Genomic DNA, 57,671 nt, shown 5'->3' on the forward strand with positions numbered 1-57,671 from the left:
GATTTTTTCAATTATTACCTTTCGTCCCGGGTCTCCACCCCAATAATTAACAACGCCTATTCTTGTTTTAGTTAAAATGTAATCTAGGGCTTTGCTATCGTGTGCGAAATACGATATCAGTAATGCGGACATCATCTCTTCTGCTCCATCGACTTTGTCCTCGTGGACTTTTGAAAAAGCCTTGTAGAGCTCCGCTATTACTGAATAGTTGGCAGACGAGGGTCTCAGTATGGTAACATTGCCGGTTGCAAGAGATGTTGCTAAGGGTAGTGCGGCAGGTATCACAGTATTTCCTGATGAGATTATAAGGGAGGAGCCAACGGGTCTATTCCACAAGAATTCACCATCATCTACCTCGACTGGTTGATCTAGGCTTCTCCAGCCGCCTATTAATCCAGTGTCTAATAACCTCATCAAATTGTTTTCATTGAATACGTGATGAATAAATTCTAAATCTATCCGTATGTTCTCTGGGCTATATCCTGTAGATCTCGAAATGACTGGTATCAGTTTTTCCTCAATATACGGCAAGGTCTCCTGCCACAACTTTCCAACTTCTCCTAGTATGCTAATCCTTTTCCGAACTCCTAATTCCACTAGTTTTTGAGATACGGGCACAGCGTTTTCAACGAATTTTTCAATCCACGGGATTGTTGGTTCATATATTCCTTTATCTACGGGTTGCAACTCAATCTTAGAATAATACAATGGCCTAATCGGGTCTTTTCCTGTCTCCAACAATCATCATCTCCTCCAATGTTCCGCCACAGGCTCGCTGAAGCTCCCATCCTTCATCTCTTGAAAGCCTTCTAACATATTTGAACTCCTTCCCGTAATATCTGTCTGAAATCTCGTACTTCATCACATCACCTGGGAAAAATACTTCGAGCCAGGAGATTGCTAACGGGTCATATATCCCCAATATTCCTTCTCTTCCAGGCTCTTCTATGAGTCGTAAGGTCTTGGGATCAATTAGGAACACCTCTTGAAGGGGGTGAGGTATCTTGTTCATCACACCATAATAGTCAATCATTGCAGTCAAGGTTTCAGTCATTCCTAACACGTCCATGAATGGCGCAGGTTGCTCAACACCATTACGCCGTGCCTTGAAAAACCTCCTACTATAAACTACGAGTTCATCATAACCTGGTATGCTGAATCCTTTGCTTCCTCCTCCAGTCACAATGACTCCTCCCTCGCCTAAATCCACAGGTGGCAATCCGTAGATTAGTTTGCTTATAAGCTTTAATACCGGATTCATCTCGTTAAACTGCTTAGATAGCAGATATACCCCAGCCGGCGCAGTGAAGAAGAGTTTCGGCTCCTCTCTACTTTTGAAGAATTCCATTATAATTTTCTTGTTAGGAACGAGCTTTTTCCATTGAGAGCCGGTTGATTCCTCCTTTGATAACTCCATTCCATAGAGGAGAGGAATTCTTTTAGCCTGAAGCGCCAGATCCACAAATGCAACAAAGTTGAGCCTGCTTCTAAGCTCCCGCGCCGCCAGGAACAGCGCGATCCCCTCGCCCTGCTTCAACTCCCCACCATAGACGTACTCGAATAAGTTTACATTAGCCTTCGTCATCATAGCCAACTCTAGATATGTTCGAAAAACTCTTACAGGGACGTTGCTCGTCGTTCCACTAGATGAAAATGTAAAATGCCTCTCGCTCAAGACGTTATTGATCAAGAACTTTTTATATCCCTCTCCTCTCAACAAATCGGATGGAATAGCAAGCTTCACTAGATCCTCGAGCTCAGCTGACTCCGGGTAGATTTCTAGCCTAGAAAACAAATCCGAGTAAAAATCGCTCATATCGGAGAAGAACCTAAGAGAGCTCCTTAAAAGATCTCTCCTCAGAGAAGAAAGCTGATCAGGTGATTTCTTGAACAGGGTTTTATCCCCCGAAAGCTCCCATAGTTTTCGAACGTGTGGATGATTAAATATTGATGAACTTAATGCACTCTCCGTTATCTCGTCTATTGATGGTAGATCCTGCGGCGAACTCAATCATTTTCACCTTTGAAAATAAATGATTAATATTAATCATTCCACAATAAATAATTTTCCCCATCCGTGTACAGGTTTGGAGGCGAAGCATTCCAACACTAATCATCTTATACTGGAATTAGCTCTTCAAATTCAAGAATTTCATATTCAAACAAGGACGTGGCAAATATTTATAATCAGATCGATTTATTTATAATAAGTCACAATTAGAATAGTCCCTGGTGTTCCATGATGAAGGCACTCTCATACTTCATTATCATAATATTGATCCTGACCGTATCTACACCTGTTCTTGTCTCTAGCAACCCTAGCGAAATCTATATTCAGATCGAGGGGAGCCCCATTGATAACTTCTTCACTGGAACTATTAAGATATCTTATTCGGAAACCTCTGAAAACTACGTTGAAGTCAGCATCACGTTGCCTTTTGAAGGCGATTATAATATACTTAATATTACAAGTGACAATGGTGTGCTGATAACTGATTACCAGCTAATCAATAATACGTTATCATTTCTAGCTTACAACGCGTCAAAAGTTACAATATCATTTACCGTTGAAAACGTCTTCGAAGAAGCAGGAGTCGGAAGCTATACCACATTCCTGGACCTAACTAGATACTCGGGCTTAAGCGTTAATGTGAGTATCACCTTGGTTGGGACATATTACGTGGAAGGACCTTTCAATGTGAAGCATTCAAACGGTTATACAATCGTGACCCTCGATAAACCAGGATTTTATCCACTATCCATATCGATAAATCCTGAGACACAAACATCTCCAAGTGACAACCAAGGAAAACTCATACTCCTCGTTTCCATTATAGGAGGCGTCATTATCCTGTTAATCCTTCTATTTCTGTTTAGAAAACGAAAATAGTTTTTTCATAAGATTTAAAAACCTCCTCAATCATAGGGCAGTCAGGGATATTGCCTAGCCAACTAGAATTGATCAATAGGGTTTACTTTGAAAATCGCGTAAAACTGCTTGAAGATGAGGTATTTGAGCTTTTAAAATCCTATGGGATTCCTGTAGTACCTTACGAGGTGGCTAGAACAGTAGATGATATAAAAGTCTCCGCCGAGAAGATCGGTTTTCCACTAGTGATTAAAGTCATTTCGCCCGATATCATACATAAAACAGATATAGGAGGAGTGAAACTTAACATATGGTCCGTCGATGAAGCGGTTAAGTCTGCTAATGATATGATCAGTGAAATAAAGACCAAGTTCCCTGAGGCTCGTATAACCGGCTTTCTCCTTCAGCCGATGATGCCTAAGGGAGTCGAGGTAATAATCGGTGGCATTCACGATGCTGTATTCGGAAGCGTAGTAATGTTTGGTGCAGGAGGCATATTCGTTGAGGTTTTCAGGGATGTATCCTTCAGAGTAGCACCTTTAAGCGTGGATGAAGCGTTAGAAATGATTGAAGAGATCAGAACTTCACCTATATTGAATGGTTACAGGACTCAACCACCCGTGAATAAACATTCAATAGCAGAGATAATAGTGGCGGTGGGAAAAATGCTTGAGGACTATCCTGAGATAGAGTCCATGGACTTAAATCCGGTTTTCGCATACCCTAACGGGGCATACGTTATCGATGGACGAATAATATTGAGGAAAAAGTAGTAATTCGCGGGACAATCCCACCATTTTACGTACTAAGTCCTACGCATTCAACACTTTCTCCTTTAAAATAACCATCACCCATTATTTCAAAACGAGGTAGGTAAGGTGGAGAACAAAAGTCACGGCTACCAAGATTCAACCATGGTACCGAGTACCTCATGTGAGGGGGTTTCCGCCGAAATCAGGCAAGTAATTGTAAAAGAAAGTGATGTAGTAATCGTATTGCTGAATAAGATAGAAAACTATATTGCCTCAAGCAATTGGGCGAGAGCATCCTCTCTATCATACTGCGCTCTGCTCTGGTCTTGTGAAAAAACCTCTCACACCACTCGTAGACTAGTTAATGAGTTGATCTACGGTCCCTTGAGCTTGTCCGTAGAGGCCGTATTAGAATTTTTAAGTCTACTAAACAGAGAGGGTTTGCCTGACAAATGTATTGAATCCCTAGCAGGTATTCCACTCGGTATAATCTATAACCTACCAGTAGGGGACATACTTGATAATGAGACATTAAATAGTTCATTATTGGAGTTCATTGACAACCTGCTAGATTTGGTTTTAAATAGCAACACTCAGAAAGAAGTTCTAGAGGAAGTATATCGCGAAGTGAACACGTTCTTTTCAGAGTATTCAAAAATACTTGGAGGAAAAGGGTTGTCCTCCAAATTTAAGAAGCAGTTTGAGAGAATAGAGGATAAGTGGATTAGACTTGTGAACCTTCTCTCATTAAGTACCGATTACTAAAGCCCCAGGTTTAAGAGTATTTTATCTAGGACGGGGTTGTTCGATAAAGGCTTATACGGGAGGGCGATGAAGGGGTACTTCCTAACACACGTTACATCACTGCCTAGAATTATTGGAATATCGGAAAGGCTGAGGAATTCGCAGTCAATCTCTGAGTCTCCGGCAGCAATTGTAAGGTGGGAGTAACTTCTTAGTTTTTCAAGCACTTTGGAGACTCCTAATCCTTTACTTCCAGTTGAGACGTGTAAAACCCTCTTAGTCATGGACGTTTTAAGCCCTAGTTCCCTCAATCTCTGGGAGAGCCCTTTCAAGCAGTTCGCATCAGCTGAAAGAAATGCTTCGCTACATAATCTTTTAGTAGCTGCTAACGCCTCCTCGTAGGAGATGGTTAAGATGGACTTTAACTCCTCAGCTGTTAGTCTACTCATTCTACCAATTTTGCTACTACATGGATGGCTCTCTAAGGACAGTTCTATGATCTCGTCGATCTCACTCATCGGTTTGCACAGGATTCTCACATGATACCTATCCACTATGAAACTATGCGCTGTATCCGGGAGAAGCCATTCATTTAATGAACTTATTACACATCCTCCCTCGGAGATTACTATGGGGAATTCGAAGTTTAGCATTCTAGACAACAGTAGAACTTCGTCAAACGTTTTCATTGTGACAGGAATCACGAACGATTTCGCCTGAAGCCTCCGCAACAGAGTTTTCAACTCCTCTAAATTGTTACCATCACTTGAAACTAACGTATCATCTAAATCGGTGAAGAATAAAACTGCCGAAGTCATCATTTCACATACCTAGAATGGTTGTCATCTTACTTCTAGCCTGAAGCTCATCCAACATCCTACGAGGATTGATGTCCGGATAGGAGTAGTAGGTGGGTTTTGGTGGCTCTTCGCTAAGTCCGAGGTCTCTTAGCGTCTTAACAATGCTTTCCTTCAATTCCTGATCAGATAATTCCGAGTAGTAGAGCGTCCCGAGGCTTTCAGCTACCATTTCGAAAATGTGATGTTCACCTTTAACAGCATGGATGTGGGGATTCAAGGACTCGACTTGATAATACTCGATCGCCTCCGGCAGGGTGGGACAAACCCCCTTTTCAAGCCCCGCGTAGCAGAGCTCCAACATTTTAACAAGCTCTCCTGCTTCAACGGAGAAACCGGATGAGAATCCTATTATACGGGCAAGGTCAATACTCATAGCGTGTTCTCCACTATTACTCGTTTTAACTATATCGGTTTCATGTAACCGCCCCTTAGACAACATTTTATTGAATAGCCCGCTCACTAATCTTGAAACCCTGCCCATCCTTCGCAAGAACAATTCTCCATCCGCCCACCCCTTATACCCCCAGTGAACTCTAACGGTAGTATATTTGGACTCGCTGAGTGAAAGTATTGTATAGTATATCAACACATATTCTGTTACGGAACCGGGGATCAGATTATCAGCATCAACAAAACCTACATACTTAGCTCTAACAGCGTCTGCAACCAACGTTCCGAGGAGCATGGCCTCTCCTTTTCCATATTTGACAAGACCATTCTCATCGATGATCTCTGAAAATACCTCGCTTAGAAACTCTGCTAGAACAGGGTCCCTTTGATGAAGATGAAGTACAACGCGCCCAGTATGCCTATATATGTTTCTCACAATCGATCTTTCTTCGTTGAAAACGTTCAAAGGATACGTATTCGACGCTGAAACAATAATTAAAGGAGAGTCGTATGGAACCGCCTTCAAAACCTTCTCGAAAATAGATAAATCCTCGTTCTTGACTGGCACTACAATCGCTGTTGATTGCATTACCTCTTCAAGTTCTTTAAATGAAGATAGTGAAAGAGATTGCGAAAAACCCCTCCCAAAGCCAAACAAGTTAACGACCTTCATGGTGTCGTAAATTTTTAATGCGCCAAACACCTCGGATCTCAATGGAAGATTTATAAGCATCATTAACCCCCAATAACTCGCTCACATCAGATATCCTCACATAAAATATATATTTTGAAAAAACCCTAATAGGTTTCGGTGGAGAATCTGTGGATTACGGAAGCATCGTCCTCCAGGTACTACTCAGTGCAGGAATTGTCGCATTGTTAATAATCATTGGATACATTGCTGGCAGAATAGTTTACTACTTGTTTGTAAAAACTTTCAAACGCCTCGGTATAGATGACTGGTTTATGAAGTTTGGAATGGGAAAGGCCATTAGGAGGACCGGACTGTTCCCAGGAGAATTCTTCGGAAGTATTGGATCATGGATGGTGTACATCGCCTTTTCATTGTTAGGATTTTACATGGGTTTTCTGAACATGGAATTCACGGATGGTGCAGAACTCGCCAAGACCATGTTGACGGTTTATCTCTACGGCCTGGTTAAAGCATTAATCGTTATAATCATAGGATTCATTCTTGTTGACTCATTCGTCTCGTACGTCTATAGAAGTAGCGAGTTAAGAGCAGAGCTCAGATTCATAACCCCTGTTGCAGAGTATCTTAGGATACTATTCTATCTTGTTGTAGTAATATTTGCTCTGGAACAAGGGGGTATCGATGTTTCAATATTAACCACTTTGATCACACCTATTGTGTGGGGGCTGGCTTTTGCGATGATAGCCATAATAGTGATTCAATTAGTGGCCGATATCATGTCATCTCATAGAAAACAGACCTTAACAGAGTCTTGAAAAGAAACGCCAGCTCTTCAACCTCCCTCCTCATTATTAGAACAATAAGGTTTTTCAAACACGTTGAATATAACTACTGTATGGGAGTTTCGTTGAATATATACTACAATGAGTACAAGGCCAGGAAGGGCTTGTATAAGGTCAAGATGAGCGTTGACGAGAATAATCTGATTAGGGATGTCGTGATAATGGGGGACTTCTTCATCTATCCAGAGGACGTCATATGGGAGATTGAAAGCAGGCTGAAAGGAACTCGTTTCTCATACTCAGATATTGCGGAGAAGGTGACTAATGTTTTGAAGGAGAAAGACGCTGTTCTTGTAGGATGTTCGCTGGAAGAGTTTATTAAAGTTTTTACGGAGGCGAGGCCTGTTGAGTGAACTCAGAGTCGTCTTCACAGAAACGCCTGAAAACCCTTGGATGAATCTCGCGTGGGAGGAGGCCTTCTTTCAGAGTAGGTGTAACGATATCTCAGATGATGTTCTAAGGATCTGGCGTAATAAGAGTGCGGTAGTAATCGGGGTTTTCCAAAAGGCTTCAGAGGAGGTTAACCTTGAATTCGCCGAACAGGTTAAAGCGGGAGTCGTGAGAAGGTTTACCGGTGGAGGCGCAGTTTATCATGACCTTGGAAACATCAATTTCGCCTTATCAGTTAAACCACGCGGTTTAAAAGTCAGCGTCGACTATCTCTACGGGGAACTCCTTTACGGAGTGGTAAAAGCCCTTGAGAGGCTGGGGTTTAAACCAGAAGTTCAGAACGTTAACGACATAATCGTTGGAGATAGGAAAGTAGTCGGGATCGCGGCCAGCATGAAGCGGGAATCTAACTGCGGATTCATACACGGTGCTGTCTTATACGACGTTAACTTGGACATTCTAGCAGGAGTCCTGAAGATTCCCTTGAAAAAACTTGCCGACAAGGGAATTTCAAGCGTAAAGTATAGGGTCACAAATATCACAGCATTAAAACCCGAGGTCAGGGAGAGGGATGTTATTCTATCTTTAATAGGATCGTTCATGGAGGTACTTGATAAGAAGTCGTGGTTTCCAGATATTCCTAAGAGAGTTGAGTTCGAGTTGGCTGAGAAATTATATATTGAAAAATACGTTACCAAAGAGTGGAATTTCGACAGGAAGCGACCGTAGAAAACGGGTTAGTGAGACTATGGGTTTATCACTTTTATTTCCCGTTGACGTGATTGTAGACTCCAGAGAGGTTTCAAAGCATCCCGAGGTTAAACCAAAATTATTGAACGCCGGATTAAAAGTAGCCGTCAAGAACCTCCCCGCTGGTGACTTCCTCTTGCTTGCCCCCGAGGGAAAAAACAGCGTGCTTATTGAGAGGAAATCCCTCGAGGATTTTGCAAACAGCATCCGCGACAACAGACTGTGGGAACAAGCTAATCTGTTAAAAGACGCGGCATTGAAAGACGGGCATAAACCTCTGATCATTATTGAGGGATGCATTAGAGATCTCGCCAGATTTAGAGAGTGGAGGGTTCAAAGCCTGTTGAGAATCATCGACACTCTCATCCTAGAGCTGGAGGTACCAGTTCTGAACACGCCCGGGATTGAGGAAACCGTTGATTGGATTATTTTGAAAGCAAAGAGTCTAGGGGAAACTTCTGGCAAAAGGTATTTTCGCATGAGAGTTGAGAAAAAGCCTTTGAACGTGAACGATAGAATATTATACGTAGCTGAAAGCATAGCGGGGCCCGCTACGGCTAGGAAGCTGCTTCGACATTTCAAAACCCTAAGAAATTTGGCTAACGCATCAATCTCGGAATTGTTGAGGATAGAAGGAATCGGTGACAAGAGAGCGGAGGAAATTTACACCCTATTCAATACTCAGTGGAGGGCCGAGTCCAATGATCACAGACTACCTTGAGATACTGATTCCCTCGTTAATGTCAGGGTTATCTACATTCTTCCTTGTAAAATGGTGGATTCCGAAAGCTCTTCGACTAGGATTCAAAGGAAAAGACATGAACAAGTATGATCGTCCTGAAGTAAGTGAGGCCGGCGGAATATGGGTCGTATTAAGCACATCAATAGGAATACTTGGTTATATAATGATAGAAAGCGTGCTCGACAGAGATGCAGGAATTATTCAATATCTATCCATGACTCAGGTCCTTTTGCTATCGGGAATGCTTGGATTCATCGATGACCTGCTCGGCTGGAAAAAAGGGATTTCCCCCTTAGCAAGAGTATTGTTCACGTTTCCAATAGCCCTCCCCTTAATGGCTGTTAAAGCCGGTTTCTCAACCATCGAAATCCCGGTGATAGGTGTCGCAGACTTGGGCTTGATATATCCGCTCTTGATAGTCCCCCTGGGTATTGTTGGAGCCAGCAACGCATTCAATATGATTGCAGGCTATAATGGTTTGGAAACCCTCCAAGGCATCACACTCTTATCGTTCACATGCCTCTTCCTGCTGAAAAAAGGCTCATACCAGCTCATTCCAGTCGTGATACCCGTTCTGGCCTCACTCGCAGCATTCTACTATTTCAATAAGTATCCGGCTAAAGTGTTACCTGGGAATTCTTTGACTTACGGGATTGGCGCCTTCTACGCATCACTAGTCATTTATGGCAACTTCGAGAGATTCGGGTTATTCCTGTTCATTCCATACTTCGGAGAGTTATTGCTATTCCTACGGGGTTTGAAAAACAATGTGTACAAAGAGAATTTCGGAATCCCGGATGAACATAATCATCTCCAACCTCCATATCCGAAATCCTACAGCATAACACACCTGGCTATCAAGATCTTGATAAAAATTCGCGGACACGCGAGCGAAAAAGGAGTAGTGTATACTATATTATTGGTCCAAGTAATCGTGGGGACATTGGGATTATGCGTGTTCTAAAAAAAGATAAAAATTATTTTCTCCTTACAAAACCGACATAACCTAGAATTCCTAGTATTAGTATAGACAGCCCTACTGAGGCTAAACCATAATTCGTAGTCATGCCCACGCTACCTTGAAGTTGCTCAACGTTATTTGCCACATTGTTGAGGGTGTTCTTGATATCAGAGATGCCTGCACTTAGATCTTCAGTGGAAATCGGTAGCTTGTTATTCAAGATTTGTTTCAACGCATCGATCTCGATCAGTATGTTTCCACGAGTCGTATTAACCAATCCATATATTCGCCCGCCCTCATCTCGAATCAAGGAGACTAGGGAAGCATTCATACTGGATAACATGGCCTGAAACTCGTTCACTGACACGTCTATCTCACCAACCTTCGTTTTGATAAGGAGAACAGTTTGGTTTAGCAGGGAGATTTTGGCGTCTAAGAGACCTAAGTTCTCAATTAAAGTGTCAACCTTAGCGTTCACCAGGCCGAGGGAAGTATTGATCAACGCAGTATTGTCCCTAACACCAATGACCTCCATCTTGATTTCGTCAGCAACCTGTATGAGAGAAGCCAGTGAGACGTTTAGCAAGCCTATTTTAGTATCTATTAAGACGACGCTATCGTTCAACCCCACTATCTTAGCGTCAAGCGATGACAACATATTGAGAATTGTTTCTAATTTAGCGTTCACCAGGCCGAGGGAAGTATTGATCAACACAGTATTGTCCCTAACACCAATGATCTCGGCATTCAATGTCTCCAGCAAAGAGATCGCCTGTTGAGTATTAGCAAATATCATCTCTAACTTGCTCAGCGTGTTTACCGAACCAATCACTAGGGGTTCTCCGAGCAGATCTGTTATTGATATCTCGTGTACTCCTTCATCAACGAGCGGAATGTTTAAGACAAGCGATCTGGCACCACTCATGTTAGCAGTGCTCACCGTTAGGAAGTTGGAATCAAGGTAAACATAGAAGGTTTGATGCGATGAAAGACCAGTTACTGTTAAGTGAACCCTTCCTGGGACAACAATGGCCTCGGGCTGTATCTCTAGCTTGGGAAGAACGGTGAAATCCACGCTTCCATAATGTGTTTCATCTATATTGACTACCTCGAACAAGTGCATACCGCCTGGAATTAATGGAATTTCGCCAGAATATATTGCAGAACCATTTTCATCAGCCGTTGTCAAACCTATGATGTTTCCATCAATCATTATTAGTAAAGTATCATTAGGCAACGCCCCCGTGATGATTAGGGTGTATGAGTCGCCGACGTGTAATAGTTTATTATCTATTGCTACATTCAAAGGTTTCATAATGATCCACCTAACCGAATTGTAAACTATGTTCCAGAAGTTAGGTGTGAAAGTATCTGGCGTGTTCCAACTCGTTATCGCGAAACTAGAGAGCAACACCCATTTAACTCCATTATCAAATTCTTTATAAGCGACTCCAGCGCCCCTCACTGAACCTCCTACGAGGATGGATCCTATGACGACTCCGCTAAAGTCAGAGAACCAAGAGAAGTCTGCACTACTATATGAATTAATCATTACCGTTGAGCCCGGCGGGTATCCCCTGAATATTGGATGGGAGGCCTCTACAACCACATATACCTGTCCAGCTCCCCATGAAAAACCAACCGACGCTGGGTCCCCTAACTCTCGATTCAACACTTTAATTCCATATCCATACGAGCCGTAGCTATCCATCCAAACCACGCCTACCTTCCTGCTCATTGTCGCGTTGAGAAATGCTTGGAACTCGCTCGAGGTTGGAAATGGAACTCCATAGTCTCCGGAGTAAATTACAACGTCTATCAAGCCAGCCAACACATCCTCGGTTAATTGCGTTAGATTAGTATATGAGGCAGCATACCATCCATTAGCTTCGAAGAAGTTCTTGAAAGATCCGGCATAATCCCACATTATCCCTATTCTCGGAAGTCTCTTAAGTACTATTTCTCCAAGGTTGACAGTTGCGTTGACTAGGACTTCTACTTCGATATAGGCAGACCTGTATCCTGCTGCCTGGATGAGTAGAGTGTACGCCCCCTCAGGCAACCATGTAGAGAAGAACCCGTTCACGTCAGTCTTCACCTTCACTGGTGTTCCCAAAACTTGTATTATTGCATTAGAGAGAGGAATACCGTCAGAACCCAAGACGAATCCCTCTACGAAGCCGTGCGGCAACCTGTTTAGTGTCACATCGACTCGAGTGTAGATGTTTTTGACCACGCCACATTCGGCAACGAGACCTGGTTTTACTTCCCTGTTAGTTGCGAGCATTAAAGCCCGCGCAAGTTTTTCAAAGTCTCCTCTCACTCTGATAGATGTTGATGTAGCCTGGGACCAACCGAGCATTATGGCGTTCTCCAAGACTTTCTTCGTGTTACTACTATACATGCCATCCGCTCCCGGCTCCAGATACTGCATCCAATAGCTTTCAGCCCAACTACCCAAGTAGAACCATGAGACGTTGGAGTTGCTTACCCATTCAGCAACTCCTACACCAAAGTAGTGTGGATATTCTGTTCTCAAATCCCTCACGTAGCCTAGCAAGTTGAGCCTGCCCGTGGGATCTGTGAAATTGTAAACCACGTAATCTGCGTAACTACTTGTCAGCGTTGCAAGATAGAACTTATCCGGTGGAATGTCAGGCTCCACTCCATTAAATATTGGATGAGTGGTGTTTAGCATTTCTACAACGACGTTCGAGGGGGTTGGGTAAGCAAATAGCCGTGATACTGGGGCCGGATAGCCGTTCGCCACCAGAGTGGAATTGTGAATCATCAGGACGTATATTCCAGGATATCCGGAGTAGCTAGTGCACAACCATATGAGGCTTGTGCCAGCGTAGTCTGCAAGCAAGTGGAAGGCGAGCAACGTGGTGTTCGTGGGATACGAGTATGGGGAGGGTTTAGTGTGATCAATAACTATCACTGCGGGATTTATAACTCCGTTAACCCAGTCCTGGACCAACACGTCCATGTCATTGTACTCGAGAACTGGCAAGCCTAGGTTTTCCACTATTAGCCTCAGGTGTGGAGAGGTGTCAAAGTCCACGTTAGCTAAGACGATCACGGATGGAGGAATACTTTCGAGATTAAAGTCCTGCCTCACCGCTACGAGAGGAGCAATGACTACCGTTACCTCCTTCTCAACGTATCCCGGTTTATACGCTCTAACCACGTACTGTCCTGAGGGAAGAGAGAGTTCGTAGTAACCACTGGAATCCGTTGTATTATAGACTAACGTATTGTTAACGAAAGTATAAACTATTGCATCGGCAATCGGTTGAGACGTCGTAGCATCGTAAACATATCCCCATAGCGTTCCGTTGCCGAGGGGATATAGTGGGAAGTTTACAATTACGATCTCTGCCTCGTCAACCGTCACACTCAACTGCAACGGTTGATAACCAACCGCTTCTGCTAGCAAGTCATACGTGCCGGGCGGGACTTTCACCGTGTACAATCCGTCCTCATCTGTGAGCACTGTTAAATTCAACTCCATTACCGTGACTGTCGCATTAGCGATGGGATAGCCTGATAACGCATCTAATACTAGCCCAGTGATGGTTCCATTCAGTAAAACCACTTCGACCGTAGTGTTGAATGATTCATAACCCCATGCTTCAAACTGCAGTGTGTATGTCCCTGGGTCAAGAGGTATCCTGTAGAATCCTGAGCCGTTGACGTAGAATGTTTGATTGGTTTCAAGGACCCTCACGAGCGCCCATGGAATCGGCTCCCCGCTCACGGAGTCCGTGACAAATCCCTCAACACCTGTTTTCTTAGCGTACTCTCTAGCTTTGCTCACTGCTTCGAGAGCATCTATTCTCCCCCATCCATACCTAGTGTCTAGTCCCGGATCACCAAAATCCACTGCGGTTGAATTCAGGATTATGTAGACTTTCTCAGGTACGTCTGGAACATCGAAGTACATCCATCCAGCTGCTTGGAGAATAAGTGCTACAAGCCCGGAGACGTGTGGACACGCCATTGATGTTCCCGACCATGCTTCATATCCTCCTCCAGGTACTGAACTAACGATGGATACGCCTGGGGCGGAGAAATCTGGCTTGATGTAGGTTGAAGGATATGTGTCGAAGAATGGCCAGGATTCTGGTGGAGAGGGCCATGTAACTATTTTTCCACTACTCCAGGAGGCCACGTTGTCATTAATGTCGGTGGCTCCTATCCCGAATACTCCCCAAATATTGCCCGGATTTCCGGATGTGCCTGGTCCACTATTTCCTATTGACGCTATGGGTATTATGTTCGCTAATAGCATGTTCTTAATGGCAGGGAGCAACTCGTTACCGTAGTATTCGTTGGCTCCGAAGCTCATGGATACGACGTGGGCTGGGAGTCCAGTGGGCACCGGTGTTCCCCCTACTAGGTAGAAGGGTTCAACGGTCCATTGCATTCCCGCCAAAACTTGTGCAAAAGTTCCGCCTCCCCCCGGGAGGACCAATCCATGCATGAGGGTCGCTCCTGGGGCGACTCCAATTAATATGTTCTCAGTATTTCCTCCAAGCGCCGTTCCACTCGTGTGAGTGCCGTGCCCATCTGTGTCGTGAGGAACGCTTAAAACCGGATTACCGGCCGAGTCGAACTCCATCCAGCCTCCAGGATAGTAAGGACTTGAGGGATCAAGCGTGAGCATTTTTCCACTTAACGCCGGATGGGAAATGTCCACTCCTGTATCAAGCACAGCGATCCTTATTCCCTGGCCCGTGTATCCGAGAGCCCATGCTTCATTGGCTCTAATCTTAAATATGCCCCAGCTTGACACCTGGCTCTCTATTACTTTCATCTTTTCAACCGGCTTAATGACTTCCACCTTAAAGTTTTCAAATATCTTTACCACGTCTGGGTGAGTAGCTAAGAGCTTCACCATGGAGGCTGGGACTCTTGCTAGTACAACATTATCCAGCCAGAATCTATTCAACACGTAACCGCCCTTCGCATTGATAAGCCTTACTATCGGTTCTTGAGTGATATACGCCCATGATTTTAGTGATGAGACAGCTAACTCGTATCGACCAGTTACACTAATCTTAGTTTCATCCGGGAGAGGCTTGAGCCTTATAACTACTTCAACCAATTCCTCGGGAGGCATACTCTCAATGTTTTTCAACAGGTTCGGGTGGATTTTCTCAGTCGGCGATGCGTTGACTGATGATGCTAGCACTGGATGGGCGAGATTGATTAGAAGGATCCCAATTATTAGAGATTCAAGTATGTATTTTTTTATCAATATTTCCCACCTATTTGATCCTTGTTATATACGAGTATCTTTTATAAACCTATCGCTGTGGAGAGAACAAGTAATGATGCTAATTACACGATATTCCCACGGATAAGTTTCAATATTTCAGAATTTTCATTAAATAAACCGTGCTAAATATGCCGATCATTGAGCACGTGAGTAATGCGTACCCGGGTAGCAGATTTACATACAGGTAGCCCGCTATGAGGGAGGATGCGGCCGCTCCAACATTCTCCATTATTCTCTGAATGCTTATCGCTCTTCCCCGTATCTGTTGGGGGAGTATGCTGGTTAGCTGCGATGATACCGCGGCCGATATGATGTTGTTGGATATTGATATGATTACGTTGCCGAGCAAAATCACCAGTAAAGCCTCCATCCTAAAGAAGAAGGGTATTGAGAGAATTGCAACTGCGGTTGATGCCAGAGTCGAAAATAATATGGTCGAATTACGAACCTCTGAGACGGCTCGTTTGAAAATTAACAAGGATCCAGTTATGCTTGCTAGTGTTGAAATACTGTTGACAACCCCCCATTGCGGCTTGCTTATTCCTAAGACTTCTACCGCGTATATTGCTCCATAAGTGTTCAACACGCTCATTGACAACTGCCATAGAACAGCAGTGAAGATGTAGTATCTCAAAGCCTTTAGAAGAATTGGTCTATAACCCGAGAGTTCGAAGATTAGTTTACTGAAATCCTTATCCTGCTTGGTGAAGGTCTCTCTAAACCCCTTCATCCTCAGGATTAAGACCACCAGGCTTATTATTCCCGAAAAAACGAAGCCGATCCTAATGCCTATAATCCCCAGGTTTTCATATAGTGTTCCACCCACTATTGGCATAAAAAGCCACGGTATGCTTGGAACGATGTTAAGGAAGACGAATCCTTTGAAGGTGCGGCCGCGAGGAAGGGAATCCATGACGATGGCGCTTAAAGCTGGCTGGTAGAAATGAAGCGCTGAGTCTAATACCCATATGACGGCGAATTCTCTCCAATCTCGTGCAATCGCGTAGAGAAATTGGACTATTGTTATCCCCACAGTGCCTATCATAATAGTTTTCACACGTCCAATGTAGTCCGTTATCAAACCACCAGGGATCAGAGACAGTCCTAGGGATAGCATGCCAAGAGTCCTTATGAAGGCGAGCTCGAAGTCGCTTGCCCCCAACTCTTTCGCATATATGGAGAAGAACGGTTGTACTAGAGCGCCGCTGAGAGCGAATAGGAACCATGATAAAGCCATTACTCCTACGTTGCCCGCTAAAGTAGCCCGGACTTCTTCAATGTATTCTAGAATAAATTCTCTAACCCTCTCTAGCATCTACACCACTGAGTTCAGAACGTTCTCTAGTCTTTCTCTCCCCTTAAGTATTTCTCGAGAAGCTCCTTGGCGTAGTCGTATCGAATGCGTCCATCTTTAATCATTTTCTCCGCTATTTTCTCAATTAAGTCTCCTGAAGCACCCGCCATAATCGCGAGATTCCTCGCGTGAAGCCTCATGTGCCCTTTTTGTATTCCCTCGGTTACTAGGGCTTTCAAGGCTGCGAGGTTCTGAGCAAGTCCCACTGCCCCCATTACTTCTGACAACTCCTTGGCAGTCTTAACGCCGAGTATTTTCAAGGCGACTTTGGCAACCGGATGGACTTTCGTAGCCCCTCCTACAATCCCGACTTGCATCGGCATCTCTAAACTACCCACTAGGAATCCTTCCTCGTCTACCTCCCAGTAAGACAGCGGTTTATAGCTCCCTGATTTACTAGCGTAGGCGTGTGCTCCAGCCTCTATGGCTCTGTGGTCTTGGGCCGTTGCAAGGGCAACTGCGATCACTCCATTCATTATACCCTTATTATGCGTGACAGCCCTATACGGGTCGACTTCGGCAAGAATGCTTGCCTCCATTATCTTTCTCGCGACATCAATACCTCCTACTTCATCAGCCGGCGTTCTAGCCCAAGCCCTCACTACTCTCCTGGTCGCATAGTTTGATACGATCCTAAGCCTCGCTTGTCCCCCGGTTATTTTCTCAATTAAGGGCGCAATCGCCTCCGCCATCGTGTTGACCGTATTGGCCCCCATAGCGTCTCTAACATCCACTATTAAATGGACTATTATGACTGGTCCCAACCGAGAGTCCACTATCCTTACTTCCAGATCTCTCGGTCCCCCACCGTACTTAAGAAGAGTGGGATCTTGTTGCCTCGCGTGCTCAAGGATCTCCTGCTTCGCCTCCAAAATTTTCATCGCCTTGTAGTAGGGAGCCTGGACGTTCACCAAGTGTATTTGACTAATCATCTCCTGGGGTCCGGCCTCAGCTATAATTCCCCTACCGTGTCTCAACATTCTAGCCGCATTACTGGCGGCCGCGACCACGCTGGTCTCTTCTATCACCATTGGAATTAAGTAGTCTTTTCCATTTATCAGGAAATTTGTGGCAATAGCGAAAGGGTAAGTCATCCCGCCTATTACGTTCTCGATCATGCTGTCCGCTATGTCCTGGGGCAGGTTTCCAAGGTTGCTGAGCAACTTAACTTCTTCCTCATTAAGCTCCGAGTAATCGCGGACTAGTCTCAACCTCTCGCTAATAGGTAGCTTGTAAAACCCTTGTATCCTGCTTGACTTCTCGGTCATCGAAATCCCAAAACTCCTTATATTTGTCGCACAATATTAAATATTACTGGTGAGCACTCTGGTTCATGAATGGGCTTTAGCCGAGTCCGTGGCTTTATATCTGGAGGCAAACAACCTTCGAAAAATAAAATCATTGAAAATAAGCCTAGGACTCCTCCAATCTGTTGACAAGGAGATATTCGAGTTTAGTCTGCTAGAGCTGTTAAAGGAAAAAGGGATTACCGTTGAGACGCTTCAAATCATAGAGGAAGGTGCAAAACTAGTATGCAACACCTGCGGGTTTGCGTGGAACATTTCTTCAGACGAGTTTGACGAGTTCATCAGAGAATCCATACATTTTGTGCCTGAGTCTATCTGCGCGTTCACAAAATGTCCTCGGTGTAGGAGCAGGGATTTCAAGATAGCTGAAGGAAGAGGGTTGAACATAGTAGAGGTGATCCCTGCTTGATGGTTGACCCAAGATTCTATGGAGTTGTGAAGAGGCTTAGAGAGGTCTCAAAAGTTTACGTCATCTTGAGTAGCAAGGGGGGTGTCGGGAAATCCGTAATATCTGCCCTCTTGGCCTACTACACTTCCTCGAAAGGTGTGGTTACAGGGCTGATTGACCTAGACTTCACAAATCCGTCGACACACATCATACTGGGATTGGATCCGGAGATCATAGTTTATAGGGAGGATAAAGGTCTCGAGCCATTCTCCCTCGGCAATCTCCGATACTTCTCCATAGTCTCCTATACGAGGGACAATCCGCTAACGCTGAAAGGAGACGAGGCAAGAAACATTATGAGAGAAGTCCTCAGCATTGTAAACTGGAGAGGTGTTGAAAAACTGTTCATTGACACTCCACCGGGAATGAGCGATGAGCACTTAGAGTTAATCTATAATTTAAAAGGTCTGGTAAGACCCGTAGTCATTTCAACACCGGATCAACTATCAAGCAAGAGCGTGAAAAGGCTTCTCAGGGTTCTGAAAGATGCTGGATTACAAAATATTTATTTCCTTGAGAACATGGGCACCGGAGTCTTAAAACCATACGCTGATGAGGAGGGGATCAAGTACCTGGGATCTATCCCCCGCATAAACAACTTCGATGAGTGCATCGGATCCCTGGACAAGATAGAAAGTTGTAGCGCTAGAAGCTATTACTTAGATATTGCTGCTAAGTTATAGGGTGAACCTCTCATATCTCCCCTGAACTCAGTGACCTGTCTCCGGCGTCCCCGATCCCCGGTATTATGAATAATTCTTTACTGAGGATCGGATCAATACTTAACGTGACGACCTTCACATCTGGAAACTTGCGCCATAAATTCTCCAACCCGGGGCGTGATGATATTATTGTGGCCACCATGTAATCTTTACACTTAGCTTCACTCAATTTCTCAAGAACCTTTATCATAGTATTACCCGTCGCTAGCGTCGGGTCGACGGCTACGACGGTGTAGTCTGAAAGGTCGTCAGGAATCCTATCATAGTATAGCTTAACCATCACTTTGTCCTCGATCTTGAACCTCCTAGCAGCAACAATTCCCAAACCCGCCCATGGCAGCATCTCCCATATTCCGTGCATTAGGGGAATGGAAGCCCCGAGTACTCCAACTATGTAGAGTTGTCTCCCAGGGAAAACGCCCTCCGCCTTAGCCGTTGAAGTCTCAACGAAGCCGGTTCTCCATTTGAGTAGCCTTGAAACTTCATACCCTATTATGTAGCCAATTTTTCTAACATATTCCCTGAAAAGATTCGGGGGAGTTTCTTTCCTCCTTAGAAACGTTAGATAGTGTTTTGCAAGAGGGTTGTCGACTAGTATTAGATTGGAGTTCAACCCCTGTCCCTCTACTTAGAATAACCATAATCGTTATTAATGATTACTTAATTAGAGTTGAGAAGTGACGATTTAACATACGTGATGGCCCGATTTAGTCAACTACTTCGTAACCTCTCTTCCTCAACCACTCCTTAATGGAGCGGACCACTCTCTCTCCGAACCTGGGGAGAGACTCTAGCTTATTCGAGGGTGTTTCGGCCAGGTCCTTTATGCTTCTCACGCCGTTTTCGATCAGTATTCTTGCCCTTACTCTCCCAATGGTTTCCACGAGAGTTAACTCCAGGGCATCTTCTTTAACGCCGTTCTCCAGTCTCCGGGACAGCCTCTCAAGGTATTTATGCATCCCCCTATCTCCCAGGACAGCCTCTACCTTCGCGATTGAGGACGTTATCCAGGCCGCAGTCTCTTTGAGGTTGAACAAATCACCAGGGCCGATCATATACTTTTTAACTATCACATCCTCCATAGCTTCATTTATCCAATCAACCAGTATCATGGCATGTACATAGCCCACCAACCAGTCATCATAGTCAGCATCCACCCTGCCCGGGGAGATTGTCATCCCCCGCTTACTCGCCTGTAAGGCTGCTTCCTCGAACTCCTCGACAAGCTTGGCTGGAATATAGGGGGCACTCCTCGTAAAGTCGGGAGTTAAAGCAATGGTGTGAAGAACGTATAAGTCTGATGGCGTGGATGGTTTTGCTCTCCTCCACATATCGACTGAGGCGGGATCTAAGTACGTATACGATGTTATTCTTCCAAGCATACTTGGCTTTATGACCTCTCCATCTTGAATGATCATCTCGGTATCAAGTAAGTAGCGGATGGTCTCTCCGGCAAGAGGTTCTAGTAGGTCTCCCGACCCCGCATAATAGCTGGAGAAAGTAGATGATAAGATCTCATATACATCCCTGAACGATTTTGCCTCTCCCGATGACAAGAGGGATAAGGTATGTATTCTCAAGTTCCTATGGCTTGCCAGCTTTCCGAGTACGTTCTCGGGTTGCCCTCTGAGAAAGTTCATCGCCTCCTTATCGGTAGTTGCATCTATGATGATGCTTTCCCCCAGCTTGTCGTACTTGGGTCTCCCAGCCCTGCCAGCCATTTGCTTGTACTCGCTAATAGTTATATTCACCATCCTCCCCCTGCTTGCATCATATCTCTTGATGGACACAACGACTCTTCTTGCGGGAAGATTGACCCCTGCAGCCAAGGTAGGAGTGGCAAATATTACTTTCAAAGCCCTCCTCCTAAAAGCTTCTTCGACCACACGTCTCCCAGTATTAGACAATCCTGCGTGGTGAAAAGCCACTCCCCTCCTTATAAGGCTTGACAAGGATTCTCTTTCGGCTGTAATGGGGTCATCTGAGAGTTCGGAAAGGTATTCCCCCACCTCGCTCTCCGGGATGACTGGAAGCTTCATGCTTATTTTCTCAGCGTACTCCTCAACCTTTCTCCTATTGTGAATGAAAACCAACGTCTGATAGTCCATTGATAGATTGTGTAGAACAACGTCTAGTATCTTATCACCCGTGCTAGGTATGATATCTTCCTCAACACCATTCTCGAAAACTATCTTACCACGATTCCTGGAATAGTACCCCTCGACAAGCCTCACTGGTCTCCAAGGAGTATTTACCAGCTCTCCTTTAATCCATTCTGCGAGCTGATTGGGATTGCCTATCGTTGCACTTAATCCCAGAATTTGCAGTCCCTGTCTCAGCGCTCTAGCAATGATCATTTCAATAATAGGTCCTCGCTCAGGGTCTCCGATAGTATGCATTTCATCCACAACAATAGTCTTTACTCTTTCCAACCACGATGGTTTTAATCTAAGGAGGCTGTCGAATCGCTCGTAAGTCGCGACAATCAGGTCATAATCTCCAAGTTCCTCGGCGGGATTGTCAAAATCACCTGTTGTGATACCCGCTTTCAGCCCTATTTGTGAAAGTCTCTCGAACTCTCCATACTTCTCGCTGGCAAGAGCCCTCAGGGGAGTCAAGTATACTCCCAACCCCCCGTTTAGAAAAGTCTTGACGAGACACATTTCAGCAATTAATGTCTTCCCACTGGCCGTTGGTGATGAGACAAGAATGTTTCTACCATCGAGCACTCCCTTCTCCACAGCTTTCGACTGCACAGGATTCAACTTAGTTATACCTTCTTTCAAGAGAAGCTTAACATAGGCCTCTGATAGACCCTTGTCAATCAATTTTTCAACCAACATTTTACTCATCATAAAATACTATTTTACCCACAACTCCATAAATGATGCATGGTTTTAAAAGGGATTGAGTATGTCTCGCAAGATCTTTCACACGCTCGCAGACCCGGATACTGCTATTAACTTAGTTGTTGAAAAACTAAATCCTAAACCCAATGGAGTTGAAAGAGTGAATTTATCAGACGCGTTGTATAGAGTTTTGGCAAATGATGTTTACGCCCCTTTGGATTATCCTCCTTTTGACCGTAGTGAAGTCGACGGTTATGCTGTGAGAAGCGTAGATGTTGAGTGGAGTGATGAGCTTTCCCCTTCGTTGTTAAAGATAAAGGGGTTTGTAAAACCCGGTACTCAACCCGTTGTTGAAGCCGGGGAAAAAGACGCTGTTGAAGTCGCCACAGGAGCCATGATACCCCCGGGTTATGATGCCGTGATCATGGAGGAATATGTTGAAAAGATGGGCGATTTTATAAAAGTGTTTCGAGCAGTTACGCCGGGGGAAAACGTTTCAACTATTGGTAGCGATATATCCTCAGGTGATCTTCTATTAGTCAAGGGGACTCTTTTAAAGCATCAACAGCTCTCCGTACTAGCGGGTGTTGGAATCAACGAGGTGGACGTCTACGTTCAGCCCAGAGCGGTGGTTTTTTCAACCGGCGAGGAGATCGTAGAGCCCGGCCAGCCCTTGCCCACTGGAAAAGTTTACGATGTGAACGGAATTCTAATAACTTCATTTCTAAGAGAGCATGGCGTTAATGCCGTATATGGTGGCCTCTTACCCGATGATTACAACGTCGTCAAAGAGAGGATCCAAGATTCTTTAACAAAGTTCGACATGGTTTTCACGAGCGGCGGAACAAGCGCTGGGCTTTCCGATGTTACATACAAGGTTTTCTCAGACTTAGGGGAACTGATAGTTCACGGTTTAAAGACAAAGCCTGGCAAGCCGACAGTGATAGCTTCTAGTAAAGGAAAGCTTCTAGTCGGACTCCCCGGTTTTCCTTTGTCATGCTATATGATTCTAGTGAGGGTTGTGAAGAAAATACTTCAATTCTACACGGGGGCAGTATATGAAGACTATATTGTTGAGTCTAAACTCCCCGTTCAAATCAGAAAGAACGTGGGGAAAGTTTGGCTGATACCCGCAATGCTGGTCGAATCTGGCGAGACATACTCAGCATACCCCGTTTCAATGAGCAGTGGAGCAATATCGCCGTTAATTCTCAGCGATGGTTTCATCGAACTCGGCGACAACGTTGATGTTGCCTTGGAGGGGGAACCAGTCAAGGTTTACTTATTCAGGGATCTGCCCCCTAGAAACCTTTTAAACATAATCGGAAGCAATGACCCCCTTCTTGTCGAGCTTCTAAGGTTCGAAGGACTAATTACTTCGTCCAGAGCGTTGAACCTTGGAAGCCTGGGAGGCTGGAAGGCAGTAGCAAGGGGGGAGGCTGATATCGCCCCTACTCATTTACTTGATGAGAAGACAAGATGCTATAACACACCCTTCCTGGATAAATTTGGACTTAAAGAGAGGGCGGTTTTGATCAAAGGGTATGAAAGGTTGATCGGAATTGTAGTTGAAACCGGTAATCCGAAAAAGATTCGCGGGCTTCAAGATTTCCTGAGAGGCGATGTAAGAATCGTCAATAGGTCGAAGGGCTCGGGGATAAGAGTTTTCCTTGACATGTCATTGAGGCAAATAGCTGTTGAAAAAGGGTTGGACCCCTTACGACTAGAGAGATTTGTGAAGGGATACACTTACGAGGTGAAAACCCACACTGCCGTCGCAACAGCTATAAGGCAGGGAAGAGCCGACGCTGGCTTAGCAGTCGGCTATGTAGCGGAGATAATGGGATTAGACTTCATACCTCTCACGTGGGAGGAATACGATTTCCTAATACTCAAAGAGAATTTGAAGAAGAGGTCTGTAATGAAATTTATAGATGGTCTCAAACATTTGCCCTCAAAACTGGAGTCGTTTGGGAACATCTTTGCTAAATACTACAGGGCTAGCGGAGAGACTGGTTCTGAAAAAACTGTTTGCCTCACTTGAAATCTGTGTCCAAGGGACCATGGTTTTCCAGCATGATTTTCATCAATCTAGCATTCTCGAGCATCCAGTGATTATTATTGAAAAAGACATAAATGGCCTCGGGTTCTAATCTCTCCAACTCAGCTCGTATCTCCTCAAGCTCCTCTCGAGAATAATCGTGCCCATACCATACATGACTACCGTGGAGGCGAAGATAAACGATTTTGTTAGACGACACAATCCACCTCGCTATTGGTGAATCTATGGAGACTAGGGTAATTCCGAACTCCTCGGCCCATTTAACAATATCATCTTTGAAGCATGAAGGGTGACGAAACTCGATTGCGAACCTTTTTCCCAGGTCTGTGTACAGGTAAAACCTTTCAATATTTTTCAGGCTCTCCTCCCTACAGGAGTAGTTTGGAGGGAGTTGAAACAGGTAGAAATCTATCAAGTCTTCTAAGGGATTGAACAAGTTTTTAAACTTGTCCCAGATACCATACGCTCTTTCCCCGAATTTTCTCAAATGTGTAATACTCCTGTGTACTTTAATAGCCCATCTAAGACTCTTTGACTTTCTCTTCCAAGATTTGACCTGGTTTTGAAATGGAAAACGGTAGAAACTAGCATTTAACTCGACAGCGTTCAACCCGCTATTCTCCACATACCAGTCCAGCGTTCCATCCTCGTTCCAATCATAAAGCCATCCACTGGTTCCCACGAAAACCTTCATTAAAACTCCTCATATAATATTATCGTAGTTCTAATAATTAGTTATGCGAGTTGACCGGATATGGGCATCACGCTTTGCATAGGCTCGTCAAATCCTGTGAAGATCCGAGGAGTCAGAGAGGCTTTTGAAAAATTCTTCCCAATCGACATGGTTCGTTATAAAAGAGTGACTACTTCGGTGCGCATCCAACCAATGAACCTTGATGAGATAGTGAGAGGAGCTAGGGAGAGAGCACTGGGCGTGATGGATCCAAGTTGTGATTATGGAGTGGGGGTGGAGGCAGGTTTCTACATATACGAGGGTGAACCATTTGACGTTGAGGCTTCCTACATCATTGACAAGGATGGACATTGCTCGCTAGGGTTTTCGCCGTCCTTCCCTGTACCTAAAAAAGTGTATGAATGGATCGTTGAAGGAAGATATGTTGAGCTCGAAGAAGCCGTCGAAGCTATTACAGGGATAAACAAAATCGGCGAGAGAGAGGGATTTATCGGCTTTTTATCTAGAGGAAAGCTTGAAAGATATGTTTTAAGCTATACGGCAACGATAATGGCTCTTGTAAAGTTGTTAAATAGGGAGCTGTACGAGTTAGCGAGCAAGAGGTGAACTACATGACGAGTAAAATCATTCTCATTAACGGATTACTTCCCTATGAATCAGGTAAGACCTGGTTTACAATAAGCCTTTATAAAACTCTCATGAAAAGCAAGGTAAAGTCAATCATGTACAAGCCTGTTGCCGCTCACAATTTATGGTACAGCGTCAAACCCCTAGCCCACTCTATTAAGCTTAGACTTCTTCTCGGAAACGATGCCTACGCTTACTATAAGGAGACCAGAGTATCGCCAACTATTCTCAACCCTATTGCAATGGCGTCAGCACCGCTAGATCCAGAGAAATACGGTCACAATATCGAAAAATACATGGAGGATTCGACGATGTTTCTCCCCCAGTTGGTAATGGCTAGATTTAGCAATCCAGCAAAGGATCGAACGATCCACTATATCGTGAGGGAGAATGTTGAGAAAACCATCTCCGCAGCCAGGAAAGTAATAGATTTACTAGAGAAGACTCTAGCCCCTATTGAAACAAGTCTAGGAGAAATGAGCCGATTCCTTACAAGTCGTGAAATAGATGATTTACTTCAATCAACCCTAACTATACTCCAGGGGGAATACGACGTGGTTTTGCTGGAGAGCTTCAACGATGCAATAGTCCCAAGCATGGGATTAATAAATAGCGTAGACCTAATGATAACGATTGCCCCTGGGAAGGCCTTCCTATATGACAAGGAGTCTTCAAAGAGAATTATCAAATACGTTCAAGAAGAAATAAAAGATCCTGGATCGCTCATAGTCTCAAATGTTTTCGCAAAGTTTAGGCCAAGCCATTCATTCAATATTCCGCTTCTAACCAAACCAGCGCCCCGCGAAGAATTTAAAACCATATCCCAGTTTTTAACCAAATGGATTCAGTAGCTAATTAACGGATTCACGCTCTGAATCGATTTTATTAGCATAATTTACCTAAGTGAAGTTTTTTAACTAATTTGTAATTAAATTATATTAACAAGGTGTTATAATGGCTAAATATAGAATCATCGTAGACCGTGTCAACTGCCTAGGATGTGGGGCTGCTCCCGCAGCGTGTTCAGAGATATTTGAACTGGGCGATGACACAGGTAAGAATCGTGTGGTAGCGAAATACAGCGTTGAGACCACTCGAGACGTGTCTATTGGCGAAATACCAGAGGAGCTTTACGAGTGTGCTAAAAGCGGGGCCGACGTCTGTCCGGTCGGCGCTATCCGAATTGAGAAAATCGAGTAATCATTGCCAGCAGAACATTCGGTTTTTTAATCGATTTTTTGCATTATTAAATATGTTATCTTGCAGGCAGTTTTATACTTTTTAAAATATCCTTATCTATGTGGGAGACCTGATGCTTATCGCGCACTTTGCAGACACCCACTTAGGTAAGAAGCTATACGGTATACAGCAGACTATGATTCAATTCATGAATCACTTCCAACAAGCCGTGGAATTGGCTCTAAAGGAGCACGTGGACGCTTTCGTTTTCGCTGGAGACTTCTTTGACGAATCACACCCTCCCAATATAGTTCTCAGGAAAGCAATAGATGTTATCGACAAGATGACCGAGAAGTCATCGAAAGTCTATATCGTTACAGGAGATCATGATAGGGTCAAAAGATCAGACTTGTCACCCATACATGTGTTAACAAAAGCTCGGGTTCCATGGAGTGAAAACTACTTCATTGATAAAACGGTCAAGAATGGTGTTGAATATCATATCGTCGGAATCAACAATTTCAATTTAAGAGCCAACGAGAGATTGAGAGCTGAGTTGTCTAAGCAACTCCGAGTCCTTAGTCAACGTGCTGGAAGGAACAGCATTATCATCCTTCACCAGAACATTTTAAATCTGTTCCCCATAGAGAGGTATGGTTTAACATTCGATGATATACCTCAAACACCAAAATACATTGCTATGGGGCACTTGCACAGGAGAATAGTACACAAAAGGACTGGCGAGAAGGGGGTTCAAGTAATAGCTTATCCTGGAAGCATAGACATTTTCTCAAGGGACGAGCTCGAAGAGGCTAAGACCCAGGGAAAGGGATTCTACATTGTGGATATATCACGTGATGAACCCATAGTGCATAAGATTAATGTTGAGACCACTCCTTTTGAGTATGTTGAGTCAGGTACTCACGAGTCAGAGCTCGTAGCCAATTTAACGCATGCATTATCCAGCTTGTCAGGACTAGTAAGGGAGGATAATAAAGGAATAATTTACCTGTCCTTAAAGATGAGAACCACCGATAGGGTTAACTTAAACGCTATAAATGATTTGATAAAAAGATTGGCGTCCAAATACCTGCCTCACCCTGATCTCGTTTTTCCAAAAATAGAGAGACGCTACGTAGGCGATGAGGGAAAGGAAGCCCTGTCTCGCACAACATTTAAAGAATTGAATGAATTGAACATATTAATCCATATATTTACGAGAGAACTCGGTATAAAAGAAGAAGAGGCTAAGGTGTTAAGTGAACAAATCCTAAGATTGAAGGATTCTATTGTGAATGAAGACAATGAAGGGCTTTTAAAAGTCATTGACGATATCTCCAAAGCAACCTTCTGGAAGAAAATCAACATTCGCGATGACTACATTACACTGGTCAGTGAGGACGCAGTCAACGCAAAAGGTCAGACCCTGGAGTCATGGTTCAAGAGGGGTTAGCCGTGAACTCTAAGAGTTATCCTTTAATCATTAGGAGAGTAATCCTAGAAGACTTCTTAAGCCACAAAGACTCAAACATCCAGTTCGATGAAGGAGTAAACGTCATTATAGGGGAGAATGGGGCTGGAAAATCGAGCATCCTGGAAGCCATTTACTATGCTCTCACAAGCGAAAAGTGGCGGGCTGGGAAGATAGAAGATTTAGTGAACAAGAATTCTCAAAACGCTAGAGTAATACTAGAATTCGAGTACGAGGGACACGAGTTTAGAATCGAGAAAGAGATTGGAAGGGACAGAAAGGCTTTCCTTTTCAAAGACGGAAAGCTGATTGCTGACCGTGTTGAAAGTGTAAAGAAGACCCTAAAGGAGTTGATAAGATTAGATCCTGAAAAGCTTAACGGAGTCGCAATAGTGGCGCAAGGAGGCTTAACTGAGTTGTTCACCCAAACCAAACCCTCGGAGAGGAAGGAAAGAGTTGACGAGCTATTGGGATTAAATGTTTACGAAGAGATCGGTGAAAAGATTAAAGAAATATGCCTAGAAGTCTCAGAGGACATTGGTACATTTTGCCCCTCGCAAAGCGATATTAATCGGTTGGAGACAGTAAAAAAGAGGTTTACGGAGGCTTACAAAGAACTGTTGAAAAAGAGGAGGGAGAAAGATGAAGCCATTGCTAGGTGCGAAAGGATCATCACTGAAGTTAAGAATAAAATAATCGCCGAGGGCCTTCGCGAGAAAGCCTCAAGGCTGGACGAATTATCACGTGAACGAGATGAGCTGGTCCAAGTAAAATCGAGGGTTGAGGAAAGCATCTTTCGTCTAAGGGAAGATAAGAAAGAGCTCGAGAAAGAAATACTAGCTAATGAAAATGCTCTGAGAGAAATAAACGCGGAGTTGAAGGATCTCGAGGAGGCCTCCGCCTTAGCCTCGGTGATCGACAAGTTCGAAACCCTCGTTAAAATTTACGGAGAAATCAGAAGCAGGAAACAAATCCTCGAGTCAAAGGAAAGGGAGTTAAGCAATCTTAACCGCATTGAGCATCGTTACCGAGAATTAGCTGGAAAATACGGTAGCTTAGAGGCCCTGGAAGACCTCATATTGGGGCTCGAGGGGAACCTTGATGAAGCGAGGAGACGCCTAGGGGAGTTGAATGATGAGATAGGGAGGGAGAGAGGGCTCCTTGAGAAGTTGAAGACAGATATTGAGAAGTATAAAAGAGAGTTCACGAGATTGGCCAAGGAGGCACTTTTCGATGGTAATGAAGCCCTCATGAATATAGACTACCTCGAAAAGATTCATGAGGAGATAAAGAATGCTCTCTCGCAACTAAAAGAAGATCTTCGGAGGCTAATGGAGAGAGAGTCCGATACAAGAAGCCGGCTGGGGGATTATGAGAACAAAATTTTGATTCTATCAAAGTCTACGGAGCCCAAGTGCCCAGTTTGCGGAAGGCCTTTAGATGATGATCACAGGAGAAGGCTACTCGAAGAATTGGAAAAAATGGTAGAAGAAGCTCGCTCACTGTTGACTAAGCTAGAAAGTGATCGAAAGAGGATTGAAACCAGGGATCTCCCAGAGATCGAGAGTAAACTCGACATCATCGAGAAGATTAAAGAAACTTTGAAATCCCTCCTAGATAATCAGGAAGCTCTCAAAGAACACGAAAGGAGGGTTGATGAGTTATCCAAGCTCAAAGCAAACCTAGAGCAAAGCGTCAGAGAACTTGAGAACAGAATTAAAACTCTGGAGAAAGATAGAAGCGAATGGCGAAATCTCTCCCAAATATATGACTCCGAATATCACTCTCGCTTAAGGGAAGAGGTTGAAACCCTAAGGCAGGACATAAGGAACCTCGAGGATAAAGCCGGACTATTTAAGAAAGACCTGGCAATGATATTGAGAATTCCTCTCGAAATCTTTGACTCGCAATTCGAATCTATCGAGAGGAGGTTTAGAGAAGCCGCGGAGGCTAGGGAAAGATTAATTCTATTAAGACATAAAAAGGAGACGATAGAAAACAACTTGATAAATAGCCGTGAGAAGCTTAAGAAGAAGAATGAAGAGTTAAAGCTTCTGGAGACTGAGCTAGAAAGAATTTGCGACAAGCTTGAAGCTGTTGAAAAGGAGGTGAAAAACGCTGAGAACGCTAGGGAATTGTTGAGCAAACTCGAATACGAGATAAAGAGTAATGAAATGCTCCTCCAACAGCATCGTTTGGATAGGGAAGAAATCGATGAGGAGTTGAAAAAACTCCGTGAAAAAGCGTTTAAAGCTAACGACGCAATTAAGAAGTTACTCATTCTCTACTGGCTTAAGAATAATTTGTTCCACAAGGACGGTTTGCCAAAATACTTGCGGAAGCACTACGTAGAGGTTATGAGCAGGATAATGGAAAGTCTAAGTGACGTTTTCGACCTAGGATTTGAATCAATTCAAATAGATGAAGAATACAGTATAAGGGTTAAACTATCAAGAATCCGTGGAGAGTTTACAGTAGGACAGCTGAGTGGGGGCGAGAAGGTGGCTATTAGCATCCTAGCATTGCTGGCCATAAACCAGATAGTAACTCAGGGCAACATAGGATTCTTAGCACTGGACGAACCGACCGAGTACCTTGATGAAGAGAGGAGACGAGACCTTGTGGAGTTGTTGAAAAAGTTTAGAAGAGGGGAAAACATCCCTCAAATAATAGTTGTCACTCACGACAACGAACTGGTTGAAGCAGCAAATATTGTGTATAGAGTAGTGAAAGTTGAATTCTCAAAAGTAGTGAGGGAGGAATCTTGAGAGATTATCTCCTCGAGCTAGCCTTGCGCAGATGGAATAAGATATCCACCTACATAAACACGATAAGTCTCGAAGACTACAGGGAGATTGCAAAGAGACTATGGATGGATTATAAACCCGTGTCAAGAGACGTTGAAAGTTTCATAGCTGTCGATGGAAGCAGTAATTTATTGAACCTAAGAGACTTCAGTGTGTACAGTGTTATCGGTTATGGAGTTGAGAAGACGTCAAAAGGCATTGCTCAAAGAATGGTTGGGGATATAGGAGTCTTAGCATTCCCCAGAACCTCTGATATCGCCAGAGTGCTACGGGAGATATGTGAGTTGAAAACAGCTTTGATGAGCGATCAGGAAAGAGTATTAGTTGATGGGAGCCTAACATCTCTTCTCATAAATCCTGAACCCATGGCAGGATTCATCAAGTTCGAAGATGCTTATGCCGGAACCATCAAAGAGCTTGGAGAGGAGGTGTTTGACGAGCTCTGGTCACGTCTTCGTGTCCAGGTCGAAGAATTAAAAGAGAGCACAGTGTACTATGAAGATCCTTTTGTGTCAAGACTTATTCTCGAGAATAAAAATATAGACCGATCAACCGGCGAGATGGCCCTCGTCCTTTTAGTATTCATTGAAAAATTACTCTCACTCCGTATCCTGTTGGAGAAGACTGTCGGTAAAGAACCCGATGGCTCTGTGGTATTTATCTCTAAAACAAGCAGAAGTAAACTATATTATGAGAGGTTCATTAAACAAGACCTGAGTAAAGCCAGCATTGCTGGTGGTAAAACGATCACTCCTAGCGACATGTCGATCTTCGGAGAGCTAATTATAAATGAAGGCTTCTCTCGGCCAATCATATTGGAAGAAGTAGGATTCGTTAAAACCCTGCCGTCTAAAGGAGTGCTTAAATCATTGATAGGGGATTTCTACAGCAACGTTGGACTCATTCTATCCTATGTTCGTTTACTGCGGGGAGGTCCTGTCGTGAAATTGGAGATACCATTCAGCAACAAATATAAAATGGATGAGGAAAAGGCGGCGGCCATCGTTAAAAACGTGGTTGACCACGTATATCCACTATCTTACAACGGATATCCCTATCCCCTTCTACAGGCAGATAAGTTGAGCAAAATCACTAGAGATGACATTATAGCTATAGCCTACACTCTCAAGGTTCTTCCACATTGGAGCGGGAGAGAAGTTCTTGGTGAATGGGTCCTATATTATGATGAGGATTAGATTTTTCCCAATTTTTAAGATTAGCTTACTATTGGAAAATGGTGTGATAGCATGAAAATAATTGGAAATGTAATTGGTGAGACGACCCATTCACGCGTAGTATTCACTTCGCTCGAGCCTCCAAGAGTTGGGGAATACGTCCTAGTCTCATACAGGAATGGGGAGAGAGAGGATTTGGCCCTTGCAATGGTTGAGGTGTCGAAAATTGGAAACCCGTTACTCTCTGTTCCCCATATAAAGCCTGACTACGTTGCTAAAGCATCCGCTCTCGGCGCTGACATGGTTGAATATAATATTGGAGTCGCAAGGATATTGAGCTGGGTAGATTCTCTCATAGAGAGGGGGGTAGTGGAAACCCCAAAATATCCTCCAAAACCGGGGACCCCAGTGTATAAAGCCGAGAGCAAGATCCTGGAAGAAATATTTTCGAGGAACGGGGATGGATGGGTTAGGATAGGGGTGTTGGTCAATCATCCCGAGGTGAAGGTTTCAATAGATGTAAACGCCATAATCTCTAGGCACCTGGCAATTCTCGCTGTAACAGGTGCAGGAAAGTCTAACACCGTTGGTGTCTTAGTTGACCGCATTGTCAATGAGTTGAACGGTACGATTGTTTTATTTGATATGCACAACGAGTATGGGGAAATAGCAGGCGAGAATACAAACATTGTCGAGCCAAAGATTCATCCAAGCAAGATAAGGCTCGGCGAATTATTTAAGCTGTTGAATCTCGATGAGAAAGCACATAAGCAGAGAATGTATCTTAGAAGAGCCTTTAATGAGGTGAAAAAGAAGGGGATTGATTCGAAGGAACCAGAGAAGTTTCTCGAAGAGATTGCTGGGACTCTTATGGGTTTCTTGAATAGCTCTGAGGGGTCTTCAATAGTTAGTAGAGATAAGGCGAGCGTGTTAGATGTGATCTCGAAGCTTGAAGATTTTAGAGACGAGTATGAGGGGAGAGTCATTACTGTAGATGCTCCTCCTGATATCACGGATGCGATCAAACCAGGAAAGGCAAATATTTTCAGATTGGGAGGAGTTAGTGAGGAAGTCGCTGATGTAATCGTTTACCATTATCTGAGCTGGCTCCTCGAAGAGAGGAAGCGCTACACGTCGACTGGGAAAGGATATCCAGTCCCTGTTTTAGGAATAATTGAGGAAGCACACATACTCTTGCCAGCGGACAGGGCGACCATGGCAAAAAGCATAGCTAGCAAAATAGCGAGAGAAGGGAGGAAGTTCGGCATTGGACTCTGCCTTGTGAGCCAACGCCCAAAGAAGCTCGATGAAGACTCGCTAAGCCAGACCAATAATAAAATTATTCTCCGGCTTATTGAACCCGGGGACCAGAGCTACGTTCAACAGGCCAGCGAAGCTTTGAGCGATGAGCTACTTGAACTTCTACCAAGCTTGAATGTAGGCGAGGCCGTCGTACTAGGTATGATGACGCCTTTGCCAGCTATAGTCAAAATAGATAGAGCATCACGAAAGATCGGCGGAGGTGATATTAAAGCCCATTTCGAGTGGAAAAAATATGTGGAAGCGGCAGAAAGCGCGTCGAAAGAGGCCAGTAGGTACATCATAGTACCTGTAACGTTTGATTAAGCCTCCCGCACACGTATTAATAACACAGTTATTTTATCCTTGAGTATTCCGTAGCTGCAACGATGAGTATTCCTACTGAGAAAGCAATAGGGGCGAAATAGAACATTGTTTCATCAAGAAACATGGATGCCAAATAGTAGGACGACCACACGGGTATAAAGAGGAGAAGGTACGCTACAATATAAACGAAAATGGTTCGAGACAGCTTCATGTAGAATGAACCGGTGAAAACCCTTTCTCCTTCGAGCTTGAAGAGCAACCATAATTCGAGCAGGATGAGACCTGGTACATGGAGTAATGTGAACACGGTATTCAAGACCTCTAGGCTTACCCTGGAAATTCTAGCGGAGATTAAAACAAAATAAGAAAGATAGGTGAAGAAATACTCTAATATTCCCATTATTGCCAAAGTCTTAAAGATTGTCCTTAATGTTAGTGGTAATGTTCTCATATACTCATGCCCGAACGCTTCAACGCTCAAGATGATCGGGGAAAACCATCATCCCCAGTGATATAGTTTGAACGCCCAGAACCGGATTACCGGGGTAAGTCAAACTACTGATTAGTGCAAGAGCAAACGGCAAGAAAAACGCTATAGAGTAACCTGGAAACCTAAGAATCGTTTTTAAGTATTTTCTCAACAACGCTATCGTCAATGATTGCTGGGAAAAACCTTATACAGAGGCTTTGATTCTTGAAACTTTGACCTTTGTTACCTACTCTTGAAGACGTTGATAATCTCGCTAATTCCTTGTATATGTTTATCAGGCTGAGAAAACCCAGCAAGATATATCCGATAGAGAAGAGCGCGGATATGGCAGTTGACAATCCATCTCTGACATTTGAATAGAAGTTGAAAGGAAAAAATAGCGCTTAGTAACAGGTTATTATCAATAACATGCGTAAAGAACCATGTAGTCACCCACTTACTAAAACTTTCAATATAAAATTTGAGCGAGATCAAAAGAGTGATGGATAATGCATAGACAGAAGATACGACATACCTTGCTCTTACGCTTCCAACTTTTCCGAGTAAGAGATAAAATGCCTTGGATATGAGCATTGACATTCCTAGCTCATATGATATTGTTAGAAAACTGACCAGGAGTTGAATCATCACGATGCTTAAACTCCTGGTTGAAAGCAGAATTGCTATCGTGGTGGATCCGAGAAACGAGATTACTATTTTATCGTATAATCTTAGGTGCAACAGCGATAGAATAAATCGTATGTGATTACTATTCAGAGGTAGTGTTCCAAAAATTTCGGAAATCCCCAACACATATAATCCTACCATGTTTTGAACTTCAAGGAAATCAATTATGACAATAGTGATCAAAGAGGTTAATGATGCAAAGTTTGCCCACAGGGTAAATAAATGGATAGCCTCAGTGTCCTTAGCCATGATCCGTTTCCCGCTCTAGGCTTTTGTGGGTTTTCCATGGGGCGGGTTGTGCCTCCTACCCCGCGGTCCACCGTGGTCACCGACCACTCCACGCAGGAGTCATGAGCACCCTTCGAGCCCAACGGCACGGGGCTCACATCTAGATGTCTTGAAACACTTCTCATCATCGTGAAGAAATCCCACGAAAACCTTCATAAACCAAACGCATCAAAACAGTTGCACACCCTGTAGGCAACAACCAGGACGTCGAACTCATGCTTCTTAGCCATATCAAGAGCCTTCCTCGGTCCTCTCCTATCTCGTTCAACCCGCTGGCAACATCCCTATCTTGTTCTTCACCCTGAAATCAACCCAGGGGTTCACACACAGAACTTTCACTTCACCCGTCTCCGGCTTATGTATCCCTACAATACTCTTGATAATCGACGTTTTCCCAGCTCCATTAGATCCGAGTATGCAGTAGACGTCTCCGGCACAGATACGTAGCAATACCGTATTAACTGCGGTAAAACTACCATATTTGACTACGAGGTTCGAACGGATAGCAAAGGACCCCTACACATGCCACTCCACTTTGCTGTTTTATTAAGTCGATGATTTAAAAACAGTTCAACTCTTATTTCGAGGGCATTGACACTAATGTTCATTAGGATCAGCAAGTCTGCTGATCTTGGATAGAAACCGGCTTTTCTTAACAGTATCTTGATCTACCCATACCAGTTGTCCATTGATATACACGAGATGCCTTCTCTCGCATTTTGGTTTACACGTCTTGAATACTTCTTCAACCATCCAGTGAATCTGCGTGCAGTGCATGCTTCCGTCGACTGTTAACACAGCTAATTCGTCGTACTCTCCACGAGCTAATATACCCGCAAGCTTAAACCCTACCATATTAACATGTTCGGCCTCTGGACACACAGATAATAAACAATATTCTCTCTCAAACTCTTTGAGAACGCTTGGATGCTCCTCCTGCATGCATCTGCTGAATATCATAATTTTCTTCTTATCCCTGATAACCCGGCTTTTGGCATTAGTGTCTAAAAGTCTTGGATACCTATCCAAATAATCCTACCTCCACTGAGGTTATTGGCTTTCAAGGTTTATTTCATCACACTATTTAATAAACTATGAGACAAATATGTATCGAAAAGGGAGCCAGTGATGGAGTTAGTTATCGGGATTGTCCAAGCAGACTTTAATGGTACTCCTTTAGAGAACTCCGAGAAAACTTTCAGAATAGTGACAAGTAAGCATAAGGAGGCAGAACTCGTTATCCTTCCCGAATACAGCATGTTAAATCCATTGAAATTCAACACGCCCGAGGAAGTTTATGCTTACAGTGAGGTTATCGAGAGAAGCACTTTTTTAGATAAAATTAAAAGACTCGCTGAAACCCTAAGCATACACATTATTGCCAATATAATTGAGAAAACTGACAAACCTCCTCTATCCAGAAACACAAGCGTTTTAGTTAAAAACGATGGAGAAGTTGTTCCCCTGTACAGCAAGATCCACTTGTTCGATGCTCTAGGTTACAGAGAGTCGAAATATTTCTTGCCGGGAGACGCGCCTAGCAAGTTCTTGAATATACGAAACTTCAGGATCTCCGTCGCTGTATGCTATGACTTGAGGTTCCCAGAACTATTTAGGTTTTACGCATTGAACGGGGCTGACGCGGTGTTTGTTCAAGCGGGATGGGTTAAGGGATTGTTGAAAGAAGAGGTTCTCGACAAGCTTTCCTCGGTGAGAGCCCACGAAAATACCATGTACTTGGTGCTAGCGGATCAGGTGGGAGATTTCTTCGTTGGCAGGAGCGGCGTCTTCAACCCATTAGGCTATAGGGAGTTAGATATGGGAGTGATTGAGGATTACAGAGAGTTTACGCTGGAGCTTGATAAGGTTAAGATGGCAAGAGAGAGACTACCGGTCATTAATCAGTCGAAGAAAAGGTGGGAGGTAAGAATGAAAGAACTTCATGAAAACCATTCTTCCGTGGAATGATATTTCCATAAATCAGATGCGTATCAAGCTAAAGAACTCAATTACTCTACGTGTTAGCGAGTAACTAAGTTATTGCTGGCTCAGCTTCTCATAGATCAGCTTGAAAAGCTCTTCACTCGAGAACACTAACTCCACATAGTCTTCATATTGCTTAATGACTAAACCTTCCACAGGGTTGGCAGGAGGGTCGGGAAGACTCGGGTCCGGTTTCTCCCTACCCTTATATATCCACCTTACCTTACTGGGAGCACTAGTCTTCTGGAGAGAATACCAGTACCTGCCGTAGTAATAGTACTTTACGCTCCCACCATCAGGCGTTCTACGCACGACCACGTGTACAGGTTTCAAGTAGTAATTTTTATCCTTTATTAAAGAATTATATGAATAAAATGCTGTCAAATATTCTGAGAGCAATAAGCTGATTTTCCTTAAAACCTCTGGTTTCTCCCTCACTCTTATCGAGTTCTTACGTGTACGGTCAACAATCATTTTAGTCAGCCCATGGGAGTTTAATCATCAATATCATTGACCACTATTTACATCATCCCTATTAAAGAATTGCGTACACCCTTAATTATCCTGAACTATCTTCACTCCTTCATAATCGGGTATAACCCTGAATGCTAGAAAACCTTCTTCTGCGAGCTCGTCAATAATGGCCGTGGATACTGTCCTATCAGCTAATCCTATAACAATGCCACCTCTTCCAGCACCACTCAGCTTGGCTCCATAGCATCCTTTATCCAATAGTCTGTGGACAAGCATGTCATTGGACTTGTGCGAGACTCCTATGCTCCACAATAACCCGTGATTAATAAGCATTAATCGTCCAAGAGATTCATAATCGCCATCGATAAGAGACCTCAATGATTCTTCGACTAGATGTGAAGCGGCTTCGTATACATGATCAAATATTTCCGGATACCTATCGTAAAGTTTCAATACATCTTCAACGATATTGCCCGTAACTCTCCTAATGTTCGTGTTAACAATTACGAAGTCTACATCCTCCTTCAATTTTGCATTGATTCTGTGGAAAACCCCTCCCTGATACTTAATGAATCCTCCATATGTTGCCAATGTGTTATCAATACCGCTCGGCTTTGAATGAATTTCTTTCTCTCCTTCGAAGGCGATGCCGTTGACGAGTTCTTTATCCGGTTTCAAACCACATAACGTGAAATAAGCATGTGTGAAGGCCACGTTGATAGCGGCTGATGAACCCATTCCACTACCTATTGGGATCTCCGAGTCGATCGACACCCTGATTTTATCACTGCACTTGTAGTTCTCTCGGACGATTAACGTGATTTTCATCAATGCTCTATAGAGCGGGGAGTCCTGCCTTATTAACCCAAGCTGCCTCGACATGATCTCTGATTCTCCTTCTTCAATGCACACTTTAACGTATTTTGATACTGCGAGCCCTATCGCGGGAGCTCCTTTGACAACAAAGTGCTCTCCCACCAGGATTATTTTGCCCGGCGCTACGCTACAGATCATCCTTCTCAGCTCCAACCATTATAACATTGATATAGATATTTAAGACATTAACTAAATACTTCTAAACAGTTAATATAGGCTGAGAAAATGAGTGATTATAAGAAAATACCTTTTAAACCTGCGTTCAACCTGGTAAACGAGGTAGAGAGAAAACTCAGAAACTACAAGTATAAAATATTGATTCTTAGTGGAAAGGGAGGCGTGGGTAAAACCTTCTTATCTTCAATGTTATCCCTAGCGCTTGCTGAAAAAGGGCGAAAGGTTGCCCTCTTGGACGGTGATATTCACGGATCATCAGTACCATCAGTCCTAGGGTTGCATGGAACCAGACATTATGCTGATGAAGAAGGCAATATCTTGCCAGTTATTGGTCCTCTTGGAATCAAGGTCGTCGCAGTGAATCTAATGCTAGACTCTCCAGACCTTCCAGTTGTCTGGAGGGGGCCGCTCGTCTCGAAGGCGATTGTAGAACTGTTAAGCAAGGTTAGGTGGGATAGCGGGGATTATCTCATAGTCGACTTGCCCCCGGGTACAGGAGATGTTATAATAACCCTTACTCAGTCAATACCGTCGATTACGGGCGCGATTATAGTGACTGCTCCGAACATGTTGTCTGAAACAATAGTCGCAAAAGCAATCAATTTCGTTGCCAAATACAATGTGAGAATGCTTGGAATAGTCGAGAACATGAGCTATTTTAAGTGTCCTCATTGCGGAAGAATTTCACAGGTATTAGGCAAGTCCACGGGCGAGGAGTTGGCGGCTAAGTACGGAACAAGGCTATTGGCTAAGATCCCCATAGACCCCTTAATAAATGAGTCAATCGACAAAGGCATGCCTTACATTCTAATCAACCATGAAGGGGAGGCATCAAAAGCCATAAAAAGTCTAGCAGATGAATTAATAAGGATAGTCGAATCATAATAATGAATTCGAAGCGAATGAGATGCAATGGGGAGGTTCTAGTGGAAGCCTCAGAGAGTTTCAACAAGAAGCCAAATTGGGTGTTAATAAAGGAAGTTGCTGAGGAATTATATAGATCGGGTAAAATAGCCTTCACCAGAAAAGAGTTGGCTTCAAAAGCGCATGAAAAGGATCCCTCAAGATCCGAGATGAGCCTTGATTTCGAGGTAGACTTAGTAACTGTGAATAGTAGCAGTAAGGACAAGTACAAAGATCCCGAAAAATTGTTCTTATTCAGGCTAGATAGAGGAAGGTACACGTTATACAACCCAGAAGAACATGGTGAATTAGACAAGTACACTGGGATTCAACGCGTATCCGCCACTAGGAAGCAGGTCTTGAAAGAAGTTCTCGAAGAATTGGAGAGGCTCGGATACGAGGCGAGCGAAAATAAATATGCGAAAGCTCTTCAACCAGACATCATAGCTTCAACAGATGATAGCAAAACCGGAGTGTGGGTTATTGATCCAGGAGTTGACACGGCTTCCCAGTATAAGAGCCTAGCCTACGCAATAGGATCCTGCATGCTTAATAGAGGCTACAATGAATATCTCATAGTACTACCGGAGGATCTTCACAAGAGGATTACACAAGATATTATTGATGCTCTCAAACCATTCAACGTTAGATTCGTACCTATAAGAGAAGAGAGAAAATACACGCTTCAAATTTAAACAGTCAAATCTACTTCCAATCTCTTCTTCATAACCTCTCGAGCCTCCTCAAGAATTTTCCTCACATCCTGCGGGTTTGCCTCTACTGGTCCAGAATAACTTGAAGAGCCAATGTGGCTTATCTCGCTCATTTCCCGAACAGATTCCTCAAGGCCCATCATTATCATGTTCAATTCTGGGAGGTTTGCCTCGGGCAAGCTTTTGAGCTCACCGACGATAGAAGTTAGCTCTTTTGATAGATCGTTAAACTCTCTCATGTTAATAGCATATTGAAGCGATAAATCTATTTTTTCAACCACTAGCTTGATCGTCGTTAGACGTGAAATCAGCTTATCTAGACGGGCTATTTCCTCAGCATATTTTTTCGACAGGTATTTCTCATTTCTTGACTGTAGATCAACCATTCTCTCAAATAATGCGTTTCTCCGCTCGCTAATTCTGTCAACCAACACCTCTAACCTGTTACCTAGAAGCCTGACCTTGTATAGTGTTTCAATAGCGTTTTTTAAAGGATCTCTAGGCTTCGCTCTAAACACTTCGCTGCACCGAGATTATAATCGTTAAAGAACGATTTAAAAACCGTGGGATAAGCTACGGGGGTATCCCCACTTCATAGACAAATCCAACACTGTAGAGAACGCCCTCGAGAGTTCCATATGGGTTATCAGGATCGCGGACGCCGACTTTCACGATCTCCCCTGTCCTTGGATCGTAGAATGGTTCAGCTATTATTGAGAACGGTTTAAAATATGTATCGTTGAGTAAGGGCCTCTCCTGTATTTTAATGATTATTGGGTTTGAAATGCCGAGAGTTATGTCGAGCCCCAGAACCTCCTTAATCCTGTTAACGTTGGATGTGCTTAACGGGGATGCCGTCCCCCCGTACCACGCGAAGATGCTTGTCTTGTTCCTTGACCCTGCCCAATAGAGCATTCCGTCAACCATCATTTTGTACAAGAGGGGTAGCTTCTGGGGTTCATCGAACCTGGGGGTTATGTATTGATTACCCAGTAAGACCAGGTATTCTGATGTCAGCGGGTAAGAAATATCCACGCCGTTTAAACGCAATACATCAACGGTTGCATTACCGATTCTAATCATCCAAACACTCTTCGGAATATCTATTCCACCCGGCATACTTGAACCTGGGAATAGAACCGGCCACACGATTATTCTCTCATTATCTTCATATACCGCGAAAAGTTCTAAAGTTAAGACGTATGTTTTACCTGGCGGGGCGTTGAAGAGAGTTGCCAATTCAGCCGCTTTAGTGGTGTTAACAGATGTCAAGAACAAGCCTAGAATGCCTATCTGAGTAAAGTTTAATGTAGAACCATCAGCAACCGATGCCCTTCCCCCATCTACACTTATCCCATACCCATAGTCCCACCACGAAATCACTAAACCGTCTTCCGGGATTTCGTTTCGCAAAGTCTCAACGATCTTGTACCATGAATCGCTTTTCAAAGCAAGATTGGAGTTACCTGCTCTAAGAGTGTATACTACTGAAGAGTTAGCTTGATAATCTAAGTAAGCTATGTGGGAAGCGTTGACGAGGAATAAAATCAAGGCAGCGAGAATTATTACTCTGTTTGATCTAGCTGTCAACCTAACTCTTCCTCTCTTGAAGTCCGCGAGTTCCTGTGGAGTCGGAATAAGTCTGCTGATTAGTAAGCCTAGAAATACTCCAGACACGATCGTACCTAGATACGATGCTATGGCTATCATATACGCGGCGTTAAGATACGAATAAAACGCTAGCAAGAAGCCAAGGGATATGAGCAGTGTTTGAGGACGCGGCTTATATAGAATCATGTACAGAGCACCTATGACTGAAAGAAATAGAGGAGATAAGGGAAACAGTAGGGACCATGGAAACACTGGGTCAAGTCCCCAGCTTCTAAGCATTTGAAGCATTGATCCAGCACTGGATAAGGGAGACTGGTGTTCCGCAATGCTCTGAACAAGGGGATCGGCAGGGATGAATCTAAGCCCAAGGGCCCATGCCCATCTACCACCTACATCTAAGACCCCCATTGTAATAGCTAGAGCACCCCCTATCACTAGAAAAATCAGCAACAGAAAGTATCTTTTCTTAGAGAGCACTGGTTTTTTAAACCCAAGTCTTTTGAAGTCTATCGATAGGTAGTAATAGATAGTTGGTATAGCGCAACCTGCTAGAATCGGCCAACCAATTCCTGAGAACCTTAGTGGATAAAAACCTAGTTGATTAAAGGTGGATGGTGATGGAATTGTGAGTATCATCGACAATACTATTATGAACCAGTGTATTTGTATAAACTTCGGATCGAAATCCTTCCCTGCGAATAATGGATAAAGGATAAAATACGCAACAAATACTCCGAGCAAAAATACGTATCCTCCCCACAACCATCCAACAATACTTAAGAATAAGGCGCTTAGAGAACCATACAAGAATATTTTTCCACGATTAGATTCTGCGATACAGGAGATGGTTTTACCATAGAAGTAAAGGAACATAAATATGAAGAATATTGATATACCCTCCTTCTCGACGAAACCTATTAACGTCCTATCGTTGGCAGCCGGAAGGAATGCTAAGAGGAGCGACGTCATCAATCCAGCGATCTTATTCCCACCGGACAACTGTGTTGCAGCCAAGTAAGCCGCGATTATTCCGAGAAATGTGAATATCAAAGGTTGAATAACGGCCCATTGTTTGAGGGTCAATCCCGTGTGCTGGACTAGGTAATACGTCCCTCCTATCCACATGGGCAGGAATGGGTAGCTGGAATATATTATATCTCTGCCCCATGGATACCAGAATATGTGTGTTGCAGGATTTTCCCTAGTCAAAGTATACCATGAAAGGATGCCGTTTTCATAAACGTACTTCGCCTGCCAGTACTCGATATAGGAGTCGTATTCAAAGAATTCAAAACCATTGGTATAGTAGGGGACAAACCTAACGTATATTCCATAGGTTAAAATAAATGCTAGAAGACTGATCAGCAATAAGGTGTTTAGGCGAGGTTTCAAGGAGATTAAACCGTAAACCCGGTAAATGAACTTATTAATTTTCATGCTCAACTCAAATCACCGGTCAAACCATTCGGTTTAGGAAATATATGGGTTGTAATTTAAAAAATCTATTCCACCATCAAGGGATAGTAAGGGCTAGAATGGCTTTTTGTGCATGTTTTCTATTCTCGGCTTGATCCCATACAACACTCCATTTGCCATCGATAACCTCGTTAACAACTTCCTCACCCCTGTGCGCTGGGAGACAGTGCATGAAAATTGCATCGGGCTTTGCCTTGCTCATCAGGTCGACAGTGACCCTGTATGGTTCGAGATCTCTCACCCTCCTCTCTCGCTCCTTATCTTGTCCCATACTCACCCAGACGTCTGTGTAAACCACGTCAGCATTTTCAACGGCCTCGTAAGGATCTCGGATTATTTCATAGGACCCGCCGTTGGGTGTTGCGAATTCATTAAACAATTTTACAACACTAGGATGCGGGTCATATCCCTTGGGAGATGCGATAATCGTCTTCCCACCCAGAATGCCAACAGCCAACATCAAACTATGTAGCACATTGTCTCCTCCGTCGCCAACGAACACTATTTTCAACCTTGAGATGTCTCTTCCCTTCTTCTCAATGATTGTCAATACGTCACTCAACGCCTGAGCGGGATGGTGTAAATCGCTTAATCCATTGATCACTGGTACGCGTGAATATTCGGCAAGCTTCTCAATCTTCTGGTGCTCAAACACTCTAGCCATGATTCCGTCGACATATCTTGATAACACTCTCGCCGTATCTTCTATGGTTTCTCCGCGGGCTAGTTGGAGCTCGTTTGAACTTAGGTATAAAGCGTCTCCACCCAGTTCCTTCATCGCCGTTTCAAAGCTTATCCTAGTCCTTGTACTTGGTTTCTCAAAGATCATGGCTAAGTGGCGTCCAACGAGCACAGGTATGACTCGCTCCCCTGCAAGGTATCGTTGTTTTAGTTGAAGTGCTGTATCAATCATGAACCATAATTCTTCCTTAGTGTACTCAGTTAGAGTTAGAAAATCTCTCCCTTTGAGACTGGTCACCATGGGGACACCAATATCTCTCATCCTAGGGAAGACTAATATATTTGAATCAATCTTAAAGCTTCTAAGGGCTTGAACATGGAGGATCTTACGGTTAGAGCTGTAACCTATTTTGCAACCTCGAACCACTTCAACACCGCATTGAGTGAGTTCGAAGAAGCTAGTCATCTACTCCGTTCCGTTGAAAAGCTCATTGTACGTCATGGATTTAGCGTTTTCACCAAGCGTGTCTCTTTTCCAACCCTCACCATTGACGTTGCAGAAAAACTTGTTGAGTACGTCTCAGGTTCAGACATGCTGGTGTCAATAGGGTATCAGAGTATTAAAAAACTCCGTGTAGAAGACGCAGTACACTTTACAAGTAATGGGGCATACTTGCCTATACTGTATAGTGGCGAAGACCCTATCGAATTCGCTGACAAGTCATCTAAAATCATCGTGAAATCAGCCGAGAACCATCCCTTAAACGCCACCAGGATAGCCTTGGGATTCCATACAAAGAAGTTCGTTACCCCATATTTCCCTGATTCCTCGAGTGATAGAAACGTTAAATTAGCACTAGCTTTTCTATATCCGAACGCTATTTTAAGAGAGATTGAATCCGGGAAAACGCTTGAGGAATCCTTCAGAAAGGTTTTCTTGGTTTTCGAAGAGTTATCCAGCATAGTGGAGGGGGAACTAGGTTTACCAGTTAAGGTAGACTATAGCTTGTCTCCTTGGATGGATCACAGCGTTGCGAGATTAATAGAACAACTTGGATGTAGGGTAAATGCTCCAGGGGTTAATTATTCTATTTTCAAAGTCAACGATATGATATTGAAACACTTGAATAAGCAACGGGCCGTAGGGTTCAACGAGGTAATGTTACCTTACGCTGAGGACTCTCTTCTGATAACCTATGGTTCCAAAGGATTAATTAGAGCGAGAGATTTCCTTTTATACGCATCAACATGCGTAGCAGGGGTTGACATGGTTGTTGTCCCAAGTGACCTGGAAAAACTTAGAAATTTAATACTCGATAGTCTTTCCATTAGAATGGTTAAGAAAAAACCTTTCTCTTTCAGAGCCATCCCCGTCTCAGGGAAGCCTGGCGAGTGGGTGAAGCTTGGAAAATTTGGAGATGCCGTAATACTCGAGTATTGAATTTTATTATGCAATCATATTCATTAGGAGCAATACTGGGTTAAGATTTCGCTACTATATTTATATATTGTGCAAAAACGTATTATATAAGTGTAATAAATTGGTGAAATGTGAATGGGCAGAGGAAAGCCTTGGTTCGTTGGTCTTCTGCACGGACAAGACTGGCTGTCAAACTACGACCACGACATTGATACTGTATTTAAAGTGTTGAAAGCGGCCCGAGAGTTAAGAGAAATGTATCATAATGGGATAAGGAAGGTCACGTGGCTAGATGGAAAAATGCTGTATCTCATCTTCTACAACAAGAGCCTCAGGACGAGAAACAGTTTCCAGACGGGCATATATCAGCTTGGGGGACAGGCTACATACATCAGCCCCGATCAAGTATATGCCCCCACCTTACCAGAAGACATGGTTCCATATCAAACCGAGGCTATTAGCGACGTAGCCAGAGTGTTAAGCAGGTATGGTGATGGCATCGCAATAAGGATTTACGGAGATGCCGCAAAATGGATCATTGGAAGGGGTCACAAGATCATTAGAGAGTTTGCAAAATGGGCAGACATACCTGTTCTCAACATGGAAGATGACGTCTGGCATCCATTCCAAGCCTTAGCAGATGCTCAGGCGGCTTTTGATGCACTTGGATGGCCGAAAGACCTTAGGGGAAAGAAGGTTGTTGTGAGCTATGCATATAGTGGAGGGTTGAAGCCCCTCGCAGTTCCGCAGGACGTGGCCGCCATGTTTGCTATGATGGGTGCTGATGTATACGTTGCTCATCCGCCAGGTTTCGAGTTAATGGATGAGGCTATGAACAAGGCGAGGGAATATGCGAAACACTGGGGCTCTGAGTTCAAGATCGTCTACGACATGGATGAAGCCTTCGAGGGGGCAACCATAGTGTATCCAAAAGCGTGGAGCCCGAAGGGATTCTTCCCACCCTATAATAGCGTTGTCGACAAAGAAGGTGCTAAGGCTTATCAAGATAAGTTTAAGAATTGGATCGTGACAAGAGAGAGGCTTGAGAAGGCTGGTAAACCTTACTATATGCACTGTGGACCTGCTGATAGAGGGCAAGAAGTTACCGACGAGGTATTGGACTCGTACGAGAAAAGTCTGTACTTCGAGGAAGCCGAAAACAGGCTCCATGTTCAGAAGGCCGTCATGGCAATGACTCTAGGAGAGTAATCATTCATTCATAATTGTTTTTATATCTCTCTCCTTCTATTCTTTTCTAACATACTTCTAGTGCCTGATGGAATATGAAGATAAAGGGAATACATTATGGTTTAACACTATTGTACTCTTATCTACTGCCCTTCTTCGATATCCGAGAAACCCGTTACGGATTCGAATTCGTTAAACGCTACGGAAGCCTCCAAGGAATTAAATGCCAATTTAACGAAGATGACTTGCTCACCCAGTGCGAGATTCCTCCAAACATCGGGATAGGAACAGAAGTATTAAACGATGCTTTAGGCTTATCCATGAAAAAACCTTTTGAACAATTGTGTTACATGGCTGATCTATATGAGGGCGAATGTTTAGCGAATCAACTCACGTTAATGTTTAATCCTTTAGATGCCAGAGATGTACTCAAAGTTATAGTTCTATCGCGTAATACTGATTACTATTATAATACAGTAAGATGGGCTAGACAGATATTTTCAGGAAAGATGTCACCAGAGGATTTTTCTTCTTACATCCCCAAAACCCTTTCACATCTAAATGGAAACCTAGATCGATTATCGTTCAATGCCCCCACTCCAAGACTGATAAGAGGTTTACTGTCAATTGAAAGCATTGGCCCTAAGACTGTATCAGCCCTCCTTCTCCACGGGTATGGAAAAACCCGTTATGCCCCTATAGACAGGCACTTTGAGAAGATGCTTTCTAACCTTCTGAAAGTACGTCAGCCTTCGAAGAAGTATTGCATAGAGAATTCATTGCGGTGTGAAAAATGTTCAATAAGTGCAAAGTGCAAGTACGGAGTATCCTTAAAACTGTTCGGAGAGTACAATGGTATCATTCAATCTATGTCCTACGTTGCTGCTAGATTGAAAACCCGTAGGAGCCCTCTAGAAAAAACGCTCGTTAAGAACGTGAAAGACTTTAAGTCTATAGACAGGTTCTTAAGCATTTTAGTGAAGAAATTTACTGGGAGAGCTTGTGAAAGAGATTGATACGAGATGAGAGGTTACAATCCTATAGAGCTTTCAGACATTACCAGGAGGTTAGTGTGTAGAGTGACCCAAAAGGGCGAGGAGAGAAAATACTACAGGTTTAGGGGAGGACGGTGGTATGGCGGGGTCGCCACTGGTGACGTTGTTGGATGTAATCTCAGATGTAAATTCTGCTGGAGCTGGAGGTTCAGCCACTCCACAACAGGAGGCTGGTTTGAATCCATTGATTCAGCTTTCAGTAAACTCGTTCACATAGCGGAGAAAAACAATTATTACTACGTGAGACTGAGTGGCGGGGAACCTACATTATCAAGGGAGCATTTATTGGGTCTCATGAAGCTCCTCTCAGAGACAAAATACACGTTCATTCTAGAGACAAACGGCATTCTATTGGGATATGACGAATCTTACGCTGCCGAGATATCTAGATTTTCAAATATTGCTGTGAGAGTTAGTTTTAAAGGCACAACACCTGACGAGTTTCACCTTTTGACTGGCGCAAACCCTAGTTTTTTCTCCATTCAACTTAGAAGTCTCGAAAACTTAATTACAAGTGGTCTTCAGCCATGTAAAGACTTTTATCCAGCCGTGATGCTTAGTTTCTCGAAACCAGAGTCTTATGTCGAGTTTAAGGAGAGACTTAAAGCGCTGTCTCCGAGACTAGCTTCTTGCATAGACGAAGAGTATGTAATACTATATCCTCATGTAGTGGAGGTCTTAAGAAAATATAATTTAAAACCAACAATATCCTATTCCCCTGGCAGCGTCCCGGATTTCATGATTTAAAAGCCAATTGATAGATGAATATTGATATTAATGAAGGTGAAAACGTGGACTCTGGAGAAGTCGTAGTTGTAGCATTAGGGGGGAACGCGTTCCAAAGCAAGAACGATAAGGGCACTGTAGAAGAGTACTGGAACAACGCGTATAAGTCAGCTGAATTCATAACTAGACTCATTGAGGAAGGCTACAGAGTAGTGGTGACTCATGGAAATGGTCCACAAGTAGGGATCATCGCGGAATGGATGATGGCTGGTTTAAAGGAAAAGAATCTGCCTCCAATGAGCTTGGACATAGCAGGCGCTATGTCGCAAGGATGGCTAGGCTACTTGTTACAGCAAGCCCTTTACAATAAATTATTGGATAGGAAGCTTCTCGGTGAGAAAATTAAAGGAGTAGTAACAGTTGTCACGCAGACACTCGTGGACCGGAACGACCCAGCCTTCAAGGACCCCACTAAGTATATCGGACCATGGTATGAAAAAGATGAGGTCGAGAAGCTTGCAAAAGAGTTTGGTTGGACCTTTAAACCGGATCCCAGGGGAGGTTATAGAAGAGTAGTGCCCTCTCCTGACCCAGTGAGACAGATAGAAATCGATGCCATCAAAACACTGGTGTCTAACGGATTCATCGTCATTGCTGACGGTGGCGGTGGAATTCCAGTGTATGTTGAAGAGGACGGTAAGCTCAAAGGGATTGAGGCAGTCATAGATAAAGACCTTGGAGCAGAAAGAATGGCGGCCGCAGTGGGTGCCGACGTATTATTAATTTTGACTGATGTTGAAAAAGTATACCTCAACCACGGAAAACCCGATGCTAAACCCATTGATGAGATGACCGCCAGCGAAGCCTTAAAATATTATAAAGAGGGACATTTCAAACCTGGAAGCATGGGACCAAAAGTCCTAGCCGGAATAAGGTTCGTTCAAAACGGTGGAAAATTGGCAATCATTGCTCACTTAAGCCAGGCTTACGAGGCAATAAAAGGGAAGGCGGGCACAAGGATCCTCCCAGGATAAGACTGTTTTATACAACTTGCTTTTTTCTTTATAACTCTTCTATTATATCTCATAATGTTTAGTAATTAATGATAAGAGTGATAACGAATGCTCGACATAAACCGTATTTTAAAACTAAAAGGCTTTTTCTTCCTCGTCATGACGACCATCTTGTGGGGTACGTCTTTTTCTTTCATTAAACTATCTGTTGAGGAAATCTCGGGTTTCTCATATACGTTTTACCGCGGTATGTTTTCTCTCCTATTTCTGACACCACTGGTCACTAGAAAACTGCGAAAACGAGAATTCCATTTTAAAAGTTTGATAAATGGAATGTATACCGGAGTCGCTTATACCTCAGGACTTATGCTTCAGGGATTGGGGACCGCATACGTATCTCCCTCGACAAGTGCGTTCATCACTGGGCTTAATACGCTACATGTTCATCTCTATTCCGGAATTATAGCTAGAAAATATGGACTTACCCATGCTATCTCATTAGCCCTAGCCCTCTCTGGTCTTTACATTTTAACCAAGCCCCAGGACAGTGGAGGTTGGGGCGAGTTCCTCGTTTTCATAGGATCCATTGCATGGGCAGCTCAGATCATCCTAGTGAGCAAGTACAGCAGCGCTTCAATGCTCGAGTATCTTTATGGAATGTTCACTCCAACTCTCCTAATAGGTCCATACGTCCTGTTTTTTGAAAGAGGCGGGAGCCTGTCACCCTCCACGATGATCTACTTAGCTTACCTGGCGGCGGCGTGTTCTCTTGGAGCCACCTATTTCCAGGTCAAAGGACAGAAGTATGTCTCAGCTAGCTCTGCTGCAATAGTATTCTTGCTAGAACCGGTGTTTGCACTCTTATTCTCACTCCTCCTCGGCCTCGAAGCTCTAGCGTTGTACAAAGTGATTGGGGGGAGTCTCATAGTTCTTGCAACGTACGTGACCACCGTCGGCGAGATCAAAAGCGTGAATAAGACACAGCAGACTTAAAAACGCAGTGTCGGAAAAATATACAAGGTGGGATGATTGCGGGAAAAAGTCGATATTCTAATATCCAATGGATTGATAGTTACAATGGATAAGGAGAGAAGAATCATTGATAATGGATTCATAGCAATTAGCGGTGGACGAATCCTCGACATTGGGATTGGGGATGGACAAAACAAGTATATTGCCGAAGAACATATTGATGCCAAAAAACACGTAGTTATGCCTGGCCTTATGTGCGCTCACACACACTTCTATGGCCTGTTATTGACCGGTAGTCCATGGTTTTCCAGGATCGATCCGCCGACGGACTTTCAGCAAAATCTTCAAAGAATATGGTGGGCGCTTGACGTTCTACTCTCTCATGAGGATGCGTACGCTTCTGCTCTTATGGGGGCTATCGAGTTCGTGAAAACCGGGGTTACATTTTTCTTCGACAACATAAGTGCCCCTAACTCGATACACGGAGTTCTCGACTATATCGAGAAGGCCGTTAATGAAGTCGGAATACGTGGATACCTTAGTTTCGAGGCAACACAGAGACGAAAAATTGAAGAAGGCATTGAAGGTCTGAAAGAAAACGAGAGGTTTATTTTAAAGAATAACCTTGACGAGTCCAAAAAAGTAAAAGGAGCGATTTACCTCCACGCGAGTTTCACGGTATCAAACGACTTGTTCATTAAAGCGAGAGAGATGGCTGATAAGTATAACGCTCTTCTAGCAATACACGCCGAGGAAGGGTTGGTTGATGTCTACCATAATATTGAGAGATACGGTTTGCGCCCCATTGAAAGAATGTATAAACTGGGGTTCTTAAAGGACGATGTCATCCTTGTTCACGCTGTAAACACGACTGAAGACGAGCTGGATCTTGTCAAAAAAACTGGGGCACATGTTGCTCACAACCCGTTAAGCAATATGTTGAATGCCGTGGGAGTTGCGAAAATACCTGAGATGATCGAGAGAGGCATCAACGTAGGAATCGGGAACGATGGTTACATATTTGACCAATTCGAAAATATTCGTGCGACTTACCTATTACATAAGCTTTGGAAGAGAGACCCGAGAATAATGTCGCCTATGCAGGTCATTGAAATGGCTACTGTAAACGTCGCGAGGATGTTCAGGGTCGACTCCCAACTGGGGAGTCTGGAGAAGGGTAAAAAAGCTGATATTGTATTAATAAAGCCCGAGCTACCCTCAACTCCCGTCAACTCTCAAACCGTCTATGGACACTTGGTAAACTCCGTCAATAGTAGAGATGTCAAAAGCGTTATCGTCGACGGAAAATTGGTCATGAAAAACCGCGTCCTTCTAAATGTTGATGAAGAAAAGTCAATAGAGTATGTTCACAAGGTTGTTGAGAGGCTTTGGGATAGACTCTTGGAAAAAGGAGAGTACCAGATAGACGTTTTGGAAGCGATATGAGGGCTTAGTATAGTAGTTTCCAGTGTCTTAAATTTCCACAAGATGTTAAAGTGTTCAATATTCTTTTATTTTTTAAAAAGTAAAGTTATAAAAGCTTTCACAGTCTAAATATTCATGTGGTGAAAACCATGCCTTGCGATAAGCCAGTAAAGGTTAAGACTGCAAGCGGGAAAGAGTTAGAGTTAATCCCAAAAAAAGTTTGGCAACTCAACCCGCGCGGCAAAAAAGGAGTAAAGGTCGGCTTGTTCCAGGACCCTGAAACTGGGGCTTTCTTCAGAGCTAAAGTTCCTGAGGACTATCCATTATGTGGTTAACTTTTTTGGGTTTTTGACTCAATTACACACTTTCTTCTGGTTTCATAAAAGTTTTTTTACTTTTAAGATAAGGATTATCACAGCATAGTGGGTGAAATGTGTGGTTGATCTATCAGTAGAAATAGCTGGCTTGAAAATGAAGAATCCTATTATGAATGCTGCCTGCCCAATATCCCGCGACGCGGAAACAATGAAACTACTGATTGACAACGGGGTCGGAGGAGTTGTTGCTAAAACAATTAGCGTTAAACCAGCTATTGTTCCAAGGCCGAGTATGGGCGTTGTAGACAGAGGGCTCGGCCGATTCCACATGCTCAAACCCGTTAAGCCTGGTGAAACAAGGGTTACTCCTGTCGACTCTGGAAACTACAGATTCATATACGCTCTTCTCAACGCTGAATTATGGAGTGACATCCCCGCCGAACACTACCTGGAGCGTGAATACCCTATAGTGAAGAACTATTGCAAAGACCATGGGGTGGCTTTCTTCGTAAGCATCGGTTATAAGCCTGAAGAATTGTCCCTGCTTGGACCTAAGGTTGAGAAGGCAGGAGCTGAGGCAATAGAGTTCTCGACACATTACATAGGCAAAGACTATCGACCAGTTATCGAAGCAGCTAAAGCCCTCAGAGAGTCGGTTTCGATCCCAATATTTGCAAAATTAAGCCCCTTCACGCCTAACATTCCTGATTTAGTCAAAGAACTCGAGGCTGTAAAGGTCGATGGAATAGTGGCTACTAATACTATAGGTCCAGCCTTGAGTATCGATGTAGAGACCGGCCTGCCGATCGTCGGCGGACCACTAGGATACGGGTGGATGAGTGGTCCGGCTTTAAAACCTCTATCGCTCGCAGTAGTAGCCGAAGTGGCGAGAAATACGAAACTCCCGGTGATAGGTGTCGGAGGAATATCGAGAGGGGTCGATGTTATAGAGTACTTCATGGCGGGTGCCTCGGCTGTACAAATTTGCACTGCCGCACTAGTAGAAGGGTTCAGCGTTTTTCAACGAATTATTAGCGAAACAAAATCGTGGCTTGAGAAGCATGGGTACTCAAGTATTCTAGATGTGAAGGGTTTAGCACTTAAATATTTAAAACCTGAGCCGAGAAGGGTTTGGGCGAAATCACCTGTTGTTGAGGAGAAAAAGTGCATTGGCTGCGGATTCTGTGAGCAAGTATGCGACTACGACGCAGTTCATATAGAAGAATCGGAGAAAGGGAGGAGGGTTGCGGTTGTAAATGGAGCAAAATGCTACGGGTGTGGATTGTGCACCACAGTATGTCCTACTAGGGCGATCCACTTCATTGAATAACTTTTTCTTTATTTTTTAAATATTTGTTTAAACTGCGATTAATTAAATTACGTTGTATTTATTAAAATATTTAATTAAAGAGTTCCATGGAAACTTATAACCTCATATTTCCATACGATATTAATGGTGTGTATTTGTGACAATAAATATACCGAGATTGCCCACTATAAAAGATTTAGAGATCAATGGTAAGAAAATACTCATGAGAATCGACATTAATTCACCAATTGATCCAGAGACCGAGGAGATTATGGATGATAAAAGGATAAGTGTTCACGGAAAGCATGTAAAGGAAATCTTAGAGAAATACAACCCTGCAATAATACTCATCTCTCATCAAGGACGCCCGGGTGAAAGCGATTTTATTAGTTTGGAAAAACACTCCCTTCTCCTTTCAAAGTACATGGGGATTCCTGTGAAATTCGTAGACGATATTATTGGTCCTAAAGCAAGGGAAGAGATACGTGAATTAAAGCCTGGTGAAGTATTGCTTCTTGAGAATTTGAGGATATTATCCGAGGAAATCATCGAAGCTGCTCCCGAAAAACAGGCACTGACCATGCTCGTGAAAAAACTCTCCAGCAATGTGGACGTATACGTTAATGACGCCTTTGCAACAGCTCATCGGAGCCAGCCAAGCATCGTTGGATTCCCCCTATCTCTACCTAGCTGTATCGGCCCTGTTTTCGAGAAAGAGATCCAAGCAATAACTAGAATACTGGATTCTTTCGAATCACCCAGGATATATGTGCTGGGGGGTTCCAAGGTTAGAGAGCTACTCAGAGTCATGGAAAACCTAATGAGGAATAAATTAGCTGATAGGATATTAACTACTGGACTCCTTGCACACCTGTTTTTAGTAGCAAAGGGAATCAACATTGGAGTCGAGAACATGAAAGTACTCGAGGAAAAGGGTCTTCTACCACTTGTGCCAAGAGCTAGACACATTCTAATGAGGGGGGCGCCAATCGAGACCCCAATAGATTTCAAATCAAAATTGAATGGAGAAGTTAAAAATGTTTACGTTGGCGAAATTCGTGGAGTAATTAAAGACATAGGCGAAAATACCGTTAAGATTTACGGCGACCTCCTCAGGGATGCAAAAATCATAGTCATGAGGGGGCCTGCCGGAGTCATCGAAGAGGAGGAATTTAGAGCTGGAACAACGAATCTTCTCGAATACGTATATAGCAGTAACGCATTCACGCTCATAGCAGGTGGACATTTAGGGTCAATGGTTGATGAGAATAGGGTTAACAATAAGATCCACGTTTCGACTGGTGGAAACGCCTTACTATTATTTCTGTCAGGTGAAGAGTTGCCTGCGCTAAAAGCCATGGAGCTCTCATCAAAAATGTTCCTGGGATGGTGACTTTGATATCCATCGGTATTAACGGGTATGGAACAATAGGTAAGCGAATCGCTGACGCTGTGCTGAAAAATCCTAATTTCAAACTAGTAGGAGTGGCCAAGTATTCCCCGGATTATGCCTCTAAAGTCGCGTCTCGGAGAGGAATTGACATCTTCGTTCCAGAAGAAAAATGGGGAGATTTTGAAAAAATAGGAGTAACCCCAAAGGGCACGATAGAAGATTTCCTCAATATGTCATCCATAATAATTGACGCTTCTCCTGGGGGAAAGGGTTTAATAAACCTTGCATTATATAAGGGAGCCGGAAAGCGGGCTATATTTCAAGGAGGGGAAAAGCCCGAAGTAGCTGAAGTCAGCTATAGTTCATACTGTAACTTCTATGACGCGGTAGGGAAGAGATACGTAAGAGTCGTCAGTTGCAATACTACTGGATTACTTAGGGTAGTATGTATCCTTCACAGAGAGTTCCATGTTAGAACCGTGAAAGCGCTCATCATAAGGAGAGGCGCAGATCCAAGGGAAGACTCTAGGGGGCCAATAAATTCTATCAAACTTGAAACGCTGGAAGAAATCAGTCATCATGCGAGAGACGCTAATACCGTTGTTCCAAGTCTCCACATAGAAACCCAGGCGGTCGTGGTTCCTACTACTCTAATGCACGTTCAATACCTCGATATAGAGTTTGAAACCCCTGTCAGTAAGTCGAAAATTATTGAAACATTAAGCAGTTATAACCGGTTCCTGATAATTGATCCCAAAAAGTCTGGCGTAGACTCAACCAGCAAGATCATCGAAGTCGCGAGAGACGTTAGTCGTTCTAGAAATGATATTTATGAAAATATTGTGTTCGAAAACACGGTAAGGGTCTCAGGAAACAATCTTTCATTGATACAAGCAATACACCAAGAATCAATAGTTATTCCGGAAAACATAGACGCGGTTTACGCGATATCGAACGCGGGACTCTCGATGGAACAGGCTTTAGCTGAAACTGACAGGTATCTGGGTGTTGGGTCGTTAAAGGATGTTTTTTAATAGGATTTCCTCTAATAACGTATTTTGGAGGTATTCTACTCTTGATCGGTGAAGAACCCTCTTATAGAATCAGTTTCATATACAGGAAGATTCTAGTTCCCGTTGATGGGAGCGAATCTAGCCTAAAAGCGCTCGAGATCGCGATTGATCTAGCGAAACACTATGGCTCAAAAATAACCGTAGTCTTCGTAAAAAGCAGGCACGATAAGGATGATTCTGAACCCTTAAGCAAGGCTAAATCGAGAATCGCTAAGGAACCCGTCAACGTGTCCTACAAGCTTATTGAATATGATCACGAGACTGAGAGCGTGAGCTATCGTTTGGTAAAAGAAATAATTGAAGAAGGATACGATTTAGTCATCATGGGTGCGAGGGGAAAAACCCTTTACGGAGAACTCCCGATAGGGAGCATCGCTCTCTCAGTGGTGATAAACGCCCCCATATCTGTCCTCATCGTTCGATAATCCTCAATCTTGAATGTAATATTTTTTAAGAGCCCTCTTAATATCGACTTTCTCCGGGGTTGTTTTCAGACTATTAAACGCTACCTCCCAGTACCTTGAAGGATCCCTATTAAACATGTCGATAATCCACAGCAACTTGTTCCGAAAGTCTGAATAGTCTTTTTCATCAATTTCTCTAGCCCGTTGATCAGTGTATATATTTATGAAATCTGAGACTTCGCTTCCAAACAACCAACTGTTGTAGCCGTCCTCTACTACCTCGGGTACTCCTCCATCTCTACTTGAAAGCACGGGAACCCCGTTCACCATGGCCTTCATATAGCTGGTTCCGCATGCTTCCCATCCTGGGAAAGGTGTGAACAACAATAGGTCGACTCCTTGAAGAATAGTCTTCGCTACTTCCATACTATATTCCGGAATATATGCTACATTAGTGAGTTTTAGGTCGAGATCTCTGAACTTCTTCAAATAACTTATTCCATCCGAGTCTCTCGGATGCGGCTTTCCCGCGACAATAAAGAACGCATTGACGTCTGGATTTTCTTCAATGAACCTGGAGACAAAATAGGGTCGTTTGTATCTGGCTAATCTTCTTGTCCACGCTATTATCATTTTTCCATCCACGTTTACATTATCTTTGTATTTCCTAACAAGTGAGTATAGTTTATCGCGAGCATCCTGCCTAGCCTTTTTCAATAGGTCCACGTTTACCTCTCCTTTATTCACAGCCTCGTAAAGCACAGGGTGCATCCATCTTCCAAGATGTATTCCGTTCGTAATAGCGACGATTTTATCCTTATATTTAGGGAATATTGTAGCTACTACGGATTCTTGTTTCTTTGAAACAACTATGGCTTTTTCCAGCTTGGACAGAGAGTACTCGGTCAGATTTATATAATCACCAAGGAAGACTCCGAATTCTCGGACAATAAATTCACCGGGAAAACTTGGGTGCCCCCAAGGTCCCGGAGTGTGGATGATTATGCGTGATAGCTTTGATACATCCATCACGTTGAGAATCATGGATGTGTAGCTCTCTTCTAAGTCGATAATGCTTATCTTGTCTAATCCCACGTAGTTTTTCAAGTAGTATCCAGAGGCCTTGGCCAGCAACGCGTATTTGTAGAACGTCTCCTCCATGCTGTTCTCATAATAAACTCTATCAGTCAGCCTCCTAGCCCAAAGAGGGCAAACGGCCTCGAAGAGGACGGCTCTGGCAGTTTTATACCTATAGACCCAAGGTCTTACAATGATGTCTTCTCCACGCAATTGAATTGTGAACTCTTTCTCCTGTGATAGTGAAGAGATAAAGCTCGTTTCTTGCTCCTCCGGGGAGATCGATGGTTCGGTTCCCTTGAATGATATGCTTGCATATCCTTGACGATAGTAAAGCGATAAAGCGATATAATCCAACCCTAAATCCCCGGCCCCTAATAACTTATCCCCCTCTAGGACTC

53 protein-coding genes (2 of these 53 running past the window's edge) are annotated in these 57,671 nt (G+C 43.6%); 33 read left to right on the plus strand and 20 right to left on the minus strand.

Annotation, left to right across the window (positions count from 1 at the left end; all coding sequences use genetic code 11):
• On the minus strand, window positions 1-741 hold the 5' portion of the coding sequence (locus QXH45_04080; GenBank protein MEM2078425.1) for an aldehyde dehydrogenase family protein. It extends 750 nt beyond the left edge of the window; the window shows 741 of its 1,491 coding nt (coding positions 1-741); the start codon lies at window positions 739-741; its stop codon lies off the left edge, out of view.
• Complete coding sequence (locus QXH45_04085; GenBank protein MEM2078426.1) at window positions 713-2,011, minus strand: hypothetical protein; 1,299 nt, start codon at window positions 2,009-2,011, stop codon at window positions 713-715. Before QXH45_04085 ends, QXH45_04080 begins: the two co-directional genes overlap by 29 nt.
• Before the next feature lie 231 nt (window positions 2,012-2,242).
• On the opposite strand from QXH45_04085, the gene QXH45_04090 reads away from it, so the two are divergent.
• The 3 genes from QXH45_04090 to QXH45_04100 all read left to right on the plus strand — a co-directional run bounded on the left by QXH45_04090 (window position 2,243) and on the right by QXH45_04100 (window position 4,386).
• Window positions 2,243-2,890, plus strand: coding sequence for a hypothetical protein (locus QXH45_04090; protein MEM2078427.1), 648 nt, complete (start codon window positions 2,243-2,245; stop codon window positions 2,888-2,890).
• A 50-nt stretch (window positions 2,891-2,940) separates the two neighbouring features.
• On the plus strand, window positions 2,941-3,642 hold the full coding sequence (locus tag QXH45_04095) for an acetate--CoA ligase family protein (GenBank protein MEM2078428.1): 702 nt from the start codon (window positions 2,941-2,943) through the stop codon (window positions 3,640-3,642).
• 222 nt (window positions 3,643-3,864) lie between these two features.
• Window positions 3,865-4,386, plus strand: a complete 522-nt coding sequence (locus QXH45_04100; GenBank protein MEM2078429.1) for a hypothetical protein — start codon at window positions 3,865-3,867, stop codon at window positions 4,384-4,386.
• Here the strand turns inward: QXH45_04100 and QXH45_04105 are convergent.
• On the minus strand, window positions 4,383-5,186 hold the full coding sequence (locus QXH45_04105; protein ID MEM2078430.1) for an HAD-IIB family hydrolase: 804 nt from the start codon (window positions 5,184-5,186) through the stop codon (window positions 4,383-4,385). The genes QXH45_04100 and QXH45_04105 overlap by 4 nt on opposite strands.
• 1 nt (window position 5,187) lies before the next feature.
• Window positions 5,188-6,348, minus strand: a complete 1,161-nt coding sequence (gene mpgS, locus QXH45_04110) for a mannosyl-3-phosphoglycerate synthase (protein ID MEM2078431.1) — start codon at window positions 6,346-6,348, stop codon at window positions 5,188-5,190.
• 89 nt (window positions 6,349-6,437) lie between these two features.
• Between mpgS and QXH45_04115 the strand changes: the two genes are divergently transcribed.
• From QXH45_04115 to QXH45_04135, 5 genes are read left to right on the plus strand one after another with little or no spacing between them, the layout of a single operon-like run.
• Window positions 6,438-7,085, plus strand: coding sequence for a hypothetical protein (locus QXH45_04115; GenBank protein ID MEM2078432.1), 648 nt, complete (start codon window positions 6,438-6,440; stop codon window positions 7,083-7,085).
• Window positions 7,082-7,465 carry a lipoate protein ligase C-terminal domain-containing protein gene (locus QXH45_04120; GenBank protein ID MEM2078433.1) on the plus strand — a complete coding sequence of 128 codons (384 nt, stop codon included), beginning with the start codon at window positions 7,082-7,084 and terminating at the stop codon, window positions 7,463-7,465. The genes QXH45_04115 and QXH45_04120 overlap by 4 nt, the downstream gene beginning before the upstream one ends.
• Window positions 7,458-8,231: a biotin/lipoate A/B protein ligase family protein gene (locus QXH45_04125; protein ID MEM2078434.1), complete on the plus strand. Its 774-nt coding sequence runs from the start codon at window positions 7,458-7,460 to the stop codon at window positions 8,229-8,231. The genes QXH45_04120 and QXH45_04125 overlap by 8 nt, the downstream gene beginning before the upstream one ends.
• 19 nt (window positions 8,232-8,250) lie before the next feature.
• The gene (locus QXH45_04130) at window positions 8,251-8,973 is read left to right on the plus strand and encodes an ERCC4 domain-containing protein (protein ID MEM2078435.1); all 723 of its coding nucleotides are present in this window, start codon (window positions 8,251-8,253) and stop codon (window positions 8,971-8,973) included.
• Window positions 8,954-9,958 (plus strand): glycosyl transferase family 4, encoded by a 1,005-nt coding sequence (locus QXH45_04135; protein MEM2078436.1) that lies wholly within the window; start codon window positions 8,954-8,956, stop codon window positions 9,956-9,958. Before QXH45_04130 ends, QXH45_04135 begins: the two co-directional genes overlap by 20 nt.
• Before the next feature lie 13 nt (window positions 9,959-9,971).
• On the opposite strand, the gene QXH45_04140 is transcribed toward QXH45_04135, so the two are convergent.
• The 3 genes from QXH45_04140 to QXH45_04150 all read right to left on the minus strand — a co-directional run bounded on the left by QXH45_04140 (window position 9,972) and on the right by QXH45_04150 (window position 17,861).
• Entirely contained in the window at window positions 9,972-15,218 is a 5,247-nt protein-coding gene (locus QXH45_04140) for a carboxypeptidase regulatory-like domain-containing protein (protein MEM2078437.1), read from the minus strand.
• A 109-nt stretch (window positions 15,219-15,327) separates the two neighbouring features.
• Window positions 15,328-16,554, minus strand: coding sequence for an MFS transporter (locus tag QXH45_04145; protein ID MEM2078438.1), 1,227 nt, complete (start codon window positions 16,552-16,554; stop codon window positions 15,328-15,330).
• 26 nt (window positions 16,555-16,580) lie between these two features.
• Complete coding sequence (locus tag QXH45_04150; GenBank protein MEM2078439.1) at window positions 16,581-17,861, minus strand: hydroxymethylglutaryl-CoA reductase, degradative; 1,281 nt, start codon at window positions 17,859-17,861, stop codon at window positions 16,581-16,583.
• Between the two features lie 49 nt (window positions 17,862-17,910).
• Between QXH45_04150 and hypA the strand changes: the two genes are divergently transcribed.
• Window positions 17,911-18,309, plus strand: a complete 399-nt coding sequence (gene hypA, locus QXH45_04155) for a hydrogenase nickel incorporation protein HypA (protein ID MEM2078440.1) — start codon at window positions 17,911-17,913, stop codon at window positions 18,307-18,309.
• Window positions 18,309-19,031, plus strand: coding sequence for a P-loop NTPase (locus tag QXH45_04160; protein MEM2078441.1), 723 nt, complete (start codon window positions 18,309-18,311; stop codon window positions 19,029-19,031). The genes hypA and QXH45_04160 overlap by 1 nt, the downstream gene beginning before the upstream one ends.
• A 10-nt stretch (window positions 19,032-19,041) precedes the next feature.
• Here QXH45_04160 and upp read toward each other — a convergent pair whose 3' ends face one another.
• Both upp and QXH45_04170 read right to left on the minus strand, forming a co-directional pair.
• Window positions 19,042-19,683: a uracil phosphoribosyltransferase gene (gene upp / locus QXH45_04165; protein ID MEM2078442.1), complete on the minus strand. Its 642-nt coding sequence runs from the start codon at window positions 19,681-19,683 to the stop codon at window positions 19,042-19,044.
• A gap of 94 nt (window positions 19,684-19,777) precedes the next feature.
• Window positions 19,778-21,922, minus strand: coding sequence for a DEAD/DEAH box helicase (locus QXH45_04170; GenBank protein ID MEM2078443.1), 2,145 nt, complete (start codon window positions 21,920-21,922; stop codon window positions 19,778-19,780).
• Between the two features lie 61 nt (window positions 21,923-21,983).
• Between QXH45_04170 and QXH45_04175 the strand changes: the two genes are divergently transcribed.
• Entirely contained in the window at window positions 21,984-23,963 is a 1,980-nt protein-coding gene (locus QXH45_04175; GenBank protein ID MEM2078444.1) for a molybdopterin biosynthesis protein, read from the plus strand.
• Here QXH45_04175 and QXH45_04180 read toward each other — a convergent pair.
• Complete coding sequence (locus QXH45_04180) at window positions 23,956-24,675, minus strand: DUF72 domain-containing protein (GenBank protein MEM2078445.1); 720 nt, start codon at window positions 24,673-24,675, stop codon at window positions 23,956-23,958. The genes QXH45_04175 and QXH45_04180 overlap by 8 nt on opposite strands.
• A gap of 60 nt (window positions 24,676-24,735) precedes the next feature.
• Here QXH45_04180 and yjjX point away from each other — a divergent pair, with 60 nt between their 5' ends.
• The 7 genes from yjjX (at window position 24,736) to QXH45_04215 (ending at window position 33,560) form a co-directional block, all read left to right on the plus strand.
• Window positions 24,736-25,281: an inosine/xanthosine triphosphatase gene (gene yjjX / locus QXH45_04185; protein MEM2078446.1), complete on the plus strand. Its 546-nt coding sequence runs from the start codon at window positions 24,736-24,738 to the stop codon at window positions 25,279-25,281.
• Between the two features lie 5 nt (window positions 25,282-25,286).
• Window positions 25,287-26,153: a hypothetical protein gene (locus tag QXH45_04190; GenBank protein MEM2078447.1), complete on the plus strand. Its 867-nt coding sequence runs from the start codon at window positions 25,287-25,289 to the stop codon at window positions 26,151-26,153.
• A 103-nt stretch (window positions 26,154-26,256) separates the two neighbouring features.
• A complete protein-coding gene (locus QXH45_04195; protein MEM2078448.1) occupies window positions 26,257-26,502 on the plus strand; it encodes a ferredoxin in 246 nt (81 codons plus the stop codon).
• Window positions 26,503-26,614: 112 nt separating this feature from the next.
• Entirely contained in the window at window positions 26,615-27,934 is a 1,320-nt protein-coding gene (locus QXH45_04200) for a DNA repair exonuclease (GenBank protein MEM2078449.1), read from the plus strand.
• 2 nt (window positions 27,935-27,936) lie between these two features.
• Window positions 27,937-30,720 (plus strand): AAA family ATPase, encoded by a 2,784-nt coding sequence (locus QXH45_04205; GenBank protein ID MEM2078450.1) that lies wholly within the window; start codon window positions 27,937-27,939, stop codon window positions 30,718-30,720.
• Window positions 30,717-31,955: a DNA double-strand break repair nuclease NurA gene (locus QXH45_04210; GenBank protein ID MEM2078451.1), complete on the plus strand. Its 1,239-nt coding sequence runs from the start codon at window positions 30,717-30,719 to the stop codon at window positions 31,953-31,955. The genes QXH45_04205 and QXH45_04210 overlap by 4 nt, the downstream gene beginning before the upstream one ends.
• A 51-nt stretch (window positions 31,956-32,006) precedes the next feature.
• Window positions 32,007-33,560 (plus strand): ATP-binding protein, encoded by a 1,554-nt coding sequence (locus tag QXH45_04215; GenBank protein ID MEM2078452.1) that lies wholly within the window; start codon window positions 32,007-32,009, stop codon window positions 33,558-33,560.
• A 28-nt stretch (window positions 33,561-33,588) separates the two neighbouring features.
• Here the strand turns inward: QXH45_04215 and QXH45_04220 are convergent, their stop codons facing one another.
• The 4 genes from QXH45_04220 to QXH45_04235 all read right to left on the minus strand — a co-directional run bounded on the left by QXH45_04220 (window position 33,589) and on the right by QXH45_04235 (window position 36,033).
• Window positions 33,589-34,041 (minus strand): hypothetical protein, encoded by a 453-nt coding sequence (locus QXH45_04220; GenBank protein ID MEM2078453.1) that lies wholly within the window; start codon window positions 34,039-34,041, stop codon window positions 33,589-33,591.
• A gap of 131 nt (window positions 34,042-34,172) precedes the next feature.
• The gene (locus tag QXH45_04225) at window positions 34,173-34,388 is read right to left on the minus strand and encodes a hypothetical protein (GenBank protein ID MEM2078454.1); all 216 of its coding nucleotides are present in this window, start codon (window positions 34,386-34,388) and stop codon (window positions 34,173-34,175) included.
• Window positions 34,389-35,268: 880 nt separating this feature from the next.
• On the minus strand, window positions 35,269-35,454 hold the full coding sequence (locus tag QXH45_04230; GenBank protein ID MEM2078455.1) for an ATP-binding cassette domain-containing protein: 186 nt from the start codon (window positions 35,452-35,454) through the stop codon (window positions 35,269-35,271).
• Between the two features lie 147 nt (window positions 35,455-35,601).
• A complete protein-coding gene (locus QXH45_04235; GenBank protein MEM2078456.1) occupies window positions 35,602-36,033 on the minus strand; it encodes a 4Fe-4S ferredoxin in 432 nt (143 codons plus the stop codon).
• Between the two features lie 99 nt (window positions 36,034-36,132).
• Between QXH45_04235 and QXH45_04240 the strand changes: the two genes are divergently transcribed.
• Window positions 36,133-36,972, plus strand: a complete 840-nt coding sequence (locus tag QXH45_04240) for a nitrilase-related carbon-nitrogen hydrolase (protein MEM2078457.1) — start codon at window positions 36,133-36,135, stop codon at window positions 36,970-36,972.
• A gap of 69 nt (window positions 36,973-37,041) precedes the next feature.
• On the opposite strand, the gene QXH45_04245 is transcribed toward QXH45_04240, so the two are convergent.
• Entirely contained in the window at window positions 37,042-37,461 is a 420-nt protein-coding gene (locus tag QXH45_04245) for a hypothetical protein (protein ID MEM2078458.1), read from the minus strand.
• Window positions 37,462-37,542: 81 nt separating this feature from the next.
• Window positions 37,543-38,475 (minus strand): mevalonate kinase, encoded by a 933-nt coding sequence (gene mvk, locus QXH45_04250; protein MEM2078459.1) that lies wholly within the window; start codon window positions 38,473-38,475, stop codon window positions 37,543-37,545.
• Window positions 38,476-38,562: 87 nt separating this feature from the next.
• Here mvk and QXH45_04255 point away from each other — a divergent pair, with 87 nt between their 5' ends.
• The gene (locus QXH45_04255; protein MEM2078460.1) at window positions 38,563-39,399 is read left to right on the plus strand and encodes an Mrp/NBP35 family ATP-binding protein; all 837 of its coding nucleotides are present in this window, start codon (window positions 38,563-38,565) and stop codon (window positions 39,397-39,399) included.
• A gap of 17 nt (window positions 39,400-39,416) precedes the next feature.
• Window positions 39,417-40,112: a hypothetical protein gene (locus QXH45_04260; protein ID MEM2078461.1), complete on the plus strand. Its 696-nt coding sequence runs from the start codon at window positions 39,417-39,419 to the stop codon at window positions 40,110-40,112.
• On the opposite strand, the gene QXH45_04265 is transcribed toward QXH45_04260, so the two are convergent.
• From QXH45_04265 to argF, 3 genes are all read right to left on the minus strand, one after another.
• A complete protein-coding gene (locus QXH45_04265) occupies window positions 40,109-40,648 on the minus strand; it encodes a hypothetical protein (GenBank protein ID MEM2078462.1) in 540 nt (179 codons plus the stop codon). The two genes, QXH45_04260 and QXH45_04265, sit on opposite strands and share 4 nt — an antisense overlap.
• 55 nt (window positions 40,649-40,703) lie before the next feature.
• Window positions 40,704-43,133, minus strand: a complete 2,430-nt coding sequence (locus QXH45_04270) for an STT3 domain-containing protein (protein ID MEM2078463.1) — start codon at window positions 43,131-43,133, stop codon at window positions 40,704-40,706.
• 121 nt (window positions 43,134-43,254) lie between these two features.
• Window positions 43,255-44,199 (minus strand): ornithine carbamoyltransferase, encoded by a 945-nt coding sequence (gene argF / locus QXH45_04275; GenBank protein MEM2078464.1) that lies wholly within the window; start codon window positions 44,197-44,199, stop codon window positions 43,255-43,257.
• A gap of 75 nt (window positions 44,200-44,274) precedes the next feature.
• On the opposite strand from argF, the gene QXH45_04280 reads away from it, so the two are divergent.
• The 12 genes from QXH45_04280 (at window position 44,275) to QXH45_04335 (ending at window position 56,214) form a co-directional block, all read left to right on the plus strand.
• Entirely contained in the window at window positions 44,275-45,339 is a 1,065-nt protein-coding gene (locus QXH45_04280; protein ID MEM2078465.1) for a DUF711 family protein, read from the plus strand.
• 114 nt (window positions 45,340-45,453) lie between these two features.
• Window positions 45,454-46,527 (plus strand): ornithine carbamoyltransferase, encoded by a 1,074-nt coding sequence (locus QXH45_04285; protein MEM2078466.1) that lies wholly within the window; start codon window positions 45,454-45,456, stop codon window positions 46,525-46,527.
• A 74-nt stretch (window positions 46,528-46,601) separates the two neighbouring features.
• Complete coding sequence (locus QXH45_04290) at window positions 46,602-47,522, plus strand: hypothetical protein (GenBank protein MEM2078467.1); 921 nt, start codon at window positions 46,602-46,604, stop codon at window positions 47,520-47,522.
• 6 nt (window positions 47,523-47,528) lie between these two features.
• Window positions 47,529-48,308: a radical SAM protein gene (locus QXH45_04295; GenBank protein ID MEM2078468.1), complete on the plus strand. Its 780-nt coding sequence runs from the start codon at window positions 47,529-47,531 to the stop codon at window positions 48,306-48,308.
• Window positions 48,309-48,322: 14 nt separating this feature from the next.
• The gene (gene arcC, locus QXH45_04300) at window positions 48,323-49,321 is read left to right on the plus strand and encodes a carbamate kinase (protein MEM2078469.1); all 999 of its coding nucleotides are present in this window, start codon (window positions 48,323-48,325) and stop codon (window positions 49,319-49,321) included.
• A gap of 87 nt (window positions 49,322-49,408) precedes the next feature.
• Window positions 49,409-50,293, plus strand: a complete 885-nt coding sequence (locus QXH45_04305; GenBank protein ID MEM2078470.1) for a DMT family transporter — start codon at window positions 49,409-49,411, stop codon at window positions 50,291-50,293.
• 36 nt (window positions 50,294-50,329) lie between these two features.
• A complete protein-coding gene (locus QXH45_04310; GenBank protein MEM2078471.1) occupies window positions 50,330-51,718 on the plus strand; it encodes an amidohydrolase family protein in 1,389 nt (462 codons plus the stop codon).
• Between the two features lie 128 nt (window positions 51,719-51,846).
• A complete protein-coding gene (locus QXH45_04315) occupies window positions 51,847-52,032 on the plus strand; it encodes a chromatin protein Cren7 (GenBank protein MEM2078472.1) in 186 nt (61 codons plus the stop codon).
• A 100-nt stretch (window positions 52,033-52,132) separates the two neighbouring features.
• Window positions 52,133-53,344 carry a 4Fe-4S binding protein gene (locus QXH45_04320; GenBank protein ID MEM2078473.1) on the plus strand — a complete coding sequence of 404 codons (1,212 nt, stop codon included), beginning with the start codon at window positions 52,133-52,135 and terminating at the stop codon, window positions 53,342-53,344.
• Window positions 53,345-53,480: 136 nt separating this feature from the next.
• Entirely contained in the window at window positions 53,481-54,716 is a 1,236-nt protein-coding gene (locus QXH45_04325) for a phosphoglycerate kinase (protein MEM2078474.1), read from the plus strand.
• Complete coding sequence (locus QXH45_04330) at window positions 54,710-55,750, plus strand: type II glyceraldehyde-3-phosphate dehydrogenase (GenBank protein MEM2078475.1); 1,041 nt, start codon at window positions 54,710-54,712, stop codon at window positions 55,748-55,750. Before QXH45_04325 ends, QXH45_04330 begins: the two co-directional genes overlap by 7 nt.
• Before the next feature lie 41 nt (window positions 55,751-55,791).
• Complete coding sequence (locus QXH45_04335) at window positions 55,792-56,214, plus strand: universal stress protein (protein ID MEM2078476.1); 423 nt, start codon at window positions 55,792-55,794, stop codon at window positions 56,212-56,214.
• A 3-nt stretch (window positions 56,215-56,217) separates the two neighbouring features.
• Here the strand turns inward: QXH45_04335 and QXH45_04340 are convergent, their stop codons facing one another.
• Window positions 56,218-57,671, minus strand: partial view of a glycogen/starch/alpha-glucan phosphorylase gene (locus QXH45_04340; protein ID MEM2078477.1) — the 3' portion only. Its footprint extends 67 nt past the window's final position; the window shows 1,454 of its 1,521 coding nt (coding positions 68-1,521); the start codon falls outside the window, past its right edge; it ends in the stop codon at window positions 56,218-56,220.

Source organism: Thermosphaera sp., assembly GCA_038827615.1.
Lineage (GTDB): Archaea > Thermoproteota > Thermoprotei_A > Sulfolobales > Desulfurococcaceae > Thermosphaera.

Bases quoted from the DNA above. Each gene is read 5' to 3' on its own strand.
- QXH45_04090 (MEM2078427.1), top strand. From the start codon at position 2,243: ATGAAGGCACTCTCATACTTCATTATCATAATATTGATCCTGACCGTA.
- QXH45_04105 (MEM2078430.1), bottom strand. From the start codon at position 5,186: ATGATGACTTCGGCAGTTTTATTCTTCACCGATTTAGATGATACGTTA.
- mpgS (MEM2078431.1), bottom strand. From the start codon at position 6,348: ATGCTTATAAATCTTCCATTGAGATCCGAGGTGTTTGGCGCATTAAAA.
- QXH45_04130 (MEM2078435.1), top strand. From the start codon at position 8,251: ATGGGTTTATCACTTTTATTTCCCGTTGACGTGATTGTAGACTCCAGA.
- QXH45_04135 (MEM2078436.1), top strand. From the start codon at position 8,954: ATGATCACAGACTACCTTGAGATACTGATTCCCTCGTTAATGTCAGGG.
- QXH45_04145 (MEM2078438.1), bottom strand. From the start codon at position 16,554: ATGCTAGAGAGGGTTAGAGAATTTATTCTAGAATACATTGAAGAAGTC.
- QXH45_04150 (MEM2078439.1), bottom strand. From the start codon at position 17,861: ATGACCGAGAAGTCAAGCAGGATACAAGGGTTTTACAAGCTACCTATT.
- QXH45_04160 (MEM2078441.1), top strand. From the start codon at position 18,309: ATGGTTGACCCAAGATTCTATGGAGTTGTGAAGAGGCTTAGAGAGGTC.
- QXH45_04170 (MEM2078443.1), bottom strand. From the start codon at position 21,922: ATGAGTAAAATGTTGGTTGAAAAATTGATTGACAAGGGTCTATCAGAG.
- QXH45_04175 (MEM2078444.1), top strand. From the start codon at position 21,984: ATGTCTCGCAAGATCTTTCACACGCTCGCAGACCCGGATACTGCTATT.
- QXH45_04180 (MEM2078445.1), bottom strand. From the start codon at position 24,675: ATGAAGGTTTTCGTGGGAACCAGTGGATGGCTTTATGATTGGAACGAG.
- yjjX (MEM2078446.1), top strand. From the start codon at position 24,736: ATGGGCATCACGCTTTGCATAGGCTCGTCAAATCCTGTGAAGATCCGA.
- QXH45_04190 (MEM2078447.1), top strand. From the start codon at position 25,287: ATGACGAGTAAAATCATTCTCATTAACGGATTACTTCCCTATGAATCA.
- QXH45_04195 (MEM2078448.1), top strand. From the start codon at position 26,257: ATGGCTAAATATAGAATCATCGTAGACCGTGTCAACTGCCTAGGATGT.
- QXH45_04200 (MEM2078449.1), top strand. From the start codon at position 26,615: ATGCTTATCGCGCACTTTGCAGACACCCACTTAGGTAAGAAGCTATAC.
- QXH45_04215 (MEM2078452.1), top strand. From the start codon at position 32,007: ATGAAAATAATTGGAAATGTAATTGGTGAGACGACCCATTCACGCGTA.
- QXH45_04240 (MEM2078457.1), top strand. From the start codon at position 36,133: ATGGAGTTAGTTATCGGGATTGTCCAAGCAGACTTTAATGGTACTCCT.
- QXH45_04245 (MEM2078458.1), bottom strand. From the start codon at position 37,461: ATGATTGTTGACCGTACACGTAAGAACTCGATAAGAGTGAGGGAGAAA.
- mvk (MEM2078459.1), bottom strand. From the start codon at position 38,475: ATGATCTGTAGCGTAGCGCCGGGCAAAATAATCCTGGTGGGAGAGCAC.
- QXH45_04255 (MEM2078460.1), top strand. From the start codon at position 38,563: ATGAGTGATTATAAGAAAATACCTTTTAAACCTGCGTTCAACCTGGTA.
- QXH45_04260 (MEM2078461.1), top strand. From the start codon at position 39,417: ATGAGATGCAATGGGGAGGTTCTAGTGGAAGCCTCAGAGAGTTTCAAC.
- argF (MEM2078464.1), bottom strand. From the start codon at position 44,199: ATGGTGACCAGTCTCAAAGGGAGAGATTTTCTAACTCTAACTGAGTAC.
- QXH45_04280 (MEM2078465.1), top strand. From the start codon at position 44,275: ATGGAGGATCTTACGGTTAGAGCTGTAACCTATTTTGCAACCTCGAAC.
- QXH45_04285 (MEM2078466.1), top strand. From the start codon at position 45,454: ATGGGCAGAGGAAAGCCTTGGTTCGTTGGTCTTCTGCACGGACAAGAC.
- QXH45_04290 (MEM2078467.1), top strand. From the start codon at position 46,602: ATGAAGATAAAGGGAATACATTATGGTTTAACACTATTGTACTCTTAT.
- QXH45_04295 (MEM2078468.1), top strand. From the start codon at position 47,529: ATGAGAGGTTACAATCCTATAGAGCTTTCAGACATTACCAGGAGGTTA.
- arcC (MEM2078469.1), top strand. From the start codon at position 48,323: ATGAATATTGATATTAATGAAGGTGAAAACGTGGACTCTGGAGAAGTC.
- QXH45_04305 (MEM2078470.1), top strand. From the start codon at position 49,409: ATGCTCGACATAAACCGTATTTTAAAACTAAAAGGCTTTTTCTTCCTC.
- QXH45_04315 (MEM2078472.1), top strand. From the start codon at position 51,847: ATGCCTTGCGATAAGCCAGTAAAGGTTAAGACTGCAAGCGGGAAAGAG.
- QXH45_04330 (MEM2078475.1), top strand. From the start codon at position 54,710: ATGGTGACTTTGATATCCATCGGTATTAACGGGTATGGAACAATAGGT.